The following is a 57,105-nucleotide window of genomic DNA, read 5'->3' as shown; positions in this document are numbered from 1 at the left end:
ATCATCCGTCTTGAAGACACGATGCGCTTCTTCACCCTGATCTACTTTATATAAGCTCTTCACTTCCAGCAATCCATAGGTTACCCCGTCATTATCGCCTATAAGTGCCACAGTCTCACCGATCTGGAGTGAAGCAGCCTGCTGCTCATCTACAGCTAAGGTAATGGGGATACTCCAGACTGTTCCGTCAGCAAGACGCATACGAGATATAACTGAAAGATAGTCTTCTTCATTCATGAAACCTTGAAGCGGTGAGAATGCACCCACACCAATGAGATCCAAATCCGAAATTGTCCAGCTGTTAATACGTAAAGAGGACAGTTTCTCACTCTCTCGTAATAATTGTTCCCGTTCTTCTCCTTGTACGACACGCTGAATCAGCGTACCTCCATGAGGCAGAATCGAAGTCATCTTGTCAGCTCCCTGTTTCACCATTTTTTATATCATCAAGAATGAATCCAGTGCATTATTAAATCCATCACTTATTCTGAATAAATTATTTATGAAGACCACATTCCGTTTTTTCGTTCCCAGACCAGCGTCCCGCACGTGGATCTTCTCCAGGCATAACCTGACGTGTGCAATACTCACAACCGATACTCGGGTAATTTTGATCATGCAGCGGATTGTACACGACATTATTGACACGAATATAATCCCATACATCCTCTGTAGTCCAATGTGCAATCGGGTTGAACTTCATAAGTCCAAACTTAGCATCATATTCGACCTTCTTGGAATTTGCACGTGTCGGTGCTTGATCTCTCCGAATACCGGTAATCCATGCATCATACTGGGATAGAATACGTGTCAGCGGCTCAACCTTCCGAATATTACAGCAAGCATTAGGATCCGACTTCCACAATTGTTCTCCATGTTGAGCTGCCTGCTCCTCCGGAGTAATTTTCGGAGCCACACGTACAAAATCAAGATTGTATTTCTCTTTCATTTTGTCACGAGTTTCGTATGTCTCCTTAAAATGAAAATCAGTATCTAGATAAAATATATCCGTGGATGGGCTGATCTTCTGAAGCATATCTACAAGTACAACATCCTCCGCACCGAAGCTGCAAGCAAAAGTGATATTTGGAAACGTCTCAATAGCATAACGAATAATATCCTCTGGACTTGCGTTTTCCAATTCTTCAGCCTTCGTCCGTGCAAGTTCTTCTTTCTCCAACAAGTTCATGTCTGCATTTCCCCCATTCTGCATTTCAACAATCACTAAAGCCGACTAATCTAATATGAATTATGTATAGTATAAATCTTTCATGGGGGATGTCAATGCCTGCCATATGGTAAAAAACATCAGTTTTGGGCCATTTTTTTGTTGTTCGTTTTGAATATAATTTGGTGTTAATTATGCATTTAAACGATTTGTGGATAAAAGCATCCATGTGTAGCATCTTTGATTTTTACCTTATCCTTATCTCTTCGTCATTGAAATCCTTTGCCACTGCTGGGTTTATGGTGCCAATTTGATAAAACGATGTATAGAATAACTCTATAGAATCGCAGGAATATAGAAAAACGAGAAGGATTTAATAATGAGATAAATGCGGGAATCCTATTCTTCAATTGTAAGGGACCTTTATCAAAACCATAAGAAAAACTGATGAAAATTGAGAATGAAAAATGAATGATTACAACCATTATGATGTTCCTAACCTGCAAATTTGATCTTTGTGCTATAGGAGGGTTGCGTTTACTGGAGTATTAGCTGGAGGAAGAAACTTTAACCGATACAGAGGAACCCGAAGCTACTTTGGTGCATCTTCTAAAGTAAAGAACATTTAATACACCTATTGATCTGTAAATACAAAAAAGCCTTTGACCGAGGCCAAAGGCTTGTAATGCATATTAACGTTTGGAGAACTGAGGTGCGCGACGTGCGGCTTTGAGACCGTATTTTTTACGCTCTTTCATCCGTGGGTCACGAGTCAGGAATCCTGCTTTTTTCAGGGAAGCACGGTATTCCGGATCTGCTTTCAACAGAGCGCGGGAGATACCATGACGGATTGCGCCGGCTTGACCCGAGATTCCGCCACCATGAGCAATAACAAGAACGTCATAGTTGTTGAGCGTTTCTGTCAAGTTCAGTGGTTGTTTTACGATCAGTTTGAGTGTTTCCAAACCGAAGTATTCATTAATATCACGTTTATTGATGACAATGCGTCCTTCACCCGGTACAAGGCGAACACGTGCTACCGAATGTTTACGACGACCTGTCCCATAGTATTGTACTTGTGCCATGAAACTGTCCTCCTTTTAATTAACCGCGAAGTTCGTAAACTTCTGGTTTTTGTGCTGCATGTGGATGCTCAGTGCCTCTGTACGCTTTAAGTCTCAACTTCATTTTCTCGCCCATGCGAGTTTTAGGAAGCATACCGCGAACAGCCAATTCCAACATACGCTCAGGTTTGTTTTTAACCATCTCTTCAGCTGTAGTTACTTTCAAACCACCTGGGTGCATTGAGTGACGGTAGTATTTTTTACCTTGCATTTTCTTACCAGTCAATACGATTTTCTCAGCATTGATGATAACAACGAAATCGCCAGTGTCCACATGTGGAGTGAATTGTGGCTTGTGTTTGCCGCGAATCAAAGCTGCCGCTTCGCTCGCCAAACGTCCGAGGGTTTTGCCTTCAGCATCAATGATGTGCCATTGGCGCTCAACTTCGTTAGGCTTCGCCATGTACGTAGTACGCATGAAAAGTTCCTCCTTAAAATGTTCAAAATCATCATTTTCATTTATCTTCGTTCGTTAAGTTATAACTTTAGGTGTTGATGGATTGTAAATTTGATGTGAACCTCTTAATTGGGGCTGTGGGAAAGCCATTAAGAAAACACAACTTTTATATTACATGATAGGCGATTAAATCGCAAGTGTTAATTAAGCTTTTCACTCACCAAATTTAATCTTTTTTGTATTCAAGATCCCAGAGCATTAAACCGCAGCTAACTGCAGTAGGTCCTGCAGCAGATCGATTACATGCAGCAATCATATTTGGTACATCAGAGGCTTTCCGTTTGCCCTCTCCGATCTCCAGCAGTGTACCTACAATGATACGAACCATATGCTGCAAAAAGCCGTTACCACTCACATAAATGTGAATGACACCCTGATCGCGCGGATGGTCTCTGCACATTGATCGGTCCACTTCCATCCATGCTTCGTACACCGAACGGACATGATTCTCTTTCTGAGACTTGCGTGAAGCAAAAGAGGTAAAATCATACGTCCCTATGAAATGTCGTAAGCCCTCCTGCATTGCCATAATATCAAGCTTCGCATGATGATGATATTGCAGTCTTCTGTTGAATACATCCGGAAATTGATTCGCATTGACTGTATAACGATACGTTTTCTTTTTCGCTGCATAGCGAGAATGAAAATCAGCCGAAACTTCAATCGCATCAATAACGACAATATCGGAGGGTAATCTGGAGTTGAGTGCAATACACCAACGTTCAATCGGGATCTGGGACTCCGTAGGAAAATTGAAGATTTGTCTGCGGGCGTGAACACCTGCATCTGTTCGGCCTGAACCTGTAATTTTAACCTTCTCACCGGTTAAAGCACGAATCGCATCTTCAAGATGATCCTGAATGGTATTCCCACCCGGCTGTACTTGGAAGCCGAAATAGGCAGTGCCATCATAAGTTAACGTCATACATAAGTTCCGCATTATTACCACACCTTTGTTCCATACTATACATATCCCTATCCCGAACAGCAAAAGAAGCCCCTTACGGAGCTTCTATTACAGCACGAATTCCGAAATGAAGAGAAAAAAAGGGTTAATCCAGAATCGTTGATTCTGTCCCCTTTCCTCATCTCATCTGTTTTACGCGCGGTCTACCAGTTCCAAGTAAACCATTGGCGCTGCGTCACCACGACGAGGTCCCAGTTTCAAGATACGAGTGTATCCACCTGGACGCTCAGCGTAACGACCGGACAATTCGCTAAACAGTTTTTGGATTGCATCTTGCTCACCATCGATAGTTTCGCGGCGAACATAAGCTGCCACTTGGCGACGGGCATGAAGATCTCCCTTTTTCGCTTTAGTGATCAGTTTTTCAGCAATAGAACGAACCTCTTTTGCTTTCGCTTCAGTTGTCTGAATGCGTTCGTATAAGAACAGGTCGGTTACCAGGTCACGGAACAAAGCTTTACGTGCGCTGGAATTACGGCCCAACTTTTGGTATGCCATTGTTTTCCCTCCTTCACTTCAAGCACTCGGCTGTCTATTCTTCTGTACGGAGTCCCAAACCAAGTTCCTCAAGCTTCTCTTGAACTTCTTCCAAAGACTTGCGTCCGAGGTTACGGACTTTCATCATGTCTTCTTCTGTTTTCGTAGTCAGCTCTTGTACGGTATTAATACCGGCACGTTTGAGGCAGTTGTAGGAACGAACAGAGAGATCCAGCTCTTCGATCGTCATTTCGAGTACTTTTTCTTTTTTGTCTTCTTCTTTTTCGACCATAATCTCTGCATCTTTCGCTTCGTCTGTAAGACCCACGAAGAGCATCAGATGCTCGGTCAAAATTTTAGCGCCAAGGCTTACAGCCTCTTCAGGACGAATACTTCCGTCAGTCCAAACTTCCAACGTGAGCTTGTCATAGTTGGTTACTTGGCCAACACGCGTATTTTCCACAGCGTAGTTAACGCGGCTGATCGGGGTGAAGATGGAATCGACTGGGATGACGCCGATCGGCTGGTCATCGCGTTTATTCCGATCTGCCTGGACGTAGCCGCGACCGCGATTGGCAAAAATACGCATGTGAAGTCTCGAACCTGGTCCGAGCGTAGCAATGTGCAAATCCGGGTTAAGGATTTCCACATCGGAGTCAGCACGGATATCTCCAGCCGTAATTGCTCCTTCGCCTTCAGCATCAATCTCGAGCACTTTCTCCTCATCAGAATGAATTTTAAGCGACAAAGCTTTCAGGTTAAGAATGACCTCCGTAACATCTTCCATTACGCCAGGAACTGTAGCAAATTCATGCAGAACGCCATCGATTTGAACCGAAGACACTGCCGCACCCGGCAGTGACGAGAGCAAGATTCGGCGAAGCGAGTTTCCAAGCGTCGTACCGTATCCGCGCTCCAGCGGTTCTACTACGAATTTCCCATAGGTGCCATCATCGTTGACGTCTACCGTCTCAATTTTCGGCTTTTCGATTTCAATCACTGCAATACCCCTCCTTCAAAACGTCGGTCCTCTATGAAACATTTACCTTCTCTTGCGAAAACATGTAGTAGTATGCCTAAACAACCATTATTAGCAGATTGTGCCGGAAATATACCACACGCAGGGGCAAATCTCATTAGACACGACGACGTTTTGGAGGACGGCATCCGTTATGCGGGACTGGAGTTACGTCTTTGATCAGGTTAACTTCAAGACCAGCAGCTTGCAAAGAGCGGATCGCTGCTTCACGGCCTGCGCCTGGTCCTTTAACCATAACCTCAACGGCTTTCATCCCATGTTCCATTGCAGCTTTGGCAGCAGTCTCAGCAGCCATTTGTGCAGCAAACGGAGTCGATTTACGGGAACCTCTGAATCCGAGGCCGCCGGAGCTTGCCCACGAAATTGCGTTTCCGTGAGGGTCCGTAATGGTAACGATAGTGTTATTGAACGTGGAGCGGATATGTGCCACGCCAGATTCAATATTTTTACGGTCACGACGTTTAGTACGTACGACTTTTTTCGGTTTAGCCATTTTCTCTTATCCCCCCTTATTATTTCTTCTTGTTCGCTACAGTACGACGAGGACCTTTACGAGTACGAGCATTCGTTTTCGTACGTTGTCCACGAACAGGCAGACCACGACGATGACGAACTCCACGGTAACAACCGATCTCCGTCAAACGTTTAATATTCAAAGAGATTTCACGACGCAGGTCACCTTCTACTTTGACCTCTTTGTCGATACTTTCACGCAATTTGCTGACTTCATCTTCCGTCAAATCACGGACACGAGTGTCCCGATTGATGCCTGTTGTGCTCAGAATTTTCTGGGAAGTCGTTTTACCGATTCCGAAAATATAAGTCAAGGCGATCTCAACGCGCTTATCACGTGGCAAATCCACACCAGCTATACGTGCCATTTTACGCTACACCCCCTTCTTTAACCTTGTTTTTGTTTGTGTTTCGGATTTTCACAGATAACCATAACATTCCCTTTGCGGCGAATGACTTTGCATTTTTCGCAAATCGGCTTGACCGAAGGTCTTACCTTCATGTGAATTACCTCCTCAAAGTTTTGCTAAGCAAAACCCTCTTCGTAAGCATTGACCTTGTTTTACCATTGTAAAACCGGCTTCGAAGCTTTCGCAAGTTTTGCCGGGCAAAACCCGCTTCATAAGCTTCACAGTTCATTGCAACTGTCTACTACTATTTACGGTAAGTTATACGACCTTTTGTCAAATCATAAGGTGATAACTGAACAACTACTTTGTCTCCAGTCAGGATACGAATAAAGTGCATCCGCAACTTGCCGGAAACGTGAGCGAGAATTTGATGACCGTTCTCAAGCTCAACCTTGAACGTTGCATTCGGTAGCGGTTCGAGAACCGTACCTTCCACTTCAATGACATCTTCCTTGGCCATTAGTCAGTCTCCTTTCTCTTCAGCTTGAATGTTGGTGGATTCCAGAAACGAATGAACCGCATAGCGGAGCTTTCCGTTTGTCACCCGACCACTCTCGTTTAAACTGTTTACAACCTCGCTGCTAATCATCGGCTGGAGTTCAAGATGAAGAATATTCTTCTTCTTGGGTTGATCAAACTTACGTTTGTCCCCATCCGCAATATATACGAACTTACTGTCCGCTATAGCAACAATTACTGCGGCTTGGTCCGCATTGCGGCCTTTACGGATCTTCACAAGTTGACCGAGCTGCGGATTAGACTGATTGTTCATGCCTTATCACCTACGCATTCAGTTTTGTGAAAATTTCCATGCCTTCATGTGTAACTGCTACGGTGTGTTCAAAGTGGGCGCATAACGATCCATCAACAGTGACGACAGTCCAGTTATCTTCCAACGTTTTCACATACCGTCTACCTGCGTTAACCATCGGCTCTATGGCCAGCACCATGCCCGCTTTAAGCCGTGGTCCCCGATCAGGAAGACCATAGTTCGGAATCTGTGGTTCTTCGTGCAGATCAGCTCCTATACCGTGACCGACATATTCACGTACTACCGAGAACCCTTCATCTTCAATATATTTCTGAATCGCATGAGATATTGTAAACAAGCGAACGTCCGGTTTTACCAGCGCCAGACCTGCGTATAACGAAGCCTCGGTAACGTCCAGAAGACGACGGGCTTCTTCGGAAATACGGCCGACTGGATAAGTCCAGGCGGAATCTCCGTGATAACCCTGGTACTGCGCGCCAATGTCAAACGTAACGATATCGCCCTCGTTCAACTTTCGTTTGCCGGGAAATCCATGCACCAACTCTTCATTCACTGAAGCGCACACACTGGCAGGGAAACCGTTATAACCTTTGAAAGACGGCACAGCTCCTTGACTGCGGATGTATTGATCGGCCATATGGTCAAGTTCTCCAGTCGTAATACCGGGAGCGATATGCTCTGCCAAGAGACGATGCGTTTCCGCAACAATTCTCCCTGCTTCCCTCATCAAGCCCAGTTCCGTTTCGGACTTACCAATGATCATTCAATTAACCTCGCAGCAGGGACACGATTTCATGAGAAACTTGATCGATATCCTGCTCTCCGTCCATTTGACGAAGAAGGCCTTTGTTCTCATAAAATGTGAGGAGTGGTGCTGTTTTGTTGATATATTCGTCGAGACGTGTGCCTACGCTCTCTTCATTATCATCAGAGCGCTGGTACAAGTCACCGCCGCATTTATCACAAATACCTTCCTGCTTGGGCGGATTGAACACGACATGATATGTGGCGCCACAGTTCTTACAAATACGACGACCCGTCAAACGGGCGAGCAATTTGTTGCGGTCCACTTTCAGGTTGATTACATGATCGAGACCTGAGTTCAGTCGATCCAGAATGCCATCGAGCGCTTCTGCTTGAGACAGGGTTCTTGGAAATCCATCCAAGAGGAATCCTTCTCTGCAATCAGGCTGCTGCAAACGTTCTTCAACAATGCCGATGGTTACATCATCTGGTACGAGCAATCCTTGATCCATATATTCTTTGGCTTTCAGGCCAATGGGAGTTCCCTGCTTAATCGCCAGACGAAATGCATCGCCTGTTGAAATGTGGGGAATACCGAACTCTTTCACAATGACGTCTGCTTGCGTTCCTTTTCCTGCCCCCGGAGGGCCCATGAATAGGATGTTCACGTTATGTCACTCCCTCCAAGACTACCCTACATCAACAAACAGCACAATAGGTGCCGGCAAGTAAATCTTAGCTTGACCGGTACCTATTGCCTATTTATTGATAAAACCTTTGTAGTGGCGTTTGATCAATTGGCTTTCGATTTGCTTCATGGTATCCAGCGCAACACCGATAACGATCAGGAGAGAAGTTCCTCCAATTTGCGCTGATTGAGGCAAACCAGAAAGTGCCCCCAAGATTACAGGCAGAACGGAAATTACTGCCAAGAAGATGGCACCTGCCGTTGTCAAACGAGTCATGACACGGGTCAGATATTTCTCGGTTGCTTTACCCGGACGAATGCCTGGGATGTAACCGCCGTTCTTTTTCATGTTGTCAGCCATCTGCTGTGGATTCATCTGTACAAAAGTATAGAAGAATGTGAACCCGAAAATCATCACTACATAGAGTAACATACCCAGAGGTTTGTGAGTAGTGAGATTGGCTCCGATCCACTGTGCCCACGTACGATCAGCCCAGAAGTTTGCGATGATCGATGGGAACATCAACAGAGATGAAGCAAAGATGACAGGGATAACACCTGCTGCATTAATCTTCAGCGGGATATGTGTGTTCTGTCCACCGTACATTTTGTTACCTACGACACGTTTAGCGTACTGTACAGGAATTTTCCGAATCGCCTGCTGGATGTAAATGACACCTATGATAATCAGCACAATAACAATTGCGACGATTACCCCTTTAAGAATGTTCATGAACAGTTGATCAGCTTGGATGAAGTCGGATTCGATCGTTTGTTTGATAATATTAGGTACCGTTGATAGGATACCCGCAAAGATCAAAATCGAAATCCCGTTTCCTATGCCCTTTTCGGTGATCTGCTCACCAAGCCACATTAGGAATGAAGTACCGGCCGTAAGTACAATTGCGATCAAGATATAATCTGCAAATGTTGCGTTAGGCACCATTTCTGTATTGTACAAGCGGTTGAATCCGATCGACGTACCAAACGCTTGAATCAATGCCAGACCTACCGTTAAATAACGGGTCAGCTGTGCAGATTTCTTCTTACCTTGTTCACCCTGCTTTGCCCACTCCGCTAATTTAGGAATAACGTCCATGGAAAGCAGCTGCACTATGATAGACGCAGTGATGTAAGGCACGATCCCGAGCGCAAATATCGAGAACTGGAAGAGCGCTCCACCCGAGAACGTATTGAGAAGTCCAAAAACTTCTTTACCCGCAGAATTTGTCGCTTCGAACACATCTTTGTTAACTCCCGGTACGGGAACAAAGGAGCCGATGCGGTAAATGATCAGTACAAAAAGGGTAAATAATACCCTTTTGCGCAGATCTTCAACCCGCCAGATATTCTTTAGGGTCTTGAACATTAAATCACCTCAGTTGTACCGCCGGCAGCTTCAATTTTCTCAATAGCAGATTGAGAAAACTTGTTAGCTTTAACAGTCAGCTTCACAGTGACATCACCGTTACCCAGGATTTTGATTCCGGATTTAGCGTTTTTAACTACGCCGTTCGTCATCAAGAATTCTGGAGTTACTTCAGTACCCGCAGCAAAACTGTTCAGGTCTTCAGTATTCACAACTGCATATTCTTTGCGAGTTGGGTTTACAAAACCACGTTTTGGCAAGCGACGATACAATGGATTTTGTCCACCTTCGAAGCCTGGACGTACTCCACCGCCAGAACGAGCGTTTTGTCCTTTGTGACCGCGACCTGATGTTTTACCTGTACCACTACTTGGACCGCGACCAAGACGTTTACGTTCTTTGCGGGATCCAGGAGATGGTGAAAGCTCATGTAACTTCATCGTTCGTTGCACCTCCTTAAAGATTTGTGGGATTAACCCGTTTTTAAGCTTCTACTTCTTTAACAGCAACCAAGTGGCTTACTTTGTTAATCATACCACGGATGGCAGGATTATCGTTTTGTACCACTTTGCTATTGATTTTGCGCAAACCCAATGTTTTCACAGTTGTTCTTTGCGTCTCCGGACGTCCGATCAAGCTGCGGACGAGGGTAATTTCTAATTTAGCCATGAGAATTCCCTCCTTAACCCAGAAGCTCTTCGACGGATTTTCCGCGCAGTTTAGCCACGTCTTCAGCACGCTTCAAACGGGACAAACCTTCCAAAGTCGCATTGACCATGTTCATGGAATTCGAAGAACCCAGAGATTTTGTCAAAATGTCACCTACACCAGCAAGTTCGAGAACCGCACGTACAGGACCACCAGCGATAACACCAGTACCTTCAGATGCTGGTTTCAACAGCACGCGTCCTGCGCCGAACTTACCTGTTACCAAGTGAGGAATCGATGTTCCTACGAGTGGAACGTGTACAAGGTTTTTCTTAGCGTCTTCAATACCTTTGCGAATTGCATCAGGTACTTCGCCCGCTTTACCGATACCAGCTCCAACCCAGCCGTTGCCGTCGCCGACTACAACCAGTGCGCTAAAGCTGAAACGGCGTCCGCCTTTTACTACTTTAGCTACGCGATTAATATTTACAACTCTTTCAGTCAGTTCCAAAGTATTCGGATCTACACGCAAGTCGTTAACCTCCTTTTGAAAAATATCTTAAAACTCAAGTCCTGCTTCACGAGCCGCTTCAGCCAATGCTGCGATACGACCATGGTACAGATAACCGCTACGGTCAAATACGATGTTGGAAACACCTTTGTCTTTAGCACGTTTAGCAACGAGTTCGCCAACTTTACGAGCTGATTCAACAGATGCACCATTTTTGATGTCAGTGCTCAATTCTTTGTCTACGGTAGACGCGGAAGCGATTGTTACACCAGCAACATCATCGATGATTTGAGCATACATATGTTTACCAGAACGGAATACGTTCAAACGAGGACGTGCTGCCGTTCCTTGGATTTTCTTACGAACACGCAGGTGTCTTTTCAGACGTGCCTTGTTTTTATCTGTTTTCGTAATCATCTCAGGGATTCACTCCTTTCAGGTTACCTCGCTGGCTTCAAACCGGAAGCCACGGGGTATATTAGAAACACAAGAAGCAAGCAAGTCGAAAACCGCGCAAAGGCGGTAAGAAAAATCTTATTTCTTCTTACCGGCTTTACCTTCCTTACGGATGATACGCTCGCCTTCATATTTAATACCTTTACCTTTGTACGGCTCAGGTTCACGAACGGAACGGATTTTAGCAGCGTAAGCACCTACACGCTCTTTATCGATTCCGCGAACGATGATTTTCGTATTCGAAGGAACTTCGAATTCGATTCCCGCTTCCGGTGTAATTTCAACCGGGTGAGAGTAGCCAACGTTCAGAACGATTTTATCTCCGGATTTGCTTGCACGATATCCGACCCCAACCAGCTCCAGAGATTTTGCGAATCCTTCAGTAACACCACTCACCATGTTGTTTACAACGCTACGCGTTGTGCCGTGCAAAGAACGGTGAGTTTTGTTATCGGAAGGACGCACAACTGTAATTTCGTTGTTTTCAACTGTTACCTTCATATCTTTATGAAGTTCACGAGTCAAAGATCCTTTTGGTCCTTTTACCGTAATAACGGTGTTGTCCAGTGTGATGTCCACACCACTTGGTACTGTAATTGGTTTGCGACCAATACGAGACATATGTTGCACCTCCTATCTTGTGACGTTATATTACCATACGTAGCAGACGACTTCTCCGCCGGATTTTGATTGACGAGCTTCTTTGTCCGTCATGATACCTTTGGATGTCGAGATGATAGCGATACCCAGACCACCAAGTACACGAGGTACTTCGTTGCTTTTCGTGTAAACACGAAGACCAGGTTTACTGATTCTTTTCAGACCAGTAATAACACGCTCGTTATTTTGACCGTATTTCAGGAAAACACGGATAATCCCTTGTTTGTTATCATCGATAACTTCAGCGTCACGGATGAAACCTTCACGCTTCAGGATATCGGCGATTTGTTTTTTCATTGTCGAAGCAGGCATTTCTACCGTTTCGTGACGAACTGTGTTCGCGTTACGAATACGAGTAAGCATATCTGCAATTGGATCAGACATAGTCATTGTGAGTTAACCTCCTTCCCGTTCAGGACTTTTTACCAGCTTGCTTTTTTCACGCCAGGGATCTGGCCTTTATAAGCTAATTCACGGAAGCAAATTCTGCAAATTTTGAACTTTTGCAGGACCGAATGTGGACGTCCGCAACGCTCACAGCGTGTATAAGCACGTACTTTAAACTTTGGTGTACGTTGTTGTTTAACTTTCATCGAAGTTTTTGCCACTTAGCCTGACACCTCCTAAATAATTTCGGAGAAAAGGGAGTCTTTCCAGACACCCGGAAACGTTATAGCAACATTATTTTACGAAAGGCATTCCGAGTTGCGTGAGCAATTCACGGGATTCTTCGTCTGTTTTCGCCGTTGTTACGATGACAATATCCATACCGCGGACTTTGTCTACTTTATCATACTCGATCTCTGGGAAGATCAATTGTTCTTTCAGACCCAGTGTGTAGTTACCACGTCCGTCGAAAGCTTTGCTCGATACACCGCGGAAGTCGCGGACACGAGGAAGCGTAACGTTGAGCAGTTTATCGAGGAAGAAGTACATGCGCTCGCCGCGCAATGTTACTTTCACACCGATAGGCATGTTCTCACGCAGTTTGAAACCTGCGATAGATTTTTTAGCACGAGTGATTACAGGTTTTTGACCTGCGATCAATTGCAAATCGTTTACTGCGGAATCCAACACTTTGGAGTTTTGGACAGCGTCGCCCACACCCATGTTGATAACGATTTTCTCGATTTTCGGCACTTGCATTACCGTTGTATAGTTAAACTTCTGCATCAAAGCAGGAGCAATTTCGTTCAGGTAACGTTCTTTCATTCTTGCTGCCATGAATCATAGACCTCCTTTCTCATTCGGTTCAATTAGTCGATAATTTCTCCGGAACGTTTAGCAACGCGCACTTTCTTTCCGTTATCCAACACTTTGTAACCTACACGGGTTACTTTTCCGCTCTTTGGATCGATGTGCATTACGTTGGAAACGTGAATCGGAGCTTCCTTCTCGATAATGCCGCCTTGCGGATTTTGCTGGTTAGGCTTCTGGTGTTTTTTAATCATGTTAACACCTTCCACAAGGACGCGGTTCTCACGAGGATAAGCAGCGATGACACGGCCTTTTTTACCTTTGTCTTTACCGCTGATCACCATAACTGTATCTTCTTTTTTAACATGAAGTTTATTGTTATGGGATTCCAGAACTTTTTTCACTCTTGGCATTTCGTACACCTCCTGTTTCTAACATCACGAGATTAAGCTTTAGATAACTTCTGGGGCCAAGGAAACGATTTTCATGAAGTCTTTCTCGCGAAGTTCACGAGCAACAGGTCCGAAAATACGTGTTCCACGCGGGCTTCTGTCGTCTTTTACAACAACCGCTGCATTTTCATCAAAACCGATGTAGGAACCGTCTTTACGACGTACAGAACGCTTCGTACGAACGACAACCGCTCTAACTACATCACCTTTTTTGACAACGCCGCCTGGTGTTGCTTGTTTTACAGAACAAACGATCAGATCACCGATTTGAGCTGTACGACGTCCCGTACCGCCGAGTACGCGGATACACATCAGTTCCTTCGCACCGGAGTTGTCAGCCACAGTCAAACGTGTAAATGGTTGAATCATTTAGTATTCCTCCTTTCAGCTATGCTGCTGATGCATTAGATGATAACCGCTTTTTCTACGATTTCAGTAAGTCTCCAGCGTTTATCTTTCGAAAGCGGACGAGTCTCCATGATTTTCACCGTGTCACCGATTTTCGCAGTGTTTTCTTCGTCATGCGCTTTGAATTTTTTAGTAACCTTAATGCGTTTATGGTACAAGTTGTGTTTTTTGTAAGTTTCTACAGCAACAACAATCGTTTTGTCCATTTTATCGCTGACCACTTTACCGGTTTGCACTTTACGTGCGTTACGTTCTTCGCTCATTGTTGGCCTCCTTCCTGATTACGGACGGATTATACATCCGATCCCTAATTAACCGATTCCCAATTCTCTTTCACGGATAATGGTTTTAGCACGAGCTATTTCTTTCCGCACATCACGGATTCGAGTCGGGTTATCCAGCTGACCGGTAGCGAGTTGAAAGCGGAGGTTAAAGAGTTCTTCTTTAAATCCGGCAATCTTTTGCTCGATTTCAGCAGAGGTTAGGTTGCGAAATTCACTAGCTTTCATTTGCTTCACCACCCAATTCTTCACGTTTCACAAACTTCGTTTTGATTGGCAGTTTATGAGCGGCAAGACGCATTGCTTCACGAGCAACATCCTCCGGTACACCAGCAAGTTCAAACATGATCTTACCTGGTTTCACAACTGCAACCCATTTTTCTACGTTACCTTTACCGCTACCCATCCGAACCTCGAGAGGCTTTTGAGTGATTGGTTTGTCTGGGAAGATCTTGATCCAAACTTTACCACCACGTTTGATGTAACGAGTCATCGCAATACGAGCCGCTTCGATTTGACGGTTCGTAATCCAAGCCGGTTCCGTAGCTTGCAGACCATATTCACCAAAGTTCAGCGTAGTTCCGCCTTTAGCTTGGCCCTTCATATGTCCACGTTGTTGCTTACGGTGTTTTACACGTTTTGGTACCAACATGATTAGTTGCCTCCTTCCTTAGCAGCTTGTTTCTTAGCCGTAGGAAGAACCTCTCCACGATAGATCCATACTTTCACGCCGATACGGCCGTAAGTAGTATGAGCCTCTGCTGTACCGTAGTCGATGTCGGCACGAAGCGTGTGCAGTGGAACAGTTCCTTCGCTGTAGCCTTCCGAACGAGCAATCTCAGCACCGCCAAGACGTCCGCCCACTTGAGTTTTAATACCTTTTGCACCAGAGCGCATTGTTCTTTGAATAGCTTGTTTCAGAGCACGACGGAAAGAAACACGACGTTCCAATTGTTGTGCGATGCTTTCAGCTACCAGGATTGCGTCCAGGTCTTGGTTCTTAATTTCAGAAATGTTGATGTGTACTTTTTTACCGCCTGCGATTTTCGTAATTTGATTACGCAGATTTTCAACTTCCGAACCACCCTTACCGATAACCATACCTGGTTTCGCAGTGTGAATCGTTACGTTTACGCGGTTAGCCGCTCTCTCGATTTCAACACGAGACATAGCGGAGTCTTTCAATTTATTTTTCAGGAATTCACGAATTTTCACGTCTTCCATCAAAAGATCGCCGAAGTCTTTACCTGCATACCACTTAGATTCCCAGTCACGGATAATTCCGACACGGAGTCCGACTGGATTTACCTTTTGGCCCACACATTTCCCCTCCTTCTACTTTTCAGATACCACCAAAGTGATGTGGCTAGTACGTTTGTTAATACGACTTGCACGTCCCATTGCACGAGGGCGGAAACGTTTCATTGTCGGTCCTTGGTTCACGTAAGCTTGCGAGATAACCAAGTTATTAACATCCAAAGAATAGTTATGTTCCGCATTCGCAATAGCGGAATTAAGCAACTTCTCAACGATAGGAGAAGCGGATTTCGGAGTGTGACGGAGAATGGCAACCGCCTCACCTACTTGCTTGCCGCGAATCAAGTCAACAACGAGTTGAACTTTACGAGGAGCAATCCGGATAAACTTAGCATGTGCTTTTGCTTCCATTGTGTAACCTCCTCTCAAACATTAAAGATATTCATTTATCTTCTTGTTTTCTTATCATCATCAGTATGGCCTTTGTACGTACGGGTTGGAGCGAACTCACCCAATTTGTGTCCGACCATGTCCTCAGTTACGTATACTGGTACGTGTTTACGACCGTCATATACGCCAAATGTGTGTCCGATGAATTGCGGGAAAATTGTAGAACGACGGGACCAGGTTTTAATAACAAGCTTTTTACCGGATGCTTCCATGTCTTCTACTTTTTTCAGCATGTAGCCATCAATGAATGGCCCTTTTTTCAAACTGCGACCCATGTGGAGATCCTCCCTTCAAACGTAGCTATTATGCATCCGCAGATGCCTCACGAAGTTATGCACAATGTGTATTACTTCGTGCGGCGGCGAATGATGTATTTATCAGAAGCTTTATTTTTCTTACGCGTTTTGTAACCAAGAGTAGGTTTACCCCATGGTGACATTGGCGATTTACGTCCGATTGGAGCACGACCTTCACCACCACCGTGTGGGTGATCGTTAGGGTTCATTACTACACCACGAACTTCAGGACGTTTACCCAACCAACGGCTACGACCGGCTTTACCGATTTTGATGAGCTCGTGGTCTTGGTTACCAACAGCTCCAATTGTTGCGCGGCAAACTTTCAAAATACGACGAACTTCTCCGGAAGAGAGACGAACAGAAACGTATTTTTCTTCTTTACCAAGCAATTGAGCTTCTGTACCAGCAGCACGAACCAATTGTCCGCCTTTACCTGGTTTCAACTCGATGTTGTGGATAACAGTACCTACTGGAATATTTTCGAGTGGCAATGCGTTTCCGATTTTGATGTCTGATTCAGGTCCGGAGAATACTTGATCTCCAACTTTCAAACCTTTAGGAGCGATGATATAACGTTTTTCACCATCAGCATAGTGAATCAGAGCGATGTTAGATGTACGGTTCGGGTCATACTCAATCGTAGCAACGCGGCCCGGTATTCCATCTTTAGTACGTTTGAAGTCGATGATACGGTATTTACGTTTGTGTCCACCACCATGGTGACGAACTGTAATTTTACCTTGGTTGTTGCGTCCTGCTTGTTTGCTCAATGGGGCCAACAACGATTTCTCCGGCTGATCTGTGGTGATTTCCTCAAATGTAGAAACGGACATGTTCCGTCTTGCCGGGGATGTTGGTTTATACTTTTTGATTGGCACTGGGTTTCCCTCCTTACTTCAAAAATTCAATTATACAGTTTCAAAGAACTCAAGCGTTTTGCTGTCTTGTGTCAGCGTTACAAACGCTTTTTTCCATTCGCTAGTATATCCGGAATAACGTCCGTACCGTTTTGGCTTAGCTGGAACACGAAGCGTGTTCACGTTTTTCACTTTTACGTTGAAAATAGCTTCCACGGCTTTCTTGATCTCGGTTTTGTTTGCACGGATATCGACTTCAAATACATATTTCAAGTCATTCATCATGTCAGCAGTACGTTCCGTAATAATCGGACGTTTTACAATATCACGAGGATCCTTCATTACGCGAGCACCTCCTCTACCTTCTGAACTGCTTCTTTCGTAATGATCAGTTTGTCGTGCGAAAGCACGTCAAGAACATTAATGCCGTCAGCAGCTACGAATTTCACGCCTGGAATATTCCGTGCGGAAAGAGCCACATTATCATCATAGCTAGGAGCTACGATCAAAGCTTTGCGTCCAACTTTCAAGTTATTCAAGATGGCTGCAAATTCTTTCGTTTTAGGTGAGCTCAGCGTGAGAGCGTCCAGAACGATAATGTCATTGTCGATCACTTTGGATGAAAGAGCTGATTTGATCGCCAAACGGCGAACTTTCTTAGGCAGTTTATACGCATAGCTCCGTGGTGTTGGACCAAATACGATACCGCCGCCTTTCCATTGTGGTGAACGAATTGAACCTTGACGAGCGCGACCTGTACCTTTTTGTTTCCAAGGCTTACGTCCACCGCCACGTACTTCAGAACGTCCTTTTACTTTGTGGGTACCTTGACGAAGGGAAGCGCGTTGCATAAGAACTGCATCGTACAGAACGTGTTGGTTCGGCTCAATTCCGAAAACCGCATCGTTCAATTCAACTTCGCCTACTTGGCTACCATCTACATTGTAAACTGATACTTTTGGCATTTTGTGTTCCTCCTTTCTTCAGTGGTTATTTTTTCACTGTTTCTTTAACTTTAATGAGACTGTTTTTCGGTCCAGGAATGGAACCTTTCACGAGCAACACATTACGTTCAGCGTCTACTTTAACTACTTCAAGACGTTGGATTGTAACAGTATCATGTCCCATGTGTCCTGGCAGGCGTTTGCCTTTAGGAACGCGGTTAGCTTGGATCGAACCCATTGAACCAGGGCCACGGTGGTAACGCGAACCGTGTGACATAGGTCCAGTGCTTTGTCCCCAACGTTTGATAACGCCGGCAAAACCTTTACCTTTAGAAATACCCGTTACGTCAACGAATTCGCCTTCAGCGAAAATGTCAGCTTTCAGTTCTTGGCCAACTTCATATTCTGCGATGTTGATACCGCGAACTTCACGAACGTAGCGCTTAGGGGCAGTGTTCGCTTTTTTAGCGTGACCTGCTTCTGGCTTGTTAGCATTTTTCTCTTTCTTATCGGAGTAACCGATTTGAATTGCTTCGTAGCCATCATTCTCAATGTCTTTCTTTTGCAAAACAACACAAGGGCCTGCTTCGATAACCGTTACTGGTACAACGTTACCCTCAGGTGTAAATACTTGAGTCATTCCGAGTTTTTTTCCTAAGATTGCTTTCATGTTGACACCTCTTTTCCTTTATACATGGTCTTTGTTGTAGCTTGTATTACAATTTAATTTCGATATCTACACCGGACGGCAGATCCAAGCGCATCAAGGCATCCACAGTTTGTGGAGTCGGGTTAACGATGTCGATCAAACGCTTATGTGTGCGTTGTTCGAATTGTTCCCGAGAATCCTTGTACTTGTGCACCGCACGAAGAATAGTAATGATTTGTTTTTCAGTAGGAAGCGGAATCGGACCGGATACACCTGCACCCGAACGTTTTGCTGTTTCAACAATTTTCTCCGCGGATTGATCAAGAATTCTGTGGTCGTAAGCTTTCAAACGAATACGAATTTTTTGCTTTGCCATTTTAGTCCCTCCTTCTATCGCCCAATTTTTTATCGGACATACTCCGTGAAAATTTTCTAGCCACTGTCCCATGGCAAAGGGGCCGGGTGTGCCAGTAACCTCTCACATCATCGCAACGTCACAGAACAACATTCATTATTATATAGAAAAGATGGGCGTATTGCAAGCATATTTAAGAAAAACATTTAAACTTATCTTTTCTGCTGAAATGACTTCGTTTAGTGCAGTGTTTATCTTCAATATTCATGCTGCCTTACCAATCCATCTACATTCGTAAATGATGTTCATTTCGTATGACGCAGGTTCCGAAACTATTACATAATAAAAGAGTTCTTTATCCGATGTCGGATAAAGAACTCTTCCGAAGCTTCGTTACAATACAATGTTACTCGTTCCAGTACACTGTTGCATATGCTTTATTCAGCGTTAAGCCGAATTATTTTTGGATCGATGCTACGGAACCTGCACCTACTGTACGTCCGCCTTCACGAATGGAGAACTTAGTTCCTTCTTCAATCGCGATTGGGGAGATCAAGGAAACAGTAACCGTGATGTTATCACCAGGCATTACCATTTCAGTACCTTCAGGCAAGTTGATGATGCCTGTTACGTCAGTTGTACGGAAGTAGAACTGTGGACGGTATCCAGTGAAGAAAGGCTTGTGACGGCCACCCTCTTCTTTAGTCAAAACGTAGATTTGTGCAGTGAATTCTGTGTGTGGCTTAACAGAACCTGGTTTTGCAAGTACTTGACCGCGCTCGATTTGAGTACGATCAACACCACGCAACAATGCACCGATGTTGTCGCCCGCTTGAGCGGAGTCCAACAATTTACGGAACATTTCTACGCCCGTAACTACGGATTTTTTAGTTTCTTCAGTAATACCAACGATTTCGATCTCTTCGCCGACTTTAACAGTACCACGCTCTACACGGCCAGTAGCAACAGTACCACGACCAGTGATGGAGAATACGTCCTCGACAGGCATCAAGAAAGGTTTGTCAGTTTGACGCTCAGGCAATGGGATGTACGTATCGATCTCTTTGAACATCTCAACGATTTTTTGAGCCCACTCACCATCAGGGTTTTGCAGAGCTTCACGAGCGGATCCACGAGTGATTGGAGTATCATCACCTGGGAACTCATATTCGTTAAGAAGGTCGCGAACTTCCATCTCAACCAATTCCAACAACTCTTCGTCTTCAACCATGTCACATTTGTTCAAGAAAACAACAATGTAAGGTACGCCTACTTGACGGGAGAGCAAGATGTGCTCACGAGTTTGTGGCATTGGGCCGTCAGCTGCGGATACTACCAAGATAGCTCCGTCCATTTGTGCCGCGCCAGTGATCATGTTTTTAACATAGTCGGCGTGACCTGGGCAGTCTACGTGAGCGTAGTGACGAGTGTCAGTTTCATACTCAACGTGTGATGTTGAGATTGTGATACCGCGCTCGCGCTCTTCTGGAGCTTTATCGATTTGATCGAATGCAATTGCTGCGCCACCGTAAGTTTTAGACAATACAGTAGTGATTGCAGCAGTCAGAGTTGTTTTACCATGGTCGACGTGACCAATAGTACCAATGTTAACGTGGGGTTTATTACGTTCGTATTTAGCCTTTGCCATTTGAACGTGGCCTCCTTAAAATTATAATTTTATGTTTTCACTAAATGAAGTGCAAAGAATACATGACTCTTATGCACTTTCATTCAATGAGAGAAAACTACTCGGTTCCTTTTGTTTTGGCAACAATCTCTTCAGCGATGCTCTTAGGAACTTCTTCATAGTGAGAAAGCTCCATGGAGAATACGCCGCGTCCTTGAGTACCGGAACGAAGAGTTGTAGAGTATCCGAACATTTCAGACAAAGGTACTTTAGCACGGATGATTTGGGCTCCACTACGTGAATCCATACCTTCGATGCGGCCACGACGGGAGTTAAGCATACCCATAACGTCACCCATATACTCTTCTGGAACGGTTACTTCTACTTTCATGATTGGCTCAAGCAGAACCGGCTTACATTTGTCTTTCGCAGCTTTTAGCGCCATCGATCCGGCAATTTTAAATGCCATCTCGTTGGAATCGACATCATGGTAAGATCCGTCTACGATTGTAGCCTTAACGTCAACAAGCGGGAAGCCTGCGATAACGCCGTTTTTCATTTGCTCTTCGATACCTGCAAGAGCTGGTTGAATGTATTCTCTTGGAACAGAACCACCGACAACCTTACTTTCGAACTGGCTGCCTGTACCTGCTTCGAGAGGTTCGAACTCAACCCATACGTGACCGTATTGACCACGACCACCGGATTGACGAACGAATTTACCTTCAACACGCGCTGGTGCACGGAAAGTTTCACGGTAAGCTACTTGTGGTTTACCCACAGTAGTTTCAACCTTGAACTCACGACGCATACGGTCAATGATGATATCAAGGTGAAGCTCCCCCATACCTGCCAAGATCGTTTGGCCTGTTTCTTCATCAGTATGAGCACGAAGAGTAGGATCCTCTTCAGTCAACTTACCGAGAGCAACACCCATTTTATCTTGGTCAGCTTTGGTTTTAGGCTCAACGGCGATTTCGATAACCGGATCAGGGAAGTTCATTGACTCCAGGATAACCGGATTTTTCTCATCACACAGTGTATCACCTGTACCCGTATCTTTCAAACCTACAGCAGCTGCAATGTCACCGGAGTAAACTTCAGTGATTTCTTGACGGCTGTTTGCATGCATTTGAAGGATACGACCGATACGCTCACGTTTGTTTTTAGTTGCGTTCAATACGTAAGATCCGGATTGAAGAACACCGGAATATACGCGGAAGAATGTCAATTTACCAACGTAAGGGTCAGTCATGATTTTGAATGCCAATGCGGAGAAAGGCTCTTCATCGGATGACTTACGAATTGCTTCAGTTCCATCTTCAAGATGACCAGTGATAGATGGAACGTCTGTTGGAGCCGGCAAGTAGTCGATAACAGCATCCAACATCAGTTGAACACCTTTGTTACGATACGAGGATCCACAGATAACCGGGAAGATCTTAACATCAACAACACCTTTACGGAGGGCCGCTTTGATCTCATCAATAGTGATCTCTTCGCCTTCCAGGTATTTCATTGTCAAATCTTCGTCGAGTTCTGCAACACGCTCAACCAATTCGTTACGGAGTTCTGTAACTTGCTCAACAAATTCCGCAGGAATTTCGGTTTCTTCGATATCTTGTCCAAGGTCATCTTTGTACATATGAGCCTTTTGTGCAACGATATCAATGATACCTTTGAAATCATTTTCAGCGCCGATAGGAAGTTGAATCGCAACTGCGTTCGCTTGAAGGCGATCACGCATGTCAGATACAACGTTCAGGAAGTCAGCACCGATGATATCCATTTTGTTTACATAAGCGATACGAGGTACGCCGTACTTGTCAGCCTGTCTCCATACGGTTTCGGACTGAGGCTCAACGCCTTCTTTCGCACTGAATACACCAACTGCTCCGTCCAATACACGAAGGGAACGTTCAACTTCAACAGTGAAGTCAACGTGTCCCGGGGTATCAATGATGTTAACGCGGTGGCCTTTCCAAGCAGCGGTAGTCGCAGCGGAAGTAATTGTAATTCCGCGCTCCTGTTCCTGTTCCATCCAGTCCATTGTCGCAGCGCCTTCGTGTACTTCACCGATTTTGTGCGTACGTCCTGTGTAGAACAAGATCCGCTCAGTTGTCGTGGTTTTACCCGCATCAATATGAGCCATGATCCCGATATTACGTGTATTTTTCAAGGAGAACTCTCTTGCCATGAAATGGGTCTCCCTTCAAAATTGAAGTTATTATTGTGAACCGAATCCTACCAACGGTAGTGAGCAAACGCTTTGTTCGCTTCAGCCATTTTATGCGTATCTTCACGTTTTTTAACGGAAGCGCCTGTGTTGTTGGAAGCGTCGATGATCTCAGCCGCCAAACGCTCTTCCATTGTTTTCTCACCGCGGTTGCGGGAGTAGTTCACGAGCCAACGTAATCCCAAAGCAGTACGTCTCTCTGGTTTTACCTCGATTGGTACTTGGTAGTTGGCACCGCCGACACGGCGAGCTTTAACTTCCAGGACTGGCATGATATTTTTGATTGCTGCTTCAAATACTTCCATAGGGTCATTACCCGTACGTTCTTGAATCAACTTAAACGCATTATACAGAATGCTTTGAGCAACACCGCGTTTTCCGTCGAGCATGATGCGATTGATCAAACGAGTAACCAGCTTGCTGCTGTATACCGGATCTGGCAACACGTCTCTTTTCGTAACTGGACCTTTGCGTGGCATGGATATCCCCCTTTCTTTCTTCATGAGCACATCCTACACCTCCTGGGATTAACCCAGAAGATATTCAGGACTGCTACTTATAATATATTAGGCTTTTTTAGCTTTTGGACGTTTAGCACCGTATTTCGAACGAGCTTGCATACGGTTGTTCACGCCTGCAGTATCAAGAGCTCCGCGAACGATGTGATAACGAACCCCTGCAAGGTCTTTAACTTTACCTCCACGGATCAACACAACACTGTGCTCTTGAAGGTTATGTCCGATACCCGGGATATAAGCAGTTACCTCGAGACGGTTCGTCAAACGAACACGGGCATACTTACGAAGTGCAGAGTTTGGTTTACGTGGAGTCATTGTACCTACACGAGTGCAGACACCACGTTTTTGTGGGGCACTGATGTTAGTTGATTCACGTTTCAAAGCATTGAACCCTTTTTGCAAAGCTGGTGATTTGGACTTATCAACTTTAGCTTGACGTCCTTTACGTACCAGTTGGTTAATAGTTGGCATGTGATTGCCACCCCCTTCCTCAATTTTTCATGTTTCTTTATAAACCTCTTACGCTAAGTCCACAGACCCAGGCGGTTCATAAAAAGACAAATGAAAAGTTTTTGCCTTGGAGAATCCCTAAAAGTTCTCGGACAAAAACGTTCCTTACCGTATCATTTTACGACAGCAGCCATTGCTGCTCCTACTCCAATCCCGCAAGCTTTGCCGAGATTTTTCATTGTGTCCACTTTCGTGCACTTCACATTGTGTTGTTCACACAAAGCAATGATTTTGGAAGTAAGCTGCGGATCACAATCTTCAGCCACATAAACTTCAGAAGCCATACCTGTCTGAACCATCCGCGTGGTCTGTTTGGTACCTATTTTGACATGAGCATCTTGCAGACCTTTTTCATTAGACATTGTTCATTCCTCCGAATAGGACCAAATACAATCAGCTACTCACGCACCTTTGATATATTAGCATCTAGCGCAAGCAATGTCAATGCTAATCCTAAAATATTTCATTTAAAGTTTTGCCTCGCCGGGAACGTCCTTCTGTATAAAACAGCCGTCGCCTCCCGGCGTACAAAACTTTAGTTCACCCTAATAATAAGGATGAATCTAGTGAAATATCTTAATCAACCGAAACTGGCTCAAGTTCTTCTACCGAAGATTGGCCATCTTCCGGCTCAGCAAATTTGATGCTGCGGTAACGGTGCATACCTGTACCTGCAGGAATCAGTTTACCGATGATTACATTCTCTTTCAGACCGAGCAACTGATCGACTTTACCTTTGATCGCTGCATCTGTCAGTACACGTGTAGTCTCTTGGAACGAAGCCGCCGAGAGGAAGGAGTCTGTTTCCAGGGATGCTTTCGTAATACCGAGCAGAATTGGTTTTGCAACCGCTGGCTCTTTATCACTCAGAATCGCTGTCTTGTTAGCTCTTTCGTACTCATGCGTATCCACGAACGATCCTGGCAACAATGTAGTGTCCCCTGCATCGACGATACGGATTTTACGCAACATTTGACGGATCATAACTTCAACGTGTTTGTCATTGATTTCTACGCCTTGGTTACGGTATACGCGTTGTACTTCCTGCAAAATGTAGTTCTGTACGCCACGTACGCCTTTAATGCGCAGCATTTCTTTTGGATCGATAGAACCATCTGTCAACTCGTCGCCTGCTTCAATTTCCATGCCTTCGCTAACGCGTACACGAGAACCGTAGGTAACAGAGTAAACTTTGGATTCTGCTTCACCTTGAATTTCAATTTCGCGACGATCTTTCGCTTCGCGAATTTCTTTAACAACACCGTCGATCTCACTGATTGTTGCTTGACCCTTAGGATTACGAGCCTCAAACAACTCCTGGATACGCGGCAAACCTTGCGTAATATCGTCTCCGGCTACACCACCGGTGTGGAATGTACGCATTGTCAGCTGTGTTCCTGGCTCACCAATGGATTGTGCTGCGATAATACCAACTGCTTCACCGATCTCCACGTGTTTACCAGTCGCCAAGTTGCGACCATAACACTTCTTGCAGACACCGTGACGTGCACGGCAGCTAAGTACGGAGCGGATTTGTAGTTTGGTTACGCCAGCTTCGATGATTGCCTCAGCTTTATCAGAGTCAATCAGTTCATTACGGTGTGCAATAATTTCTTTTGTTTCCGGATGACGAACAGTCTCGAAGCAGTATCTGCCTTCAATACGGTCGTAGAGATCCTCAATAACCTCTTTACCATCCTGGATACGACTTACGGTAAAGCCTTTATCTGTACCACAATCATCTTCACGCACGATCACGTCTTGTGCCACGTCTACGAGACGACGGGTCAGGTAACCTGAATCCGCTGTACGCAGGGCCGTATCGGCCAAACCTTTACGGGCACCGTGAGTCGAGATAAAGTACTCGAGTACCGTCAGACCTTCACGGAAGTTCGATTTGATTGGGAGTTCAATGATTCGACCGGATGGGTTGGCCATCAGACCACGCATACCGCCCAATTGGGTGATTTGCGATTTGTTACCCCGTGCTTTGGAGTCAACCATCATCATGATGGAGTTGTAGCGATCCATCGATTTCATCAGAATCTCGGTGATATCATCTTTCGATTTCGACCAGATATCAATGATGCGGTCATAGCGCTCTTCGTTCGTAATCAGACCACGACGGTATTGGTTCGTAACGATTTGTGCTTTTTCCTCAGACTGTCTAAGAATTTCAAATTTCTCAGGTGGAACGATAACATCCGACACCGCTACAGTGATACCAGCGCGAGTGGAGTATGTGAATCCGAGTTGTTTGATTTTATCCAAAATAACGGCTGTTTCCGTTGTATGATAAATTTCAAAACAACGTGCGATGATAGAACCAAGATATTCTTTACCGACACCACCAGCCAAAGGAGCGTTCATAATCGCTTCTCTAAGGTCAGCACCCTTCTCATAAACAAATGAATGCTCAGCGGTACCCTGGTAGAGGTTCGCACGAGTTGCATCATTGATGTAAGGGAAGCTTGCCGGGAAGATTTCATTAAAGATGATTTTGCCGACCGTAGTCAACATCATTGCATCTTGTTGCTTATCGGTGAAGACTGTTTTGCCAAGCGCTCTAACCGGAATCGCTACACGTGCATGTAAACCTGCAGTACCACGTTGGTACGCGGATACAGCTTCGTTAACCGTGCGCAAGATCATACCTGTTCCCTTTTCTTCTTTGTTGTCCATGGTCAGGTAGTAAGAACCAAGCACCATATCCTGGGAAGGGGTAACAACCGGTTTACCGTCTTTCGGGTTCAAAATGTTACCTGATGCAAGCATCAGGATACGTGCTTCTGCTTGAGCTTCAGCAGACAATGGAACGTGCACGGCCATTTGGTCACCGTCAAAGTCGGCATTGTATGCCGTACATACGAGCGGGTGAAGACGGATCGCTTTACCTTCAACGAGAATCGGTTCAAACGCTTGAATACCGAGTCTGTGAAGTGTAGGGGCACGGTTCAGCAGAACCGGGTGCTCCTTAATTACTTCTTCAAGAACATCCCATACTTCAGGACTTACACGCTCAACTTTACGTTTAGCGCTCTTGATGTTGTGGGCAAGCCCTTTATTTACAAGCTCTTTCATAACAAAAGGCTTGAACAGTTCAAGTGCCATATCTTTAGGCAGACCACACTGATACATTTTCAGGTAAGGTCCAACTACGATAACGGAACGACCGGAATAGTCAACCCGTTTACCGAGCAAGTTCTGACGGAAACGTCCTTGTTTACCTTTCAGCATGTGGCTGAGGGATTTCAAAGGACGGTTACCAGGCCCCGTTACAGGGCGTCCACGACGGCCGTTGTCGATCAATGCGTCAACAGCTTCCTGCAGCATCCGTTTTTCATTTTGCACGATAATGTCTGGCGCGCCCAAGTCAAGCAAACGTTTCAGACGATTGTTCCGGTTGATTACACGGCGATACAGGTCATTCAGGTCAGACGTTGCAAAACGTCCACCATCCAGCTGTACCATTGGACGAAGTTCCGGTGGGATAACAGGAAGTACATCCATGATCATCCACTCAGGTTTATTACCCGAGTTGCGGAACGCTTCAATAACTTCCAGACGTTTGATTGCACGGTTACGACGTTGTCCTTGTGCAGTGCGGAGCTCTTCCTTCAGGAATTCAAGCTCTTTATCCACATCAATGTCTTGAAGCAGTTTTTTAACCGCTTCTGCACCCATGCCAGCGTGGAATCCATATCCGTATTTCTCACGGTAGCTGCGGTATTCTTTCTCGGACAACAGCTGTTTTTTCTCCAGTGGAGTTTCTCCTGGATCAGTTACTACATATGATGCAAAATAAATAATCTCCTCGAGAGATCTTGGAGACATATCCAGAGCGAGACCCATGCGGCTCGGAATACCTTTGAAGTACCAGATATGCGATACCGGAGCAGCGAGCTCAATATGGCCCATCCGTTCGCGGCGTACTTTCGCACGTGTGACTTCAACGCCACAACGATCACAGACAACGCCTTTATAACGCACGCGTTTGTATTTACCGCAATGACATTCCCAGTCTTTTGTAGGGCCAAAAATCTTTTCGCAGAACAGCCCTTCTTTTTCCGGTTTCAACGTACGATAGTTGATCGTTTCCGGTTTTTTCACTTCTCCGCGGGACCAAGAACGAATTTTTTCTGGGGAAGCAAGCCCGATCTTCATGTATTCGAAATTGTTGACGTCCAACAAGGAGCAACCCTCCTTAACCAAGTCCTGTATTCTAGGTTACGCCCCCTCCGGCCGAAGCCGGAGCAAGACGCGAGCCTGATGAAAAACGCCGGTCATCATGCGCCCGAAGCGGTTACTCCGCTCCGACCTCTGTACCCTCAAGGTTGAGGCTGAGCTTATCGCTCGCAGCGTCATCTTCATCGTCCATTTCTTTCATTTCAATCTCTTGCTCATCTTCGCTCAAAATCTTAACGTCCATACCCAAGCTTTGCAGCTCTTTGATCAATACTTTGAATGATTCAGGAACACCTGGTTCAGGAACATTCTCGCCTTTGACGATGGATTCATACGTTTTCACCCGACCTACAACATCATCGGACTTAACAGTCAAGATTTCTTGCAGTGTATAAGCAGCACCGTATGCCTCAAGCGCCCATACTTCCATCTCCCCGAAACGCTGTCCACCAAATTGGGCTTTACCACCCAATGGCTGTTGCGTAACAAGTGAGTAAGGACCCGTGGAACGGGCATGGATTTTATCATCAACCATGTGTGCCAATTTGATCATGTGCATGACACCTACGGTAACTTCACGTTCAAACTCTTCACCTGTACGACCATCATACAGGACAGTTTTACCATTCCGCTGCATACCTGCTTCTTCCATCGTATCGAAGACATCATACTCCTTCGCTCCGTCGAATACAGGAGTTGCTACGTGAATACCCAGTTGCATCGCCGCCATACCCAAGTGAACCTCGAGTACTTGACCGATATTCATCCGGGAAGGTACGCCCAGTGGGTTAAGAACGATTTGAACTGGTGTTCCGTCCGGCAGGAAAGGCATATCTTCTTCCGGTAGGATACGGGCTACGACCCCTTTGTTACCGTGACGTCCGGCCATTTTATCACCCTCGGAAATTTTCCGTTTTTGAGCGATATAGACACGAACGAGTTGGTTAACACCTGGAGGCAGTTCATCACCGTTTTCACGGGTAAAGACTTTTACATCAACTACGATACCGTCAGTACCGTGAGGTACACGCAGGGAAGTATCACGTACTTCACGCGCTTTCTCACCGAAGATCGCATGCAGGAGACGTTCCTCTGCAGTCAGTTCCGTTACACCTTTTGGTGTTACTTTACCAACCAGAATGTCACCAGCACTGATTTCAGCACCGATACGGATAATACCACGCTCATCCAGATTACGCAGCGCTTCTTCCCCTACGTTCGGGATATCACGTGTGATCTCTTCAGGTCCGAGCTTAGTATCACGTGCTTCAGACTCATATTCCTCGATATGAATGGATGTATACACATCTTCTTTAACGAGTTTTTCGCTGAGCAAGATCGCATCCTCGTAGTTGTAACCTTCCCAAGTCATGAAGGCAACCACTACGTTGCGTCCCAGTGCCAATTCACCCATTTCCGTCGAAGGACCGTCTGCAAGGATGTCGCCAGCTTTGACAACAGCACCTCTTTTGACAATCGGACGTTGGTTAATGCATGTTCCTTGGTTCGAACGCATAAATTTGTGTAATTTATATTTAACGATATCGCCTTTGACTTCTTGACCATCAACTTCTTCAATACGACGCAACCAAATCTCATTCGCAGAAGAACGTTCAATAATCCCGTCATATTTGGAGACAATACATACACCGGAATCTTTCGCGGCTTTATGTTCCATACCTGTTCCGACCAGCGGAGCTTTAGGAATCAAGAGTGGAACGGCTTGCCGCTGCATGTTCGATCCCATGAGCGCACGGTTGGAGTCATCGTTCTCAAGGAACGGAATGAGCGCTGTAGCGACAGATACAACTTGCTTAGGAGATACGTCCATGTAGTCAACACGTTCACTCGGCATCGTAAGGATGTTATCCGACTGTTTGTTGTAACGTACAATGATCGCTTCTTCAGCAAAAGTACTGTCTTCATTCAGCTTCGCATTCGCTTGAGCAATTACATAGTTGTCCTCTTCGTCTGCTGTCAGGTAATCGATTTGCTCGGTTACGACACCAGTCTTCGGATCTACCCAGCGATAAGGTGCTTCAATGAATCCATATTCGTTCACACGGGCAAATGTCGACAAGGAGTTGATCAAACCAATGTTTGGTCCCTCTGGTGTCTCGATTGGACACATCCGGCCATAGTGGGATGGATGCACGTCACGGACTTCCATGCCGGCACGCTCACGTGTCAAACCACCCGGTCCGAGTGCGGACAGACGGCGTTTATGTGTCAACTCACCCAGTGGGTTTGTTTGATCCATAAACTGCGACAATTGGGAGCTACCGAAGAACTCTTTAATGGATGCGATAACAGGACGTATGTTAATCAAAGCCTGAGGCGTGATTACGTTAGCATCCTGAATGGACATTCTCTCACGAACCACACGTTCCATACGGGATAAACCGATACGGAATTGGTTTTGCAAGAGTTCACCAACCGAGCGGAGACGACGGTTACCCAGGTGATCGATATCATCTGTGCTTCCGATGCCATGCAGAAGGTTAATGAAGTAACTGATAGAGGAAATGATATCAGCTGGTGTAACGTTCTTCACTGATTTATCAATGTTAGCATTGGCAATCAGTTTAACGACCTTACCATCCTCAATCGGTGAAAATACATCAATTGTTTGCATCGGGATATCATTGGCATCCAAAACGCCATTAGCGACGTGATATGTGCGGAAACCAACGCTCTTCTCCAGTTGCGGCATGATTTCATCCAACAGACGACGGTCTATCATTTGACCCGCTTCAGCGATAATTTCACCGGTTTCGGTGTCCACAAGAGACTCAGCCAAACGTTGGTTGAACAAACGGTTCTTGATGTGAAGCTTTTTGTTGATTTTGTAACGACCCACATTAGCCAGGTCATAACGTTTTGGATCAAAGAAACGCGCTACGAGCAAGCTTTTCGCATTATCCAGCGTTGGTGGCTCGCCCGGACGAAGACGCTCATAAATTTCAATCAGCGCTTTCTCCGTGGAATCCGTATTGTCTTTGTCCAGCGTATTGCGAATATATTCGTCATTACCGAGCAGATCCAGAATCTCAGCGTCTGTGCCAAAACCAAGTGCACGCAGGAGAACCGTCACCGGTATTTTACGTGTGCGGTCGATCCGGACGTAAACAACATCCTTCGCGTCCATCTCCAGTTCGAGCCAAGCGCCGCGGTTAGGAATAACTGTAGCGGTATACGTTTTTTTGGCGTTTTTATCTACTTTGGTACTGAAGTAAACGCTAGGAGAGCGAACCAACTGGCTGACAATAACCCGTTCCGCACCATTAATAATAAATGTGCCGGTGTCGGTCATCAGCGGGAAATCTCCCATGAATACTTCCTGCTCTTTGACTTCGCCGGTTTCCTTATTAATGAGCCGGACTTTGACCCGAAGCGGTGCTGCATAAGTAACGTCACGCTCTTTCGCGTCGTCTACTGTATACTTCGGTTCACCGAGACTGTAATCGATAAATTCCAAAATCAAGTTACCTGTAAAATCCTGGATCGGCGAGATATCCTGGAACATTTCGCGCAACCCTTCCTCCAAAAACCAATCGTAAGATTTTTGTTGGATCTCAATCAGGTTCGGAACTTCGAGTATCTCGTTAATTCGTGCATAACTGCGCCGAGTGCGTCGACCATATTGAACAAGATGTCCTGCCAACTTAAACTCACCCCTCAATGTCTACTCACTTTAAAAATTTCGTTGCGAACCTCTGTTTGTAACCTTATAATGGTACACATACAGAGCAAAGCAATGCATCCACAAATAAAGAAAAGCCCTTACTCGAATGTCGTTCGAAAAAAGAGCAACTTTGATCGGCGGATGTCTTTCCAAATCATACTTATCCCCAGTTTGCCCAAAATGTACATATTATACGCCAAACGTAGGCATAATAAGCCCGTTCGGCGTAAAAAAGGTTGACATTTTTAGTTAGCTAAAGCCAAATAGGGCATCTTAATACTGACATTTTACAATAATACCACGACCTGAATTTCAAGTCAATAGTCCTATTGCAAAAAAAATGCCACCCTGCTTACTTTACAAATTAGGATTTAGCCTAAAGGCGCCTCTTCCAATTTTACCGCTTTGAAAATTCGGTAGCCTTTATCCTTCGTTACTTCCTCCACTCGTCCAAAGAGAGATTCCAGCTTCGCTTTTGCCGAAGGTGCCCCCTGCTTTTTCTGAATGACAATCCATAACGCTCCGCCCATCTTCAAATGACGATATGCCTGTTCAAAGATCGTATGCACGGTTTCCTTACCGGCACGGATCGGAGGATTGGTCAGAATCGCGTCAAAGTCTTCCTTTTTAACTTCAGCCAGAAGATTGCTTTGCATAACCGTTACATTCGTTATGCCGTTCGCTTTTGCATTTTCCCTGGAAAGCTCAACCGCTCTCTCATTGATATCGATCATGGTGACATGTCCATCCGGTACAAGTTTAGCTGCTGTAAGACCAATAGGTCCATACCCGCAGCCCACATCCAGTACATGAGCTCCAGCAGGCAACTCTATAGCATCAATCAACACTCTGCTGCCGTAATCGATTCCGTTTTTGGAAAATACCCCTGCATCCGTAACGAGTCGTAATTTCCATCCGCGTAGCTCCGCTTCTGTAGCCCGTCTGTCATGTGCCACCTGCGGTTTGTCCGAATAATAATGATTGGACATGTCCTCACTCACTTTCCTTTTACAATTACAGCAACAAACCCCTTGATATAAGTCAAGGGGTTTGTTGTTTTGTTCATCTAGCTTATGAAAGCTAAATTATTTAACTTCGATTGAAGCGCCTGCTTCTTCAAGCTTAGCTTTAACCGTTTCTGCTTCTTCTTTGCTAACTTTTTCTTTCAATGCTTTTGGAGCATTGTCAACTACTTCTTTCGCTTCTTTCAGGCCAAGACCTGTGATTTCGCGAACTGCTTTGATAACGTTGATTTTGGAAGCACCAGCGCTAGTCAAGATTACGTCGAACTCGGATTGCTCAGCTTCAGCTGCAGCAGCTCCGCCACCTGCAACAGCTACTGGAGCTGCAGCAGTTACGCCGAATTCTTCTTCGATTGCTTTAACGAGATCATTCAATTCCAGTACAGTCATGCCTTTGATTGCTTCCAAGATTTGCTCTTTACTCATGATTGAACCTCCATATATAATATTATTTTTTTGTATTTCATCACTGCCTAAGCAGCATTCAGATCAAGTTGCTTAAGCGCCTTGTTCTTCTTTTTCAGCAACAGCTTTAACCGCAAGCGCGAAGTTGCGCACTGGCGCTTGAAGCACGCTGAGGAGCATGGAAAGGAGACCTTCGCGTGATGGCAATTCTGCCAACGCTTTGACTTCTTGTACTCCAATTACGCGACCTTCTACAACTGCACCTTTCAATTCCAGTGCATCGTTCTTTTTCGCGAAGTCGTTCAGAATTTTGGCTGGAGCCACTACGTCGTCTACGCTGAATGCAATTGCACTAGGACCTGTCAGTACTTCGTTAAGTTCTGTCAGTTCTGCTGCAGCTGCTGCGCGGCGAAGCAACGAGTTTTTCAGCACTTGGAATTCGATTCCGGCTTCACGAAGCTGCTTACGCAGCTCAGTTACTTGGGCAACGTTCAAACCGCGATAGTCAACAACAACACTAGTAACGCTCTCGCGCAATTTTGCTGTTACTGCATCAACGGACTCTTGTTTTGCTTGAATCACTTTTGCGTTTGCCAAACTGTACACCTCCTGATCAAATTTATCCCATTAAGAAAAGCCTCCGTAGAATCACGAAGGCTTGATATATACTCATAACCGATTTTCATCGTTCTAAGTTCTATAATCACACCTCGGCAGGAAATTAAGCCAAAATGGCACCTACTGTCTACGGCAAGCATATTCAAATGTCAACGGTCAGTCACTCGGACTCACAACTTTTATAGAATATCAGAACAGGACAAGCCTGTCAAGCGATATTATCTAAAAGATGCTGCGTTCACGCGTGCGCCAGGGCCCATCGTGGAAGAAAGACTTACATTCTTCAGATAAACACCTTTTGCTGCCGCCGGTTTAGCACGAGTCAAAGCGTCCATGAGAGCTTTAAGGTTCTCATTCAATTGCTCTGTCGAGAAAGAAGCTTTACCGATCGGTGCATGAATTTGACCTGCACGATCCAGACGATATTCGATTTTACCGGCTTTAATTTCTTGAACAGCCTTGGATACATCGAAAGTTACCGTTCCGGCTTTAGGGTTAGGCATCAGACCTTTACCGCCGAGCAGTCGGCCCAATTTACCTACTTCACTCATCATGTCTGGTGTCGCTACGCAGACGTCGAATTCGAACCAGCCTTGTTGGATTTTGTTGATCATGTCTGCATCACCAACATAGTCCGCGCCAGCCGCTTCCGCTTCTTTCGCTTTGTCACCTTTTGCAAATACCAATACGCGTTGTGTTTTACCTGTGCCGTGTGGCAAGACAACAACACCACGTACTGCCTGGTCTTGTTTACGTGGGTCAACGCCCAAGCGTACTGCTGCTTCGATAGTTTCATCAAATTTTGCAGTGGCTGCCTTTTTCACAAGCTCTACAGCTTCTGAAGGCTCGTAAGTTGCTTCGCTGTCAATCAGCTTAGCAGCTTCCAGGTATTTTTTACCGTGTTTAGCCATGTTATATTCCTCCTTTGTGGTGTTAGCGGATATACCTCCCACATCAACCGGCCGCGAATCGGCCGGCTTTACGAAGCCATGTTTCAGATGAAAAATTAGTCTTCGATGGTGATACCCATGCTGCGGGCAGTACCTTCGACCATACGCATTGCAGACTCAACGTCAGCAGCATTCAGGTCAGGCATTTTTTGTTCCGCGATTTGACGTACCGCATCACGTTTAACGGTAGCGACTTTTTTCTTGTTCGGTTCGCCGGATCCTTTTTCTACTTTAGCTGCCACTTTCAACAGAACTGCTGCTGGTGGAGTTTTAGTAATGAAAGTAAAGGAACGGTCTTCGAATACTGTGATTTCAACAGGAATAATCAATCCCGCTTGATCGGCTGTACGAGCGTTGAACTCTTTACAGAATGCCATGATGTTGACACCTGCTTGACCCAAAGCTGGACCTACCGGCGGCGCTGGATTCGCTTTACCTGCTGGAATTTGCAGTTTTACCATTTTGATTACCTTTTTTGCCATGATTGACACCTCCTTGCAAAATAGTGGTTAACGGGCCTCTCAGCCCTCCCACAAGAAACTTGAAGAGACTATATCTTCTCCACTTGCGTGTATTCCAACTCAAGCGGTGTTTCCCGTCCAAACATGTTCACGTGCACTTTCAACTTGCTTTTGTCTACCAAGATTTCTTCCACGGAGCCCACAAAATTCGCAAAAGGACCAACTTTAATACGTACGGATTCCTTAATATCGAATTCAATTTTAGGCTTCGGCTCAACCATGCCCATGTGCTTCAGAATTTGTTCCACTTCTTCAGGCAGCAAGGCTGTTGGTTTGGACCCGGAACCTGTCGAACCGACAAATCCCGTAACACCTGGTGTGTTGCGAACAACATACCAAGAGTCATCCGTCTGGACCATTTCCACCAAGACATATCCGGGGTAAACTTTACGCATAACGGTTTTTTTCTTACCGTCTTTGTTTACCACTTCTTCTTCCATAGGAACAAGAACGCGGAAAATCTTGTCTTCCATGCCCATGGACTCTACGCGTTTTTCCAAATTGGCTTTGACCTTATTCTCATACCCTGAATAGGTATGAACGACGTACCATCTTTTTTCCATATCAAGCCACCTGGGACCCTTCTTAAATAATCGCTTCGATCACAGCGGAGATGCCGATATCAATGACCCAAAAAAACAGCGTCATAACCACAACAGTACCAAGAACGATCAATGTGTAGTTGGTCAGCTCTTTACGATTAGGCCAGCGAACTTTTTTAAGTTCAGCCCAGCTTTCAGAGAAAAAGGAAATCAGAGATTTGAAACTACGTTTCACGCCGACTACACCTCCAAAAAACTATCTGGTTTCGCGATGAGAAGTCTGCTCGTTACAAAACTTGCAAAATTTCTTCATCTCCATGCGGTCGGGGTGATTACGCTTGTTTTTTGTCGTAGTGTAATTTCTTTGTTTGCAGTTTGTACAAGCCAAAGTAATAATTACCCGCATGATGTACACCTCCCGAAGACTTCCACATTCAAGCGGAGTCTCTAAATTAATCCTAAAAAAAAGCCGCGAATTTAGGCCTACCTAAAACACTTTATCATAAGGGTATAACCATGTCAATGAAAGAATAGCCTTTCATCAATGGGTAAAAAGTTCCTATCAAACACATTCAGTTTCTCATCTCTGTTTTTCTCTTCTCCTGCATGGACCAAGCGATTACTAGTATAATCATTCTTTAACTTTATAAACTTGAGGCAGCAAAAAAAGACTCAAACCCCGAGCCTTTTCCGTCAACGACAACATGTGTTCAATTATCTCGAACTTCCAGGTACTTTTCAAGTTTACGCTTCACGCGCTGAAGTGCATTATCAATGGACTTTACATGCCTGTCCAAATCCACTGCAATCTCTTGATAAGATCTCCCGTCCAGATACAACATCAATACTTTACGTTCCAGATCACTCAGAATCTCAGACATCTTATCTTCCAGGCCCACAAACTCTTCCTGATTGATGATAAGTTCTTCCGGATCGCTGACCTGTGTTCCACAAATCACATCGAGTAACGTACGATCGGACTCTTCGTCATAAATAGGTTTGTCCAGTGATACATAAGAATTAAGCGGAATATGCTTCTGACGTGTTGCTGTCTTAATTGCCGTAATAATCTGTCGTGTAATACACAACTCGGCGAAGGCTTTGAAAGAAGCGAGCTTGTCCCCTTTGAAATCCCTAATGGATTTATAGAGTCCAATCATTCCTTCTTGAATGATATCTTCCCGGTCAGCCCCAATCAGAAAATAAGATCTTGCCTTGGCGCGTACAAAGTTACGATATTTGTTAATCAAAAACTCCAGCGCTTCGCTTTCACCTTCACGGACCGCTTCGACAATGTCTTCGTCACTTTGGTAATCATACTTGGATAACATGATATCTTTGAGGTCGACACTCACAGACAATCCCTCCGGCTGCAACGCAAGGTACCCCGTTACTCTACTCTATGAAATATAGGATCAGTATATATGATGGTACCTCACACCGTCAACCACGCTCTGCCTAAAAAAGAACATCAATAACATAATTGTCAAGAGTTTCAAAATTCTAATTTTTGTAAAACCGTGCTGTTATTCCCGGCGCCACCGCTCAAACTGCTTCAAAACATCCGGACTTAACTTCCCGCCAAGTGTATTTCGCGTTGCTTTAGCCTGATCTTCTTCCAAACGTTTCTGTAACTCTTTTTCGTTCTGCTCTACTTCGATCAGCAATTCCCTTGCGGATACACGCAGAGCTCCCTGTCCAAAAATGACATGCTGCTCTACCATATCGCTTGTAGCCACATAGATTTGGCGTCTTCGCGTGCTTAGTTCCCGAACGAGTCTCTCAATGCATTCGTCAGCCGTCTCTTTTTCCTTTGTAAAAAAGATCTGCACTTTGCTCTGTGTAAAGGATTTACCGAGTCCAGGCACGAGGTAGGCGTCAAAAACAACAATGACTCTCAAGCCGGAGAATGCCTGATAGTCGGCTAGTCGAGATAGAAGCCTGTTGCGGGCCTCCTCCAATCCACTCTCCGCCAATCTGGATAGCTCCGGCCAGTCACCAATCATGTTGTACCCGTCTACAAGAAGCACATCACGGGAATCAGCCATATCTTCTAGTCCTGCGCTTGGCGCGAGCGGAGCACTTCATACATGACAACACCCGCTGCCACGGAAGCATTCAGGGAATTAATCTGACCTTGCATCGGCAATTTGATCAACACATCGCATTTTTCACGAATGAGTCGTCCCATTCCCTTGTTTTCGTTTCCGATCACGAGGGCTACCGGGCCTGTAAAGACGCCGTTACCAAACACGCTCTCCTGAGCAGCAACATCTGTGCCTACTACCCATACGCCCTCTTCCTTGAGACGGTCAATGGTTTGACCCAGATTGCTTACACGAGCCACTGGCACATACTCCACCGCACCTGCTGAAGTTTTGGATACAGTCACTGTAACTGCAGCTGAGCGCCGTTTAGGTACAATGACACCATGTGCACCTGTGCAGTCGGCCGTCCGCAAAATTGATCCAAGATTATGTGGATCTTCGATCTCATCCAGCAAAATCAAAAATGGATGTTCATTTTTAGCAGCCGCTGCAGCAAGAATGTCTTCAACCTCTACATAAGCGTAAGGAGCCGCTTGCGCCATCACACCCTGGTGTTGAATGCCCGGAACTGTTTGATCCAGTTTACGCTTGTCTACGTGCTGAATGACAACACCTAATTTTTTTGCTTCAGCGATAATAGGCTGAGTCAAATGTTTTTGCGCTGTATCTGCAATCCATATTTTATTAATGGTCCGGCCTGAACGCAGCGCCTCCGTTACGGAGTGCTTACCGGCGATCCATTCTTCTTCCATCTTTGTTCGATCCTCTCTATAACGCCCTGTGATTTACTGCACCCTAATTGGCGCACCCTACAGAAGCGGCTTTGTTGTAATTTATATTATTTTGTCGGTGATTGCGAATGTTGTTCCGCATGCTCGATGCCTCGGCGAATCAGTTCAATCATGCGATCATGCCGACCACTGCTATACAGGTAACCGATCAGACACTCCAGAGCCGTGGCATGTCTATACTCCAAAACGTCTGCGTTTTTGGGAATACTGCCAGACTTGGCATTACGACCTTGTCTGACAATGTCACGCTCTTCCTCGGTCAGCTCAGCCTCAATACCTGTGAGAATACGGCTTTGTGCCTTCGCCGATACCAAACCGGTCGCACTACGGTGCAGATGGTTAGGACGCATGTTGGCTTTGGATAACAGATACTGCCGTACTGCTACCTCATATACCGCATCACCAATGTAGGCGAGAGCGATGGGAGGAATCAACCGTGCAGGCCGGGAGGGGGGATAAGGAAACCATCCTCCCTGGTCAACGCTCAGAGACTGTTCATCTGTCTGCTGTTCATCTCGTTGCTCGGTATGCTCGACGGATTCTGACAACTTTTTCAGTTGTTCCTCGCTCATTTGCGCCGCCATCTCATTCCTTGAGCCGTATCCTCAAGCAAGATGCCCTGCGCAGACAGTTCATCCCGAATTTCATCAGCCCGCGCCCAGTTTTTGGTTTTGCGTGCTTCGTTACGTTCTACAATTAGACGTTCGATTTCTTCGTCCAAAAGCTCCGGTTCAGCCTCGGTATAGATACGAAGCACTGCATTCAACTCATTGAACAATTCCAGCAGAGCGCGAATGTCCGCAGCGTTTACCACATCTTGCTGCAACAGTTGGTTAGCTTCTCCAGCCCACTCAAACATTGCCGTAATCGCATCAGGCGTATTGAAGTCGTCCTGCATTTTCTCATGATACTGCTGACGAATCTGCTCCAGTCTCGCTGCAAACTCAGCTGACACAGCCTGATCCACGCTCACAGCCTGCAAGCGATGATTAAGGTTACCTACGGCATTTGCGATCCGGTCCACACTATTCTGTGCCTGTTCCATCGTATCTTCCGTGAAGTTCAACGGATTGCGATAGTGAGTAGACAACATGAAATAACGAATGGCTTCGCGTTTATATTGATTGCGAAGGTCTTTGACAAGCACACCGTTGCCGAGTGATTTCGACATTTTTTCGTTATCAATACGGATGAATCCGTTATGCATCCAGTAGTTTGCCAGTGGTTTACCAGTCAACACCTCGGATTGAGCGCATTCGCACTCATGGTGCGGGAACTGCAAATCCTGTCCTCCGCCGTGAATATCCAACGTATCCCCCAGGTATTCCCGTGCCATGGCAGAGCACTCGATATGCCAGCCCGGACGACCATCGCCCCATGGACTGGACCAGAAAATCTCACCCGGCTTCGCAGCTTTCCAGAGGACAAAGTCTTCTGGATGCTCTTTGCGCTCATCTACACCAATACGAATTCCAAACTGTAATTCCTGAAGGTTTTGCTTCGATAGTTTGCCGTACTCCGCAAATTTGCCTGTGCGATAATATACGTCACCCCCATTTTCATAGGCGAAGTCCTTTTCAACCAGCTCACGGATAAAATCAATAATAAGCGGCATGTTTTCGGTCACTCTTGGATTACTGCTTGCCTTCGGAATACCCAGCCCTTCGAGATCCTCGTAGTACGCTGCAATAAACTTCTCTGCGACATGAGGAACATCCGTGCCAAGCTGCTCAGCTTTACGAATGAGCTTATCATCGACATCCGTGAAGTTTACGACATAGTTCACCTCATGTCCGGTCTGTTCCAAATATCCGCGAACTGTGTCGAAAAAGATAACTGGACGTGCATTCCCGATATGAATGTAATCATATACCGTCGGCCCGCACACATACATTTTCACTTTCCCCGGCTCTTGAGGAACAAAATTCTCTTTGGTACGACTCATCGTATTGTAAATTTGAAGCGTCATAGTCACTTTCCTTTCATCCGTTTCCATCATTATTCTATTGTACCACGGGAAAACTCACTTTCACGTGTACTCTGCAAAGTACGCACTTCTTCACGTAATCGTTCGATTTCTTGCTGCATAGTGCGCAGGGAATCGATGACCGGATCGGGAAGCTGCTGATTCAGACGGTCCACCCGGCGGCCATCCTGCTTCACGATTCTGCCCGGTATGCCTACAACGGTGCTATTCGAAGGGACTTCCTTCAGCACAACCGAGTTCGCACCAATATTACATTGATCCCCCACGCTGAAGGAACCTAGCACCTTCGCTCCGGATGAGATAACCACATTATTGCCAATTGTCGGATGTCTCTTCCCTTTTTCTTTACCCGTTCCGCCAAGTGTGACCCCCTGATAGATGACAACATCGTCGCCAATTTCACACGTTTCCCCAATCACCACGCCCATGCCATGGTCAATAAACAACCGATTGCCAATCGTAGCGCCTGGATGGATTTCGATGCCTGTCATAAAGCGGCTGACCTGTGAAATGAACCGCGCGAAAGAAAACCATCTCCGCTTGTATAAAAAGTGTGCCACCCGGTGCGCCCATATCGCATGCAGCCCCGAGTAGGTAAATACAACCTCAAACCATCCCCGGGCCGCCGGATCGTTTTCAAACACCGCCTGGATATCTGATCTGATCTTCTTGAACATGCTCGTTCCCCTCTTGTTCAGGTCTTCGTCCTCCGGCTTTCCGGATGGCGCGGCCCTCATGGTAGTGTTCTTCTGACTCGACCTAAATAGAAAACGCCTCTGCAGCTATTAAGCTGCAGAGGCGTTTATCGCGGTCCCACTCTGCTCGGTTCATGCCTTAACATACAAGAACTAGGCTACCTGTTATAGCTGCCTCATATCCTTGCACAAGAATGAACCCTCAACAGTTCCGTAACGGGAACCAACCGTCACAACCTATCCTGACGTTTTCCTCTCTCCTACATAACGAGAGGCGGGGCCGGATTCGGCTATGCAGCTCACGGGTGCATTTCGACTGACGGACAGCGGATGACTCACAGCCACCTCAGCTAAGAATCTTGTTCTTTACTGCGGGACCATCCTCTCTGAATCTGTCCGGTTCAGCCTACTTCTCCCGGTCTTTGCTGTTTTTATGATGAATGATAAAATCATACCATTTAACCTTTGTGTTGCTATTATAGCGAAAAGGTTATGGACTGACAACAATCTTCCTTCATATCGGTGGGAACGAAGTTCCATCCTTAAGTCAAAGTAGACTAAACAAGGGCGTTACTTACGCGCCTTTTACCTGAGCATGCAATCGATCAATGACCGTATCGCGGCCAAGCAGTACAATTGTTTGGTTCAGATCGCGTCCATGAGTCTGTCCTGTCAGAGCTACACGGATCGGCATAAACAGCTGTTTACCCTTAAATCCGGTCTCTTTCTGAACTTCTTTGATCAGCGCAGCCATCTTGCTTGGTGTAAATTCGTCGCTAGCCTGTACTTTATCAGCAAATGCCTTCAGAACGGTTGGTACATGCTCCTCAGCCAGTACAGCAGCCCCTTCACTTTCCAGCTCCAGGTGGGAACGGAAGAACACTTCCGACAACTCCACGATATCGGAGGCAGAATTCATTTGCTCTTGGTAGAGATGAACAAGCGTATATGCCCATTCTTTTTGTTCAGGTGAGAGCTCAGCTGCAATACGCCCCGCTTTTTGCAGATGTGGAATCGCCATTTCGGCAATGCGATCTGGTTCAGCATTTTTGATGTAGTGGTTGTTCAAGTGAGCCAGCTTGTGTGTATCAAATACCGCCGGGCTCTTGGACAGACGCTTCGTATCAAAAATGGAGATTAACTGCTCCTGCGAGAAGATCTCTTCTTCTCCTTCAGGCGACCAGCCAAGCAGGGAGATGAAGTTAAACATCGCCTCAGGCAGATAGCCGAGCTGATCATATTGTTCAATAAACTGAATAACGGATTCGTCACGTTTACTCAGCTTTTTGTGGTTTTCATTCACGATCAACGTCATATGACCGAATTGCGGCGGCTCCCAGCCAAGCGCTTCATAAATCATCAGTTGACGCGGTGTGTTAGAGATGTGATCTTCCCCACGCAGGACGTGGGAGATTTTCATCAAATGATCATCGACAGCAACTGCATAGTTGTACGTAGGAATGCCGTCTTTTTTCACAATAACGAAGTCGCCGGATTCCTTGCTGTTGAATGAGATTGTTCCTTTGACCATGTCATCAAACGTATAGATGCGTTCTTCCGGTACACGGAAACGAATACTCGCCACACGGCCTTCCGCTTCAAATGCGCTCTGTTGCTCCGGTGTCAGATCACGGTGTTTACCCGAATAACGCGGAGTTTCTCCACGTGCTGTCTGTTCCTCACGTTCTTGCTCCAGCTCTTCTTCCGTGCAATAACAGCGGTAAGCCAGACCTTTATCCAGCAGCTCCTGCGTATATTTACGATAGATGTCCAAACGTTCCGTCTGACGGTATGGTCCGTACTCGCCGCCGACATCAATACTTTCGTCCCACTCGATTCCGAGCCATTTCAGGTATTTCAGCTGGCTTTCCTCACCACCGGCAATGTTGCGTTTCACGTCCGTATCCTCAATACGAATAATGAATTTGCCGTTATTATGTTTGGCATACAAATAGTTAAACAGCGCCGTACGGGCGTTCCCGATATGCAGGTGTCCCGTTGGACTCGGCGCGTAGCGCACGCGAACTTCGGTGCTCATAATATCCCCTCCGTCTCTAATTGGTTGATAATATCACACGCGAACAAGGCAAACAACCGATTGGGCAGCTATACCCTCTCCCCGTCCAGGGAATCCGAGTTGCTCTGTTGTTGTCGCTTTGACATTCACCTGAGTTACATCCGCTTCAAGTGCCTTGGCAATAACTTCGGCCATCTGCGGAACATAAGGTGCCATCTTCGGTTTCTGTGCAATAATGGTTGAATCAATGTTCCCCAGACGGTATCCACGATCCTTCACCAACTGCCAGACATGCTCCAGCAGTTTCAGGCTATCAGCATCTTTGAACTCCGGATCCGTATCCGGGAAGTGTTTGCCAATATCCCCAAGTGCAAGCGCACCAAGAATGGCATCACTGATGGCATGCAGCAGCACGTCTGCGTCCGAGTGACCCAGCAGTCCTTTTTCATAAGGGATCGTTACCCCGCCAATAATGCATGGGCGTCCCTCTACCAGTTGATGTACATCGAATCCCTGTCCTACACGTATCATCGCTTCTTCTCTCCCTTGAGCAAAAACGCGGCGTATTCCAAATCTTCCGGCGTCGTTAATTTGATGTTCTTATAACTGCCTTCCACAACCTTGACCGACATTCCCTGGCGTTCAGCCAGCATTGCGTCATCCGTTCCTAGAAATCCGTCCCGGTCCGCCGATTCGTACGCAATCAGCAGGGAAGAAAGACGAAAAGCCTGCGGGGTTTGAATGCTCCACAGACTGCTGCGGTCCGGCGTCGCCGTAACGATTCCATCCGCATTTACTTGTTTGATCGTATCCTTCACTGGAACGGCCAGTACAGCTGCTCCACCCGACATAGCGGCCTTCATACACCCCATAATCTGCTCACGGTTTATAAAAGGACGTACCCCGTCGTGAACGAGGACCCAGTCTGTCCCTAGTGCCTTAAGGCCTTCGTGGACCGAATGCTGTCTCTCCTTCCCTCCGGGGATGACACGGACACGTGATTCCAGTCGGTATTCTTTTACCCAATCCTGGCAGCGTTCAACATCGACAGCTCCCGTGACCAGCACCATTTCGCTGACCTCGTCCATAGCCGTAAACACTTCAAGCGTATGTATGAAAACGGGCTTGTCCTGCAGCAGCAGAAACTGCTTACTCTCGGTTGTTCCCATCCGGGTCCCCCGACCTGCCGCCACAATGACAACACCCCACCCTTTATCCATGCCGCAATCCCTGCCTTGTCTGTCAGTTTATCGTCGTAAGATACAAAATATCTACTATCGATATTAAATATCGTTAAACGATACACTACCCATCATACCGCTTTATTGGGCTTTTTCCAACAGTTTCGGCTTGGCAAAAATCATTCGTCCCGCTGACGTCTGCAGCACACTGGTCACCAGCACTTCCATCATCATGCCGATATACTCGCGTCCGCCTTCCACCACGATCATGGTGCCATCATCCAGATAGGCTACACCTTGACCGTGTTCCTTACCATCCTTGATAATCTGTACCATAATCTCCTCACCTGGCAATACCACCGGCTTAACGGCATTGGCGAGGTCATTGATGTTTAGCACGGATACTCCTTGCAGTTCACAGACCTTATTCAGGTTGAAGTCGTTGGTGACAACTTTACCCTGAAGCACCTTGGCGAGCTTGACCAGCTTGCTGTCCACTTCCGAAATCTCCTCGAAATCACCTTCGTAGATGAGCACTTTAACGTCCAATTCCTTCTGAATTTTATTCAGAATATCAAGCCCACGCCGTCCTCTGTTCCGTTTGAGCAAGTCCGATGAATCTGCAATGTGCTGCAATTCCTCCAGAACGAATTCCGGGATTACAATCGTGCCCTCGATAAATCCGGTTTTGCATATATCCGCGATGCGACCATCGATAATTACACTGGTATCCAAAATTTTGTGCTCTTCTAGCCGTCTTTCCTCATCCACCTCAGGATGACCCCAGCGTCCTGACATCCAGAAGGCCGCCAGATCGTCTTTCTTCGCCATTGCAAGCATATAGCCTATATAGCTACTTACGACCGTCAGTGCCACTTGCAGCACTTCTCCGGCCGTCCCCAGCCATGCTACACAAGGATATAACAGCAAGGCCACCAGCAGTCCTGCAACTGTACCCGCCGCACCCGCAGCCAATTCATTCATCGGTACTTTGGCCAACGAATCAATACTATTATGTAGTCTGGTTGCCATTAATGTTCCACCAATGTTACACACGGACATAAACAATACAGCACCTAGTAGGGTTGATACCCCAGCCCCCAATAATCCTGCTGATTGAATCCATTCAGCCATCCAAGGGACGGATTTTCCTGCCAGATGATATGCCGTGTAGCCGAACCATGCACCGCACAATCCTGTAAAAGTTAAAATGCCTTTTTTCCACATAAGTCCCTGCACCTCCTTCAATATAACTTCATCTTTATATCCAGTATGATCCAATTCTCAGATTGCTAATCCCGCTTTTGAAGAACTTTTTGGAAATGTTGCAATCGTCAGTTGAAAGAAGGTAAATTATTGGCATATAATGAATTCAATTCATATCCCGAGGTGAGTAGCAAAATGAGTACGCTAAGTTTACAGGCTTTTCAGGATCAAGTTTCCGAGCTGTTGCTGCGTCATCGCAGCCTGATTGATGTACTGTCCAAAACAGGACAAGCCGGCGCCTCTGTCAACCGTGCCGTGTCCAAGGCCATTACCGAATGCGGCTGCATTGAGCTGCACGCCACCAAGCAGAAATATGCCCCAGAGAGCGACATTGCTCAATCAAAAGGCCTGCTGGAAACGCATGTGGAAGGTGAATTGTGCGAGAATTGTAAAGAGGTGATCAGCTCTGAACTAGGGCGGAACCTGTTTTATATGTCGGCTCTCTGCAATCTGCTGGACATCAACATGGAAGAGGTCGTAAATCACGAGTCACAGAAATGTTCGACGTTAGGGATGTTCAATTTGTCGTAAACAATACGTATTTCGTTGTAATGATTAAGTTAACGTATAGATTTTAAAAACAAAAATAAGCACGTATTCTCCTGTTGAGGAGCGTACGTGCTTTCTTTTTATTTCCCGAAATGATGGAATGCCTAGCGATCGGAAGGACGGGAAGACTTCTCTTCTTTACGCTTTTTGGCTCGGTTCCGCGAGGCTGCCGTCCGCATATTATGCTTCATCCCATATAGAGCGTATAACACAAGTGGAATAAAGATCAATTTGGACAATTGTTCTGGAAACATAACAGCCACCACTACCGCGAAGACGATGACCCAAGGTGCAATCCAGATCGCTTTACGCGGTAGACCAACCTTTTTGAAATTGGGATATTTCAGCGAACTTACCATCAGATACGATAACAGCAAGGTCGCAATCATCATACTCACGGGACCGATATCCTTATTAAACAAGGATAGTGTTGCTAGTACCCCTCCAGCCGCTGGGATCGGCAAACCTGTGAAGTACCCGGGGATACCGGGGCGAACGTTAAACCGGGCTAACCGGATAGCCCCACAGATTGGAAAGCTTGCGGTTGCGATCCAGGCGAGAACCGGAGTTGCATCCTGAAACGAGACCATGAATATAATTAAGGCTGGAGCTGCACCGAATGAAACCATGTCAGACAAAGAATCCAGCTCTTTACCAAACTCACTCTGGGCATTAAGTGCACGTGCCACACGGCCATCCAGGCCATCCAGCAACATCGCAATAATGACCAAAATCGCAGCCAAACTATACTTCCCATCAATTGCAAGCAGGATTGCCATCATTCCAAGAAACAGATTACCCAAGGTAAAGAGATTCGGAATGAATCTGGTTAACATCGTTGTTTCACCTCATTATTTTCAAGCCGTTATAGGCAAACCCTTACATTTGTCTGTCAATAAACATCTGCTCCTGCAAACGCTTGAGACCTTCCTTAATAGTTCGGGCCCGTACCTCTCCAATCCCGTCCACTTCGTCCAGCTCTTCAATTGTAGCCATAATGACATGAGGCAATTGTTCGAATTGATCCACCAAGTTATGGATAATGACATTCGGCAGGCGTGGTATCTTATTTAATACCCGATATCCGCGAGGTGCAACCGAATCTTCAGACGTAGCCGCTGACGAAGGGTATCCCAGAAGACGTACGATATGATGTGCATCCAGCAATTCATCGTCCGACAGTCTTTTCAGACCAACGATAATCTCACGAATCTTGTCATCACTGTCATCACGGGCATAGTCCTTATACAGCAACCAGGCTTCCTCTTCTGTTGTACCGACGAGCTCCTCCATCTGCATGGAGATCAAACGTCCCTCGTTGCCGAGTTCATGAATGTAACGCTTGATTTCCGTTTTGATGCGCATAACCATTTCCGTACGCTGAATGACATTGACTACCTCAGGAATCGTTACCAGTTCCTCGAACTCGGCGGCGCTCAGATTCGTAAGGGACTGTGTCAATACAGCCTTGTATTTCTCCAAGGTTTGAATCGCTTGATTCGCCTTGGTCAAAATAACCCCGATTTCCTTGAGGGAATACCGTAGTGTTCCTTGGTATAAGGTAATAATATTCCGCCGCTGCGATATAGATACGACTAATTTACCTGTTTGTTTCGCGACACGCTCAGCCGTCCGGTGACGGATCCCCGTCTCAGATGAAGAGATGGATGAGTCAGGAATAAGTTGAGTATTGGCGTATAGAATACGTTTTAAATCCTCGCTAAGGATAATGGCACCGTCCATCTTGGCGAGTTCATACAAATAGTTCGGGGAGAAATCACAGTTAATCGAGAATCCTCCATCCACCACTTCCATTACTTCAGGGCTGTATCCTACAACCAGCAGTGCACCCGTCTTGGCGCGCAGCACGTTCTCCAGACCTTCGCGGAAAGGTGTACCTGGTGCAATCAGCCTTAACAATTCGTTCATATTATCCAGTTGGCTCGAATCTTTCATCTTGTTATGCCCCCTAATCTAAAGCAACCGCTAGTGCATCTGCCACGGTATTCACACCGATCAGTTGTATCCCGCGAGGATGTTTCCAGCCCTTTAAGCTTTTTTCTGGTAAAATGACACGCTTAAAGCCCAATTTCTGAGCTTCTTTCACACGTTGTTCAGCCCTTGAAACGGCCCGAACTTCACCCGTTAAACCGATTTCCCCAAAGATGACGTCATCTGGCTTGGTCGGTACATCTCTCAAGCTGGATGCGATACTTACAGCAACCGCCAAATCTACTGCCGGCTCATCTAATCTCACACCACCAGCTACGTTCAGATAAGCATCCTGCGTTTGCAAGAACATGCCCATCCGTTTCTCCAGTACCGCAATAATCAGGTTTAATCGATGGAGATCTACCCCTGTTGCCATACGCCGCGGAGAAGGGAAATGTGTGGTTGAAATCAATGCCTGCAATTCCACAAGCAGAGGACGTGTGCCCTCCATGCTGGCAACTACGGTAGAACCAGCCACACCCAGAGGACGTTCTGACAAAAAGAGCTCAGAAGGGTTGCCTACTTCACGAAGTCCATCTTCGCCCATTTCAAAAATGCCGATCTCATTGGTCGAACCAAAACGGTTCTTTACCGCACGTAAAAGGCGATACGTATGATGCCGTTCTCCTTCAAAATAAAGAACACAGTCCACCATATGTTCCAACATACGTGGACCTGCAATGGCGCCTTCTTTCGTAACATGCCCCACAAGTACGGTTGCAATGCCTCGCCCTTTGGCGATTCGCATGAACCGTGAGGTACATTCCCTTACCTGAGCTACACTGCCGGGTGCACTGGTGACTTCTGGCAGATAAACGGTCTGAATAGAGTCGATGACTAGAAAATGCGGCTGGATCTGCTCCACCGCTTCCTCTACCCGCTCCATATTGGTCTCACATAGTACATATAACTCAGGAGACAGCGCACCCAGACGGTCAGCCCGCAATTTCGTTTGCTTAACTGATTCCTCACCTGAGACATATAACACACGCAAACCTGAGTGAGTCAAAGCATGAGATGTTTGCAACATCAATGTTGATTTTCCGATTCCGGGGTCTCCGCCCACCAGAACGAGAGATCCTGGAACAATTCCGCCGCCCAAAACCCGGTTCAGTTCTTCAATTCCAGTCTGTACACGCGGTTCCTGACCGCTATCTATATCTATGATGGGAAGTGGCTTATCTTTACTCTCAAAGAGAGGGGAATTTCTCCCTTGTGTTTTGACCACCGTTTCGGTTTCTTCCACCATTGAATTCCAAGACTGACAACCCGGACATTTGCCGTACCATTTGGGGGCTTCATAGCCGCATTCCGTACACTGAAACTTGGTTTTAACTTTGGCCACTTCAGCACTCCTAGGATTTATTTTATAACAGCATTTTGCATTTTTCGACGAATTTTGCCTTAATTCCCTGACGTGCAGGGTTAATAAAAGTTTACCATTGTTTGAGATTTTTCGTAAAGGATTATCGCAAACTTTACACATGTTCGTAGCACTTCAAAGTTTATTTTCTGATAAACAACAGCTCTGGGTCTCTGACTGGCAAAAAAACACAAAAAAATCCTTCCCGACTAAAGCCAGGAAGGATTTTTGTTTTATACATCAGACTCAGTAGTTATGTCACTAGTTGAGTGTTACTTATTTCGTTTCGATTTCCTCAGTGGAAGGAACAACAACGTCTTTTTTAGTTACAGACAATGCTCCATTCTCTTCATCGATGAGCAACGAATCACCTTTAGTCACATTACCCGTGAGCAATTCTTCCGATAATTTGTCTTCAATATGCTTCTGGATCGCCCGACGAAGCGGACGAGCACCATAGGCTGGATCGAAGCCTGCTTTGGCAAGGAAAGCCTTGGCATTGTCTGTGAGTTCGAAGTCGACCTCGTATTCATTCAGACGTTTACGAAGCTCTTCACTCATCAGTGTAACAATCTCAGCAATGTGTTTTTCTTCAAGAGAATGGAACACGATAATTTCATCAATCCGGTTAAGGAACTCAGGACGGAAGCTTTTCTTCAGCTCATCCATCACTTTACCCTTCATGTTATCGTAATCCGCACCTGCATCCACTACTGCCGTAAAGCCCAGTGTAGAGTTACGTTTGATCGCTTCTGCACCCACATTGGATGTCAAAATAATCAACGTATTCCGGAAGTCTACGACGCGACCTTTGGAGTCGGTCAGACGACCATCCTCAAGCACTTGCAGCAAGATGTTGAATACTTCAGGATGTGCTTTCTCGATTTCATCGAGCAGGACGACAGAGTAAGGTTTGCGACGAACTTTCTCTGTCAGCTGTCCACCTTCTTCATATCCCACATATCCCGGAGGTGCTCCGACGAGTCTTGAAGTGGAATGCTTCTCGCCATACTCGGACATATCAATCCGGATGACTGCATTTTCATCCCCGAACATGGCTTCTGCAAGAGCACGAGCCAGCTCGGTTTTACCTACCCCTGTAGGACCAAGGAAGATAAATGAACCCATTGGACGTTTCGGATCTTTCAATCCGGCACGAGCACGACGAACTGCACGACTGACGGACTTCACAGCCTCATCCTGACCAATGACACGTTCATGCAGAATTGATTCCAGATTCATCAAGCGTTGTGTCTCTTCTTCTTTCAGCTGATTCACCGGAATACCAGTCCAGCTGGCTACTACTTGTGCGATATCCTCAGGAGTTACCTCAGAATCCGTGCGACCTTGTTTTTCTTTCCATTGGTTCTTCGTTACATCCAGCTCTTCACGGATTTTTTGTTCCGTGTCACGCAGCGCTGCTGCCTTTTCGAACTCCTGGCTTTGAACCGCTGCGTCTTTTTCCTTGCGGATATCCTCGAGACGGCTCTCCAGTTGTTTGAGGTTAGGTGGGATCGTGTAAGAGTTCAGTCTTACTTTGGAACCCGCCTCATCAATCAGGTCAATCGCTTTGTCCGGCAGGAAACGGTCTGTAATGTACCGATCAGACAGTTTAACCGCCTGCACAATCGCTTCATCCGTAATTTTTACCCGGTGATGCGCTTCGTAACGATCACGTAAACCATGCAAAATTTGAACCGCTTCTTCTGGAGAAGGCTGATCGACCGTAATCGGTTGGAAACGACGCTCTAGCGCAGCATCCTTCTCGATATATTTGCGATATTCATCCAACGTTGTAGCACCGATGCACTGCAATTCTCCACGGGCCAAAGCCGGTTTCAAAATGTTCGAAGCATCAATTGCACCTTCCGCTCCGCCTGCACCAATCAGGGTATGCAATTCGTCGATGAACAAGACAATGTTACCCGCTTGACGAATTTCATCCATAATTTTTTTCAGACGATCTTCGAATTCACCGCGATATTTTGTACCTGCAACAACTGAACCCATATCCAATGTCATGACACGTTTGTCACGCAAAGTCTCTGGAATTTCGTTGGCGATGATTTTTTGTGCAAGTCCTTCAGCGATAGCTGTTTTACCTACACCTGGCTCACCGATCAGTACTGGGTTGTTCTTGGTACGACGGCTCAGCACCTGGATAACACGTTCGATTTCTTTACTACGTCCAATCACTGGGTCCAGGTTGTTCTCCTTGGCATACGCCGTAAGATCACGTGCCAGACTGTCCAGTGTTGGTGTGCTGACATTGGAAGGCGTACCATTATGACTGGATACAGCTTCACTGCTGCCAAGCAGTTGCAGCACTTGTTGACGTGCCTTGTTCAAACTAATACCCAGGTTGTTCAGCACACGTGCTGCAACCCCTTCGCCTTCACGAATCAATCCAAGCAGGATATGCTCTGTGCCTACATAGGTATGGCCCAATTTGCGAGCTTCATCCATAGACAATTCAATCACTTTTTTCGCACGAGGCGTATATGCAATGTTCGTAGGTTGCTCTTGGCCACGGCCAATTAGCGTCTCTACTTCATCTTGAATTTTTTCCAATCCGAGTCCCAGGCCGATCAGCGCTTTGGCTGCGATGCCTTCGCCTTCACGAATGAGGCCGAGCAAAATGTGCTCTGTACCGATGTTATTATGACCAAGACGGACAGCTTCTTCCTGCGCCAATGCGAGCACCTTTTGGGCCCGTTCCGTAAATCTTCCAAACATCATATCTCCTGCACCTCCATGGTTTTGGATAAAACGGGGGCTGTTGAAAGGATCCCACCGTATTCTTCATATCATTTTTGTTTGCAGCCGTGCTGCGAATAAAATCATTCAGCATTCATTTATAGAAATGCTCTATTATATAAAAGCCGCATCTGCGGCGTGAAACCTTTATAAACAACTCTTGAACAACCTAGGATTGATTGGCTGCACTGATCGTATCACGGATCAACTGAGCCCGATATATGTCACGCTCATCTGTCCGCATGTCTTCCCCAAATGTTTTCTGCAAAAAGCCCGGCTGCGTCATCACATTCAACTCGTTCATCACGGTAATGGACAAGCCGTCCAACAATCCGAGATCAACACCAAGTCGAACATCAGACAGACGCTGTGCAGCTTCCTTCGAATCGACGATGGCTGCATGGGACAAAATGCCGTAAGAACGCATAACCCTGTCGGTAATCCGCAATCTGGAGTCCGTAATTAACCGTTCTCTGGCGGTACGCTCATGCCCAATCATCTGTAACACAACACTATGCAGGTTATCGATGACTTCTTGTTCCGTCTGCCCCAGTGTGATCTGGTTCGAGATCTGGAACAGGTTACCCATCGCCTCACTGCCTTCACCGTAAATTCCCCGTACAGTCAGTCCGACTTGGGAGACTGCACTTAGAATGCGGCCAATCTGCTGTGTCATCACCAGAGCGGGTAGATGCATCATGACAGATGCTCTTACACCTGTACCTACATTCGTAGGACAGCTGGTTAAATATCCTCTGCGGTCATCAAAAGCGTAATCCACATGCGCTTCAAAAGCATCATCTATGGCGGAAGCTTTCTCCCAGGCTTCTTTCACCTGGAACCCCGGATAGAGGCACTGGATACGAAGATGATCCTCTTCATTAATCATAATACTGACAGATTCATCCTCACTGAGAATAACAGCACCATTTCTGGATTCGTTCGCAAGACTGGGACTGATTAAATGCTTCTCCACCAGCACCCGTTTGTCAAGGTCATCAATATCAATCAGATCTAGGGTATGAAAATCTCCAAAGGCATGAACGTCATCATATTGAAGTACTTCGCTCAGCTTATTCAGCACTTCTTCCGATTGCTCATTGGAAGCCAGCATCGGAAACGGATAATGCTGCAGGTTGCGTGCGATCCGGACTCGGCTGCTAATGACGATTTCGGAATCAGCCGCATCACTACGCATCCAGTCGCTGAGCGCCTTCTCTGTAAAACGCAGATTAGGCATTACGCATCCCTCCTACTCATCACAAACTTTACTCCTGAGCTATTTCTTTTTCAAGTTCCCTGATCTGATCACGAATTTGAGCGGCTTCTTCAAACTCCTCTTGCGTTATGCTCTCCTGAAGATCCCGTTTCAGATCAGCAATCTGTCTTTTGACCTTGATGCGACCACCAGCCCGTGCAGGCACTTTACCCACGTGGGAAGTGCTACCGTGAACCCGTTTGAATAGGGGGTCCAAACGACTGTCAAAATATTTATAACAAGAACTACAGCCAAAACGGCCGATTTTACTAAACTGTGAATAGGTCATGCCGCATTCTTCACAACGAAGGGATTGCGCGGGTGTTGCTCCCGCACTGCCATTCTTGCCTGAGGGTTCAAAATCAAGCAACCCGGACAATAAGTTATGAATGGAAAATCCGTTGGATGTTCCGGGAATCATTTCCCCTTTTTCACGAGCACATGACTCACAAATATGGAATTCCGTCTTCTCTCCGTTCACGATCTTCGTGAAATGGAGTGTTGCCGGACGGTTGTTGCATTCTTGGCACAGCACAATGATGTACCCCCTTGATCCCGATAGTTTTCATTTACCGAGCAAAGATATTAACATCGCCTTTAACATTCTGGCACGAATTTGATCCCGGTAAGGAAGTTTGACCAATATAATCTCTCTCGATACAGCTGCCCGCATCAACCCGGCTTCCCTTTTGCTCAAGAAACGTGCTTCTTCCAGTTGGTAGATCAGACCTTCGGCAGCTGTCTGCCCGATCTCATCTCCAATACTATGGTGCAAATGGTTATGCAGAGCCGAGTGAGCCGGCAATTCAATCCGCTGTATGCGAACATAACCGCCGCCGCCACGTTTACTCTCTACAAGATAACCTTTTTCGAGTGTAAATCGGGTGCTGATGACATAATTGATCTGGGAAGGCACACATGAAAATTGATCAGCCAGATCATTACGTTGAATTTCGACCAATCCTTCGGGACTTTCATGCAAAATACTCTTCAGATATTGTTCGATAATATCAGAGATATTACGCATCCACTCATCCTCCACTGTCTGAAACGTTAAGTCAATAAGGACCCACACGCCCCTACAGAGTACACCTTCTCAACCCATTTAACCAATCAAGGAAACAGCGAAACTGATCTTCAACGGTCTTTAACAGGAGAGCGAAGGACGCTCGAAGGTCCTTTAATATTGCTTTTATCCGCTGATGTGTACTACCTTCAATATGGCTCCCACCACCGGATTGCAGAAAGAAAGTTACGTAAGTATTTAACCTTTAGTTGACTTTGACTTTCTTTGACTTTATATACATTATAGCATATTTTGTGGTTTTGCCAAGAGGGAGCACTATTCATTTTTTACGATTTTACACGAAATATTCGGCTGACACAAAAAAACCTCTCCAAAATAGCTGGAGAAGTCCATTTGTCTCACACTAGCATCGTAATGCTATACAAGTTAAGTCTATGAAATTGATCCTAAAATACTCGTTACTCTATGAGGATCAGAAAAAATCAAGTAAATACGTTTCCCGTTCAGGAATCGCTTGCTCCAAAGCCTTAATCGCTCCATTCGGTCCTTCAATTCTACCTATTTGAGCCATCTCTGCGGGCCTACGATACCCCATCAGCATTGCGGTGAGCGCCTGTATGTCTACTTTAACAGTCTGATCCTTAGGTGCCGACTCAGATGTTTTCCATATCGAAGCTGTACCATTCATCGCCACATTCAACTGCCATACCCCTTCATTCCATGGTGCATGGGCATCCTCTACCTGGAGATTAATCTGTACTGGTGAGTCTGGGCTCGCAAAAGGATACTGTGAAATAAATTGTTCTACACTCACAATACGTGCCATGAAGAAAGGTACAATTTCCTGCTGAATCCGCGGATTATCTAATTGAAAAGCAAGCATATCACTGGCTGGTGCCTGTAAAGTGACTTCCTCAATCATAGAATCATGGTTGGCAATAAAGGTCCACAAACCTTGTCTTGTCTCTTCATTCAGATAAATGATCTCTTTAATGGTAAACTTTCTTTCCTTAACCTCATATAAAACATAGCCTTGTGCTTTACCAGCTTCATCATAATATACAGCCTTCTGGCTGGCGCCATTAGATAGAACTGAATTCTCCCATCTCGCATCATCCCGAATCAAGGTTCCGTTATAGCGTTCAGCGTACGCACTGTATACTTCCTTTAATATACTGAGTCCCGGATCGCCACGGCGAATTGTTCCAGGGGTTGCCTTTTTCGCAGGCAGATGAGCTGTAGGCACTTTATATCGTTTAAACTCAACATACGTCTCCCATCCATATCTCCGATAAAATGCAAAAGAGAACGGATGCAAAAACGATATACTTTGTTTGTTACGGTTCATTTCCTCCAGCGCATGCTTCAACAGCCCAGCTACCCAGCCTTTACGTCTATATTCTGGCCATGTCGCTACTCCCGCAATACCGCCCATCTCGAACGATCTCCCATGAATATAGGTTTGAAAAGGAATAATATGAAGTTTGGCACCCAATTGTCCTTCCTCAAATACACCCCATATATCCTGTGAATCAAATTGACTCCGTCTCTTCTCCGTTTGCTCTTCACTCATTACCACTTGAAAAGCATACTCGGAGAGTGCCATAGCTGGCTCAAAATCATCTACGGTTAATTTCTGAATTTCCATGTCGTCCTGCACCCCGTTCTCTAAGTTATGATATCTTTCAAATCATGGCCTGATACGTGATGTATGTATCCATTTATGAGTGTGTCAGAGGAACGGGACAAAGTCAAACAAGAGATGCGCGGGCATCTCTCGGGGATAACGATCTATATTAAAAAACACAAATAAAAACCACCACCGAATAACATCGGCAGTGGTTCTTCGCTTGGCGGCGTCCTACTCTCCCAGGACCCTGCGGTCCAAGTACCATCGGCGCTAGAGGGCTTAACGGTCGTGTTCGGGATGGGTACGTGTGGAACCCCTCCGCCATCGCCACCAAACGCGATTTGTCGAAGCATAGCTTCTTGAAATCAGATATGAAACTGAAAATCATACACACATTCTGTGATGTACCGATTTTCATTTCAGAGATTATTCTCTGAAAACTAGATCCGAAACGAAATGTGCGATTTATAACTTGCATATTGGATAAGCCCTCGACCGATTAGTACTGGTCAGCTCCATGCATTGCTGCACTTCCACCCCCAGCCTATCTACCTCGTCGTCTTCAAGGGGTCT

At 46.0% G+C, this 57,105-nt stretch carries 70 protein-coding genes, 2 rRNA genes and 1 other annotated feature (1 of these 73 only partly in view); of the genes, 1 reads left to right on the top strand and 71 read right to left on the bottom strand.

The genetic code is table 11. From position 1 onward, the window contains the following. The 61 genes from sat to BUA17_RS29620 all read right to left on the bottom strand — a co-directional run. On the bottom strand, positions 1-411 hold the start of the coding sequence (gene sat / locus BUA17_RS29920) for a sulfate adenylyltransferase (RefSeq protein WP_072735846.1). The gene continues 759 nt to the left of window position 1, outside the view; the window shows 411 of its 1,170 coding nt (coding positions 1-411); the start codon lies at positions 409-411; the stop codon falls past the left edge of the window. A gap of 85 nt (positions 412-496) precedes the next feature. Continuing rightward, a complete protein-coding gene (locus BUA17_RS29915; RefSeq protein ID WP_063567430.1) occupies positions 497-1,189 on the bottom strand; it encodes a phosphoadenylyl-sulfate reductase in 693 nt (230 codons plus the stop codon). 671 nt (positions 1,190-1,860) lie between these two features. Then, on the bottom strand, positions 1,861-2,253 hold the full coding sequence (rpsI, locus tag BUA17_RS29910) for a 30S ribosomal protein S9 (protein ID WP_017692105.1): 393 nt from the start codon (positions 2,251-2,253) through the stop codon (positions 1,861-1,863). Positions 2,254-2,272: 19 nt separating this feature from the next. Continuing rightward, positions 2,273-2,710: a 50S ribosomal protein L13 gene (gene rplM / locus BUA17_RS29905; protein ID WP_024633564.1), complete on the bottom strand. Its 438-nt coding sequence runs from the start codon at positions 2,708-2,710 to the stop codon at positions 2,273-2,275. Between the two features lie 205 nt (positions 2,711-2,915). After that, entirely contained in the window at positions 2,916-3,689 is a 774-nt protein-coding gene (truA, locus tag BUA17_RS29900; protein ID WP_017692103.1) for a tRNA pseudouridine(38-40) synthase TruA, read from the bottom strand. 159 nt (positions 3,690-3,848) lie between these two features. After that, the gene (gene rplQ, locus BUA17_RS29895) at positions 3,849-4,214 is read right to left on the bottom strand and encodes a 50S ribosomal protein L17 (protein ID WP_017692102.1); all 366 of its coding nucleotides are present in this window, start codon (positions 4,212-4,214) and stop codon (positions 3,849-3,851) included. Positions 4,215-4,248: 34 nt separating this feature from the next. Further along, the gene (locus BUA17_RS29890) at positions 4,249-5,193 is read right to left on the bottom strand and encodes a DNA-directed RNA polymerase subunit alpha (protein WP_017692101.1); all 945 of its coding nucleotides are present in this window, start codon (positions 5,191-5,193) and stop codon (positions 4,249-4,251) included. A gap of 136 nt (positions 5,194-5,329) precedes the next feature. Further along, a complete protein-coding gene (gene rpsK, locus BUA17_RS29885) occupies positions 5,330-5,725 on the bottom strand; it encodes a 30S ribosomal protein S11 (protein ID WP_017692100.1) in 396 nt (131 codons plus the stop codon). Positions 5,726-5,744: 19 nt separating this feature from the next. Further along, the gene (gene rpsM / locus BUA17_RS29880; RefSeq protein ID WP_053779200.1) at positions 5,745-6,113 is read right to left on the bottom strand and encodes a 30S ribosomal protein S13; all 369 of its coding nucleotides are present in this window, start codon (positions 6,111-6,113) and stop codon (positions 5,745-5,747) included. A gap of 20 nt (positions 6,114-6,133) precedes the next feature. Next, positions 6,134-6,247: a 50S ribosomal protein L36 gene (rpmJ, locus tag BUA17_RS29875; RefSeq protein ID WP_003333770.1), complete on the bottom strand. Its 114-nt coding sequence runs from the start codon at positions 6,245-6,247 to the stop codon at positions 6,134-6,136. A 152-nt stretch (positions 6,248-6,399) separates the two neighbouring features. Then, entirely contained in the window at positions 6,400-6,615 is a 216-nt protein-coding gene (gene infA, locus BUA17_RS29870; protein WP_017692098.1) for a translation initiation factor IF-1, read from the bottom strand. Between the two features lie 3 nt (positions 6,616-6,618). Beyond that, complete coding sequence (locus tag BUA17_RS29865) at positions 6,619-6,927, bottom strand: KOW domain-containing RNA-binding protein (protein ID WP_024633568.1); 309 nt, start codon at positions 6,925-6,927, stop codon at positions 6,619-6,621. A 10-nt stretch (positions 6,928-6,937) separates the two neighbouring features. Then, positions 6,938-7,690, bottom strand: a complete 753-nt coding sequence (gene map / locus BUA17_RS29860) for a type I methionyl aminopeptidase (protein ID WP_053779202.1) — start codon at positions 7,688-7,690, stop codon at positions 6,938-6,940. 4 nt (positions 7,691-7,694) lie between these two features. After that, positions 7,695-8,339: an adenylate kinase gene (locus tag BUA17_RS29855; RefSeq protein WP_024633570.1), complete on the bottom strand. Its 645-nt coding sequence runs from the start codon at positions 8,337-8,339 to the stop codon at positions 7,695-7,697. Positions 8,340-8,429: 90 nt separating this feature from the next. Further along, on the bottom strand, positions 8,430-9,728 hold the full coding sequence (gene secY, locus BUA17_RS29850) for a preprotein translocase subunit SecY (RefSeq protein ID WP_063567428.1): 1,299 nt from the start codon (positions 9,726-9,728) through the stop codon (positions 8,430-8,432). Continuing rightward, positions 9,728-10,168, bottom strand: a complete 441-nt coding sequence (gene rplO, locus BUA17_RS29845) for a 50S ribosomal protein L15 (protein ID WP_062836188.1) — start codon at positions 10,166-10,168, stop codon at positions 9,728-9,730. The genes secY and rplO overlap by 1 nt, the downstream gene beginning before the upstream one ends. Before the next feature lie 43 nt (positions 10,169-10,211). Continuing rightward, complete coding sequence (gene rpmD, locus BUA17_RS29840; protein WP_017692092.1) at positions 10,212-10,397, bottom strand: 50S ribosomal protein L30; 186 nt, start codon at positions 10,395-10,397, stop codon at positions 10,212-10,214. Between the two features lie 13 nt (positions 10,398-10,410). Beyond that, positions 10,411-10,908: a 30S ribosomal protein S5 gene (gene rpsE / locus BUA17_RS29835; RefSeq protein ID WP_017692091.1), complete on the bottom strand. Its 498-nt coding sequence runs from the start codon at positions 10,906-10,908 to the stop codon at positions 10,411-10,413. Positions 10,909-10,935: 27 nt separating this feature from the next. Beyond that, positions 10,936-11,304 carry a 50S ribosomal protein L18 gene (gene rplR, locus BUA17_RS29830; RefSeq protein ID WP_063567427.1) on the bottom strand — a complete coding sequence of 123 codons (369 nt, stop codon included), beginning with the start codon at positions 11,302-11,304 and terminating at the stop codon, positions 10,936-10,938. A 117-nt stretch (positions 11,305-11,421) separates the two neighbouring features. Then, positions 11,422-11,964, bottom strand: a complete 543-nt coding sequence (rplF, locus tag BUA17_RS29825) for a 50S ribosomal protein L6 (protein WP_024633576.1) — start codon at positions 11,962-11,964, stop codon at positions 11,422-11,424. Positions 11,965-11,994: 30 nt separating this feature from the next. Next, positions 11,995-12,393 carry a 30S ribosomal protein S8 gene (rpsH, locus tag BUA17_RS29820; RefSeq protein WP_017692088.1) on the bottom strand — a complete coding sequence of 133 codons (399 nt, stop codon included), beginning with the start codon at positions 12,391-12,393 and terminating at the stop codon, positions 11,995-11,997. A 32-nt stretch (positions 12,394-12,425) separates the two neighbouring features. Next, complete coding sequence (locus tag BUA17_RS29815; protein WP_013312154.1) at positions 12,426-12,611, bottom strand: type Z 30S ribosomal protein S14; 186 nt, start codon at positions 12,609-12,611, stop codon at positions 12,426-12,428. A gap of 73 nt (positions 12,612-12,684) precedes the next feature. Further along, on the bottom strand, positions 12,685-13,227 hold the full coding sequence (rplE, locus tag BUA17_RS29810) for a 50S ribosomal protein L5 (RefSeq protein ID WP_024633577.1): 543 nt from the start codon (positions 13,225-13,227) through the stop codon (positions 12,685-12,687). A 32-nt stretch (positions 13,228-13,259) separates the two neighbouring features. Beyond that, positions 13,260-13,613: a 50S ribosomal protein L24 gene (rplX, locus tag BUA17_RS29805; RefSeq protein ID WP_024633578.1), complete on the bottom strand. Its 354-nt coding sequence runs from the start codon at positions 13,611-13,613 to the stop codon at positions 13,260-13,262. A 39-nt stretch (positions 13,614-13,652) separates the two neighbouring features. Then, positions 13,653-14,021: a 50S ribosomal protein L14 gene (gene rplN, locus BUA17_RS29800; RefSeq protein WP_024633579.1), complete on the bottom strand. Its 369-nt coding sequence runs from the start codon at positions 14,019-14,021 to the stop codon at positions 13,653-13,655. 35 nt (positions 14,022-14,056) lie between these two features. Then, positions 14,057-14,323 carry a 30S ribosomal protein S17 gene (gene rpsQ, locus BUA17_RS29795; protein WP_017692084.1) on the bottom strand — a complete coding sequence of 89 codons (267 nt, stop codon included), beginning with the start codon at positions 14,321-14,323 and terminating at the stop codon, positions 14,057-14,059. 48 nt (positions 14,324-14,371) lie between these two features. Further along, positions 14,372-14,569, bottom strand: a complete 198-nt coding sequence (rpmC, locus tag BUA17_RS29790; RefSeq protein ID WP_017692083.1) for a 50S ribosomal protein L29 — start codon at positions 14,567-14,569, stop codon at positions 14,372-14,374. Continuing rightward, a complete protein-coding gene (gene rplP, locus BUA17_RS29785) occupies positions 14,559-14,993 on the bottom strand; it encodes a 50S ribosomal protein L16 (RefSeq protein ID WP_024633581.1) in 435 nt (144 codons plus the stop codon). Before rplP ends, rpmC begins: the two co-directional genes overlap by 11 nt. Positions 14,994-14,995: 2 nt before the next feature. Continuing rightward, positions 14,996-15,661, bottom strand: a complete 666-nt coding sequence (gene rpsC, locus BUA17_RS29780) for a 30S ribosomal protein S3 (protein ID WP_024633582.1) — start codon at positions 15,659-15,661, stop codon at positions 14,996-14,998. A gap of 15 nt (positions 15,662-15,676) precedes the next feature. Continuing rightward, on the bottom strand, positions 15,677-16,009 hold the full coding sequence (gene rplV / locus BUA17_RS29775; protein WP_024633583.1) for a 50S ribosomal protein L22: 333 nt from the start codon (positions 16,007-16,009) through the stop codon (positions 15,677-15,679). A gap of 35 nt (positions 16,010-16,044) precedes the next feature. Next, positions 16,045-16,323 (bottom strand): 30S ribosomal protein S19, encoded by a 279-nt coding sequence (rpsS, locus tag BUA17_RS29770; protein ID WP_053779207.1) that lies wholly within the window; start codon positions 16,321-16,323, stop codon positions 16,045-16,047. A gap of 71 nt (positions 16,324-16,394) precedes the next feature. Beyond that, positions 16,395-17,225 (bottom strand): 50S ribosomal protein L2, encoded by an 831-nt coding sequence (gene rplB / locus BUA17_RS29765; RefSeq protein ID WP_063567426.1) that lies wholly within the window; start codon positions 17,223-17,225, stop codon positions 16,395-16,397. Positions 17,226-17,255: 30 nt separating this feature from the next. After that, on the bottom strand, positions 17,256-17,546 hold the full coding sequence (gene rplW, locus BUA17_RS29760) for a 50S ribosomal protein L23 (RefSeq protein ID WP_024633586.1): 291 nt from the start codon (positions 17,544-17,546) through the stop codon (positions 17,256-17,258). Next, positions 17,546-18,169, bottom strand: a complete 624-nt coding sequence (rplD, locus tag BUA17_RS29755; RefSeq protein ID WP_063567425.1) for a 50S ribosomal protein L4 — start codon at positions 18,167-18,169, stop codon at positions 17,546-17,548. The genes rplW and rplD overlap by 1 nt, the downstream gene beginning before the upstream one ends. A 25-nt stretch (positions 18,170-18,194) precedes the next feature. Beyond that, complete coding sequence (gene rplC, locus BUA17_RS29750) at positions 18,195-18,818, bottom strand: 50S ribosomal protein L3 (protein ID WP_024633587.1); 624 nt, start codon at positions 18,816-18,818, stop codon at positions 18,195-18,197. A gap of 46 nt (positions 18,819-18,864) precedes the next feature. Next, positions 18,865-19,173, bottom strand: coding sequence for a 30S ribosomal protein S10 (rpsJ, locus tag BUA17_RS29745; RefSeq protein WP_017692074.1), 309 nt, complete (start codon positions 19,171-19,173; stop codon positions 18,865-18,867). Positions 19,174-19,609: 436 nt separating this feature from the next. Beyond that, the gene (gene tuf / locus BUA17_RS29740) at positions 19,610-20,800 is read right to left on the bottom strand and encodes an elongation factor Tu (RefSeq protein WP_024633588.1); all 1,191 of its coding nucleotides are present in this window, start codon (positions 20,798-20,800) and stop codon (positions 19,610-19,612) included. Positions 20,801-20,897: 97 nt separating this feature from the next. After that, a complete protein-coding gene (fusA, locus tag BUA17_RS29735) occupies positions 20,898-22,976 on the bottom strand; it encodes an elongation factor G (protein WP_072735844.1) in 2,079 nt (692 codons plus the stop codon). A 47-nt stretch (positions 22,977-23,023) separates the two neighbouring features. After that, positions 23,024-23,494, bottom strand: a complete 471-nt coding sequence (gene rpsG / locus BUA17_RS29730; protein ID WP_024633590.1) for a 30S ribosomal protein S7 — start codon at positions 23,492-23,494, stop codon at positions 23,024-23,026. An 87-nt stretch (positions 23,495-23,581) separates the two neighbouring features. Further along, on the bottom strand, positions 23,582-24,004 hold the full coding sequence (gene rpsL / locus BUA17_RS29725) for a 30S ribosomal protein S12 (protein ID WP_056697677.1): 423 nt from the start codon (positions 24,002-24,004) through the stop codon (positions 23,582-23,584). A gap of 152 nt (positions 24,005-24,156) precedes the next feature. Further along, positions 24,157-24,405, bottom strand: coding sequence for a ribosomal L7Ae/L30e/S12e/Gadd45 family protein (locus BUA17_RS29720; protein ID WP_024633591.1), 249 nt, complete (start codon positions 24,403-24,405; stop codon positions 24,157-24,159). Positions 24,406-24,619: 214 nt separating this feature from the next. Further along, the gene (gene rpoC / locus BUA17_RS29715) at positions 24,620-28,234 is read right to left on the bottom strand and encodes a DNA-directed RNA polymerase subunit beta' (RefSeq protein ID WP_063567423.1); all 3,615 of its coding nucleotides are present in this window, start codon (positions 28,232-28,234) and stop codon (positions 24,620-24,622) included. Positions 28,235-28,346: 112 nt separating this feature from the next. Continuing rightward, positions 28,347-31,892, bottom strand: coding sequence for a DNA-directed RNA polymerase subunit beta (gene rpoB / locus BUA17_RS29710; protein WP_063567422.1), 3,546 nt, complete (start codon positions 31,890-31,892; stop codon positions 28,347-28,349). Positions 31,893-32,284: 392 nt separating this feature from the next. After that, the gene (locus tag BUA17_RS29705; protein ID WP_063567421.1) at positions 32,285-32,902 is read right to left on the bottom strand and encodes a class I SAM-dependent methyltransferase; all 618 of its coding nucleotides are present in this window, start codon (positions 32,900-32,902) and stop codon (positions 32,285-32,287) included. A gap of 96 nt (positions 32,903-32,998) precedes the next feature. Then, on the bottom strand, positions 32,999-33,361 hold the full coding sequence (gene rplL / locus BUA17_RS29700) for a 50S ribosomal protein L7/L12 (RefSeq protein ID WP_024633595.1): 363 nt from the start codon (positions 33,359-33,361) through the stop codon (positions 32,999-33,001). Between the two features lie 72 nt (positions 33,362-33,433). Continuing rightward, a complete protein-coding gene (gene rplJ, locus BUA17_RS29695) occupies positions 33,434-33,937 on the bottom strand; it encodes a 50S ribosomal protein L10 (protein ID WP_063567419.1) in 504 nt (167 codons plus the stop codon). Between the two features lie 23 nt (positions 33,938-33,960). Then, positions 33,961-34,109, bottom strand: a sequence feature (ribosomal protein L10 leader region). 67 nt (positions 34,110-34,176) lie between these two features. Next, positions 34,177-34,869: a 50S ribosomal protein L1 gene (gene rplA / locus BUA17_RS29690; RefSeq protein WP_063567418.1), complete on the bottom strand. Its 693-nt coding sequence runs from the start codon at positions 34,867-34,869 to the stop codon at positions 34,177-34,179. A 95-nt stretch (positions 34,870-34,964) separates the two neighbouring features. Beyond that, positions 34,965-35,390 (bottom strand): 50S ribosomal protein L11, encoded by a 426-nt coding sequence (gene rplK / locus BUA17_RS29685; RefSeq protein ID WP_024633598.1) that lies wholly within the window; start codon positions 35,388-35,390, stop codon positions 34,965-34,967. 68 nt (positions 35,391-35,458) lie between these two features. Continuing rightward, the gene (nusG, locus tag BUA17_RS29680) at positions 35,459-35,992 is read right to left on the bottom strand and encodes a transcription termination/antitermination protein NusG (protein WP_024633599.1); all 534 of its coding nucleotides are present in this window, start codon (positions 35,990-35,992) and stop codon (positions 35,459-35,461) included. Between the two features lie 22 nt (positions 35,993-36,014). Then, positions 36,015-36,206: a preprotein translocase subunit SecE gene (secE, locus tag BUA17_RS29675; protein ID WP_053779219.1), complete on the bottom strand. Its 192-nt coding sequence runs from the start codon at positions 36,204-36,206 to the stop codon at positions 36,015-36,017. A 21-nt stretch (positions 36,207-36,227) separates the two neighbouring features. Beyond that, positions 36,228-36,377: a 50S ribosomal protein L33 gene (gene rpmG / locus BUA17_RS29670; RefSeq protein WP_072735843.1), complete on the bottom strand. Its 150-nt coding sequence runs from the start codon at positions 36,375-36,377 to the stop codon at positions 36,228-36,230. A gap of 304 nt (positions 36,378-36,681) precedes the next feature. Then, positions 36,682-37,326 carry an RNA polymerase sporulation sigma factor SigH gene (gene sigH / locus BUA17_RS29665; RefSeq protein ID WP_024633601.1) on the bottom strand — a complete coding sequence of 215 codons (645 nt, stop codon included), beginning with the start codon at positions 37,324-37,326 and terminating at the stop codon, positions 36,682-36,684. A 171-nt stretch (positions 37,327-37,497) separates the two neighbouring features. After that, positions 37,498-38,019, bottom strand: a complete 522-nt coding sequence (locus BUA17_RS29660; RefSeq protein WP_063567417.1) for an NYN domain-containing protein — start codon at positions 38,017-38,019, stop codon at positions 37,498-37,500. A 5-nt stretch (positions 38,020-38,024) separates the two neighbouring features. Then, complete coding sequence (gene rlmB, locus BUA17_RS29655; RefSeq protein WP_063567416.1) at positions 38,025-38,771, bottom strand: 23S rRNA (guanosine(2251)-2'-O)-methyltransferase RlmB; 747 nt, start codon at positions 38,769-38,771, stop codon at positions 38,025-38,027. 86 nt (positions 38,772-38,857) lie between these two features. Beyond that, positions 38,858-39,382, bottom strand: a complete 525-nt coding sequence (locus tag BUA17_RS29650; protein ID WP_079697651.1) for a Mini-ribonuclease 3 — start codon at positions 39,380-39,382, stop codon at positions 38,858-38,860. Continuing rightward, positions 39,379-40,779, bottom strand: coding sequence for a cysteine--tRNA ligase (cysS, locus tag BUA17_RS29645; protein ID WP_063567415.1), 1,401 nt, complete (start codon positions 40,777-40,779; stop codon positions 39,379-39,381). The genes BUA17_RS29650 and cysS overlap by 4 nt, the downstream gene beginning before the upstream one ends. Before the next feature lie 29 nt (positions 40,780-40,808). Continuing rightward, positions 40,809-41,474, bottom strand: coding sequence for a serine O-acetyltransferase (gene cysE / locus BUA17_RS29640; protein WP_063567438.1), 666 nt, complete (start codon positions 41,472-41,474; stop codon positions 40,809-40,811). A 592-nt stretch (positions 41,475-42,066) separates the two neighbouring features. Then, positions 42,067-43,530: a glutamate--tRNA ligase gene (gene gltX, locus BUA17_RS29635; protein ID WP_064642087.1), complete on the bottom strand. Its 1,464-nt coding sequence runs from the start codon at positions 43,528-43,530 to the stop codon at positions 42,067-42,069. Between the two features lie 33 nt (positions 43,531-43,563). Beyond that, complete coding sequence (ispF, locus tag BUA17_RS29630; RefSeq protein ID WP_053779226.1) at positions 43,564-44,040, bottom strand: 2-C-methyl-D-erythritol 2,4-cyclodiphosphate synthase; 477 nt, start codon at positions 44,038-44,040, stop codon at positions 43,564-43,566. Beyond that, entirely contained in the window at positions 44,037-44,729 is a 693-nt protein-coding gene (gene ispD / locus BUA17_RS29625; protein ID WP_072735842.1) for a 2-C-methyl-D-erythritol 4-phosphate cytidylyltransferase, read from the bottom strand. The genes ispF and ispD overlap by 4 nt, the downstream gene beginning before the upstream one ends. A gap of 102 nt (positions 44,730-44,831) precedes the next feature. Continuing rightward, a complete protein-coding gene (locus BUA17_RS29620) occupies positions 44,832-45,917 on the bottom strand; it encodes a PIN/TRAM domain-containing protein (RefSeq protein WP_063567412.1) in 1,086 nt (361 codons plus the stop codon). Between the two features lie 174 nt (positions 45,918-46,091). On the opposite strand from BUA17_RS29620, the gene BUA17_RS29615 reads away from it, so the two are divergent. Then, the gene (locus tag BUA17_RS29615) at positions 46,092-46,487 is read left to right on the top strand and encodes a nucleoside triphosphate pyrophosphohydrolase family protein (protein ID WP_024633611.1); all 396 of its coding nucleotides are present in this window, start codon (positions 46,092-46,094) and stop codon (positions 46,485-46,487) included. 122 nt (positions 46,488-46,609) lie between these two features. Here the strand turns inward: BUA17_RS29615 and pssA are convergent, their stop codons facing one another. From pssA to BUA17_RS29565, 10 genes are all read right to left on the bottom strand, one after another. Then, a complete protein-coding gene (gene pssA / locus BUA17_RS29610; RefSeq protein WP_063567411.1) occupies positions 46,610-47,341 on the bottom strand; it encodes a CDP-diacylglycerol--serine O-phosphatidyltransferase in 732 nt (243 codons plus the stop codon). Between the two features lie 43 nt (positions 47,342-47,384). Then, positions 47,385-48,461 (bottom strand): DNA integrity scanning diadenylate cyclase DisA, encoded by a 1,077-nt coding sequence (gene disA, locus BUA17_RS29605; protein ID WP_063567410.1) that lies wholly within the window; start codon positions 48,459-48,461, stop codon positions 47,385-47,387. A 13-nt stretch (positions 48,462-48,474) separates the two neighbouring features. Next, on the bottom strand, positions 48,475-49,842 hold the full coding sequence (radA, locus tag BUA17_RS29600) for a DNA repair protein RadA (protein ID WP_063567409.1): 1,368 nt from the start codon (positions 49,840-49,842) through the stop codon (positions 48,475-48,477). A gap of 294 nt (positions 49,843-50,136) precedes the next feature. Next, positions 50,137-52,599 (bottom strand): ATP-dependent protease ATP-binding subunit ClpC, encoded by a 2,463-nt coding sequence (clpC, locus tag BUA17_RS29595; protein ID WP_063567408.1) that lies wholly within the window; start codon positions 52,597-52,599, stop codon positions 50,137-50,139. 187 nt (positions 52,600-52,786) lie between these two features. After that, entirely contained in the window at positions 52,787-53,857 is a 1,071-nt protein-coding gene (locus BUA17_RS29590; protein ID WP_063567407.1) for a protein-arginine kinase McsB, read from the bottom strand. Positions 53,858-53,885: 28 nt separating this feature from the next. After that, positions 53,886-54,410 (bottom strand): protein-arginine kinase activator protein McsA, encoded by a 525-nt coding sequence (locus tag BUA17_RS29585; RefSeq protein ID WP_063567406.1) that lies wholly within the window; start codon positions 54,408-54,410, stop codon positions 53,886-53,888. 30 nt (positions 54,411-54,440) lie between these two features. Beyond that, positions 54,441-54,902 carry a CtsR family transcriptional regulator gene (locus BUA17_RS29580; protein WP_063567405.1) on the bottom strand — a complete coding sequence of 154 codons (462 nt, stop codon included), beginning with the start codon at positions 54,900-54,902 and terminating at the stop codon, positions 54,441-54,443. A gap of 472 nt (positions 54,903-55,374) precedes the next feature. Beyond that, on the bottom strand, positions 55,375-56,550 hold the full coding sequence (locus tag BUA17_RS29575) for a GNAT family N-acetyltransferase (protein ID WP_063567404.1): 1,176 nt from the start codon (positions 56,548-56,550) through the stop codon (positions 55,375-55,377). A gap of 200 nt (positions 56,551-56,750) precedes the next feature. After that, positions 56,751-56,867 (bottom strand): 5S ribosomal RNA (gene rrf / locus BUA17_RS29570). 144 nt (positions 56,868-57,011) lie between these two features. Then, positions 57,012-57,105 (bottom strand): 23S ribosomal RNA (locus tag BUA17_RS29565); the annotation flags it as partial.

This window comes from Paenibacillus sp. ov031, assembly GCF_900143165.1.
GTDB lineage: Bacteria > Bacillota > Bacilli > Paenibacillales > Paenibacillaceae > Paenibacillus > Paenibacillus marchantiae.
The sequence above is the reverse complement of the archived record's forward strand: the minus strand, read 5'-3'. Positions and strand labels throughout refer to the sequence as shown.

Coding starts and splice junctions, on each gene's coding strand:
- BUA17_RS29915 (WP_063567430.1), bottom strand. CDS start 1,189: ATGAACTTGTTGGAGAAAGAAGAACTTGCACGGACGAAGGCTGAAGAA.
- rpsI (WP_017692105.1), bottom strand. CDS start 2,253: ATGGCACAAGTACAATACTATGGGACAGGTCGTCGTAAACATTCGGTA.
- rplM (WP_024633564.1), bottom strand. CDS start 2,710: ATGCGTACTACGTACATGGCGAAGCCTAACGAAGTTGAGCGCCAATGG.
- truA (WP_017692103.1), bottom strand. CDS start 3,689: ATGCGGAACTTATGTATGACGTTAACTTATGATGGCACTGCCTATTTC.
- rplQ (WP_017692102.1), bottom strand. CDS start 4,214: ATGGCATACCAAAAGTTGGGCCGTAATTCCAGCGCACGTAAAGCTTTG.
- rpsK (WP_017692100.1), bottom strand. CDS start 5,725: ATGGCTAAACCGAAAAAAGTCGTACGTACTAAACGTCGTGACCGTAAA.
- rpsM (WP_053779200.1), bottom strand. CDS start 6,113: ATGGCACGTATAGCTGGTGTGGATTTGCCACGTGATAAGCGCGTTGAG.
- rpmJ (WP_003333770.1), bottom strand. CDS start 6,247: ATGAAGGTAAGACCTTCGGTCAAGCCGATTTGCGAAAAATGCAAAGTC.
- infA (WP_017692098.1), bottom strand. CDS start 6,615: ATGGCCAAGGAAGATGTCATTGAAGTGGAAGGTACGGTTCTCGAACCG.
- BUA17_RS29865 (WP_024633568.1), bottom strand. CDS start 6,927: ATGAACAATCAGTCTAATCCGCAGCTCGGTCAACTTGTGAAGATCCGT.
- map (WP_053779202.1), bottom strand. CDS start 7,690: ATGATCATTGGTAAGTCCGAAACGGAACTGGGCTTGATGAGGGAAGCA.
- secY (WP_063567428.1), bottom strand. CDS start 9,728: ATGTTCAAGACCCTAAAGAATATCTGGCGGGTTGAAGATCTGCGCAAA.
- rplO (WP_062836188.1), bottom strand. CDS start 10,168: ATGAAGTTACATGAGCTTTCACCATCTCCTGGATCCCGCAAAGAACGT.
- rpmD (WP_017692092.1), bottom strand. CDS start 10,397: ATGGCTAAATTAGAAATTACCCTCGTCCGCAGCTTGATCGGACGTCCG.
- rplR (WP_063567427.1), bottom strand. CDS start 11,304: ATGATTACGAAAACAGATAAAAACAAGGCACGTCTGAAAAGACACCTG.
- rplF (WP_024633576.1), bottom strand. CDS start 11,964: ATGTCTCGTATTGGTCGCAAACCAATTACAGTACCAAGTGGTGTGGAC.
- rpsH (WP_017692088.1), bottom strand. CDS start 12,393: ATGACTATGTCTGATCCAATTGCAGATATGCTTACTCGTATTCGTAAC.
- rplE (WP_024633577.1), bottom strand. CDS start 13,227: ATGGCAGCAAGAATGAAAGAACGTTACCTGAACGAAATTGCTCCTGCT.
- rplX (WP_024633578.1), bottom strand. CDS start 13,613: ATGCCAAGAGTGAAAAAAGTTCTGGAATCCCATAACAATAAACTTCAT.
- rplN (WP_024633579.1), bottom strand. CDS start 14,021: ATGATTCAACCATTTACACGTTTGACTGTGGCTGACAACTCCGGTGCG.
- rpsQ (WP_017692084.1), bottom strand. CDS start 14,323: ATGAGCGAAGAACGTAACGCACGTAAAGTGCAAACCGGTAAAGTGGTC.
- rpmC (WP_017692083.1), bottom strand. CDS start 14,569: ATGAAAGCTAGTGAATTTCGCAACCTAACCTCTGCTGAAATCGAGCAA.
- rplP (WP_024633581.1), bottom strand. CDS start 14,993: ATGTTGGTACCAAAACGTGTAAAACACCGTAAGCAACAACGTGGACAT.
- rplV (WP_024633583.1), bottom strand. CDS start 16,009: ATGGAAGCAAAAGCACATGCTAAGTTTATCCGGATTGCTCCTCGTAAA.
- rpsS (WP_053779207.1), bottom strand. CDS start 16,323: ATGGGTCGCAGTTTGAAAAAAGGGCCATTCATTGATGGCTACATGCTG.
- rplW (WP_024633586.1), bottom strand. CDS start 17,546: ATGAAGGATCCTCGTGATATTGTAAAACGTCCGATTATTACGGAACGT.
- rplD (WP_063567425.1), bottom strand. CDS start 18,169: ATGCCAAAAGTATCAGTTTACAATGTAGATGGTAGCCAAGTAGGCGAA.
- rplC (WP_024633587.1), bottom strand. CDS start 18,818: ATGAAAGCAATCTTAGGAAAAAAACTCGGAATGACTCAAGTATTTACA.
- rpsJ (WP_017692074.1), bottom strand. CDS start 19,173: ATGGCAAAGCAAAAAATTCGTATTCGTTTGAAAGCTTACGACCACAGA.
- tuf (WP_024633588.1), bottom strand. CDS start 20,800: ATGGCAAAGGCTAAATACGAACGTAATAAACCCCACGTTAACATTGGT.
- fusA (WP_072735844.1), bottom strand. CDS start 22,976: ATGGCAAGAGAGTTCTCCTTGAAAAATACACGTAATATCGGGATCATG.
- rpsG (WP_024633590.1), bottom strand. CDS start 23,494: ATGCCACGCAAAGGTCCAGTTACGAAAAGAGACGTGTTGCCAGATCCG.
- rpsL (WP_056697677.1), bottom strand. CDS start 24,004: ATGCCAACTATTAACCAACTGGTACGTAAAGGACGTCAAGCTAAAGTT.
- BUA17_RS29720 (WP_024633591.1), bottom strand. CDS start 24,405: ATGTCTAATGAAAAAGGTCTGCAAGATGCTCATGTCAAAATAGGTACC.
- BUA17_RS29705 (WP_063567421.1), bottom strand. CDS start 32,902: ATGTCCAATCATTATTATTCGGACAAACCGCAGGTGGCACATGACAGA.
- rplL (WP_024633595.1), bottom strand. CDS start 33,361: ATGAGTAAAGAGCAAATCTTGGAAGCAATCAAAGGCATGACTGTACTG.
- rplA (WP_063567418.1), bottom strand. CDS start 34,869: ATGGCTAAACACGGTAAAAAATACCTGGAAGCTGCTAAGCTGATTGAC.
- rplK (WP_024633598.1), bottom strand. CDS start 35,390: ATGGCAAAAAAGGTAATCAAAATGGTAAAACTGCAAATTCCAGCAGGT.
- nusG (WP_024633599.1), bottom strand. CDS start 35,992: ATGGAAAAAAGATGGTACGTCGTTCATACCTATTCAGGGTATGAGAAT.
- rpmG (WP_072735843.1), bottom strand. CDS start 36,377: ATGCGGGTAATTATTACTTTGGCTTGTACAAACTGCAAACAAAGAAAT.
- BUA17_RS29660 (WP_063567417.1), bottom strand. CDS start 38,019: ATGGCTGATTCCCGTGATGTGCTTCTTGTAGACGGGTACAACATGATT.
- rlmB (WP_063567416.1), bottom strand. CDS start 38,771: ATGGAAGAAGAATGGATCGCCGGTAAGCACTCCGTAACGGAGGCGCTG.
- BUA17_RS29650 (WP_079697651.1), bottom strand. CDS start 39,382: ATGAGCGAGGAACAACTGAAAAAGTTGTCAGAATCCGTCGAGCATACC.
- cysS (WP_063567415.1), bottom strand. CDS start 40,779: ATGACGCTTCAAATTTACAATACGATGAGTCGTACCAAAGAGAATTTT.
- cysE (WP_063567438.1), bottom strand. CDS start 41,474: ATGTTCAAGAAGATCAGATCAGATATCCAGGCGGTGTTTGAAAACGAT.
- gltX (WP_064642087.1), bottom strand. CDS start 43,530: ATGAGCACCGAAGTTCGCGTGCGCTACGCGCCGAGTCCAACGGGACAC.
- ispF (WP_053779226.1), bottom strand. CDS start 44,040: ATGATACGTGTAGGACAGGGATTCGATGTACATCAACTGGTAGAGGGA.
- ispD (WP_072735842.1), bottom strand. CDS start 44,729: ATGGATAAAGGGTGGGGTGTTGTCATTGTGGCGGCAGGTCGGGGGACC.
- BUA17_RS29620 (WP_063567412.1), bottom strand. CDS start 45,917: ATGTGGAAAAAAGGCATTTTAACTTTTACAGGATTGTGCGGTGCATGG.
- BUA17_RS29615 (WP_024633611.1), top strand. CDS start 46,092: ATGAGTACGCTAAGTTTACAGGCTTTTCAGGATCAAGTTTCCGAGCTG.
- pssA (WP_063567411.1), bottom strand. CDS start 47,341: ATGTTAACCAGATTCATTCCGAATCTCTTTACCTTGGGTAATCTGTTT.
- disA (WP_063567410.1), bottom strand. CDS start 48,461: ATGAAAGATTCGAGCCAACTGGATAATATGAACGAATTGTTAAGGCTG.
- clpC (WP_063567408.1), bottom strand. CDS start 52,599: ATGATGTTTGGAAGATTTACGGAACGGGCCCAAAAGGTGCTCGCATTG.
- BUA17_RS29590 (WP_063567407.1), bottom strand. CDS start 53,857: ATGCCTAATCTGCGTTTTACAGAGAAGGCGCTCAGCGACTGGATGCGT.
- BUA17_RS29580 (WP_063567405.1), bottom strand. CDS start 54,902: ATGCGTAATATCTCTGATATTATCGAACAATATCTGAAGAGTATTTTG.
- BUA17_RS29575 (WP_063567404.1), bottom strand. CDS start 56,550: ATGGAAATTCAGAAATTAACCGTAGATGATTTTGAGCCAGCTATGGCA.